Source organism: Pseudomonas sp. SHLD1, assembly GCF_028640935.1.
GTDB classification, from domain to species: domain Bacteria; phylum Pseudomonadota; class Gammaproteobacteria; order Pseudomonadales; family Pseudomonadaceae; genus Chryseomonas; species Chryseomonas aestiva.
Window position 1 is genome coordinate 1 of sequence record NZ_JAQZAD010000035.1, and the last position, 56,055, is coordinate 56,055.

Consider the following 56,055-nt stretch of genomic DNA (forward strand, 5'->3'; position numbering starts at 1 on the left):
CGGGAGGCGGCAAGCTTGGCTCTGGCAGCGCCACGCTGCAAATTGCCACCGCCAAGGAGCGATGCATGCCCTCACCGAACTGGACCCCCTCCACGCTTTACGCCGCGCTGGCATCTGGCGTTTCTGTCAGCAGCTTCGCCTTCGACGTCGCCCTTCTGGACCAGCAAGACGCGATTCGCGTCGTATTGCCGGCGATGGGCGACCTCGAGATCTACATCGCTGTCGTCAACGACGTAGTCGTGGTCGACTCGGCCCTCGTGCCTGCTGAGGCGGTCAGCGACGCCCGGGCCTTCAATGCTGCGGTCCTTTCATCCCGCAGCCTATTCCCGCTTTCCGCTATCGGCCTCGAGACCGACGCTGATGGCGCTGGCCATTACGTCATGTATGGCTCGCTGCATGCCGGCTCCGACCTGGCCACCGTACTGACCGAAATCTTCACGCTGGCAACCAACGTGCAAACCGCGGCCGCGACCTTCCAATCTTTCTTCAAGCAGCAGGACTCCCTATGACCAGCCCCTCCATCCTCTCCAAACTCGTCACGCTGTTCCGCGGTAAGGTCACCGAGGCCGGTACCGCGGTGATCGACGCCAACGCGACCACCATCATCGACCAGGAAATCCGCGATGCTCGGGCAGCGATCGATCAAGGCAAGCGCGAGCTGGCCATCCTCATGGGCCAGCAGACCCTCGTGCAGCGCGAAATCGAGCAGCTGGAGGCGTCTATCCAGCAAGACGAGAAAGCGGCCCGCGCCGCCCTTGAGAAAGGCGCGCAGGACCTGGCAGAAGAGGTAGCACGCCGGATCGCACGCACCGAGACCGCCCTCGAGGCGAAGCGCAGCATGGCTGCGGACTATGCCCGCACCATCGCCTCCATCAAAGGCAGCCTTGATACCTCGGCCGGCACCATCCAGCAGCTGGAGCAGCGTATCCAGGTTGCGAAGGCGCACCAAGTCACCCACAGCGCCCGGGCGAACGCCTCCCTGGCCAGCGGACAGGCAAATGGCCGGATGAAGACCGCGGTTGACTCTCTCGCACGGATGGAGCAGCGCCTGCAGCAGCAAACGGCGACTCAGGACGCTGCCGAGCAGCTGGCCAAGGAGGCGTCGGGTGCTGATCTCGACGAGCGCCTGAAGAATGCCGGCATCACACCCGGCAAGCAGAGTGCAGCCGCCGTGCTGGAACGACTGAAGCAGCCGTCCGCCTGACTTCAGCTGTCCCGACGCGGGATCAGGTATCCGGGGCGGGTACTTCTGCCTCAGGTACCTGACACACCAAATCCCTTAATGTTTGACTGGTGTCGGCGTTCGACCCAAAGCGGACTAGGTTTCCCCAGCCCGCAAACTAGGATTAGCTTTGGCAGAACCGGATTCGATTGCCGAATGGGTCATAGACTTCCAGTACTTGCCCCCAGCCTTGCTGAACGATATCTGGCCGTCCGTATCCATAGCGTTTGCCCAGCAATTCTTCACGCAGCAGCGCGATATTTTTCATTGGGACAAAGACGGTCGAACCCGGGCTAGCGTCGCCATGGTGTTCGGAAAGATGTAGTTGTAGGCCGTTTCGGCTGATTCCCAGGTATAGCGGCAAATCTGCTTCGAATCGATGCTCAAATTCGACGCTGAACCCTAGAAAGTCAAGGTAGAACTCGCGTGCCTTGGCTTCGTCGAAAATCCGCAATATCGGTATGGCTTTGTCGAAGGTTATGTCGAGTTGGACCGGTTCATGGGGTAGCATCGCAAATGCGGTGTTCCAGTCCTTGAAACCCAATTGATGTGCTATCAGTTCAAGCGCCGTTGATTGAGACGTCTCTTGATTGCGGGCCTCAAGCGAGGCACGCAGCCTCTTGGCCATTTGCTTGGCTTGTTCGATTGAAAACATCGTTACTCCTGTAGCCGAGGAATTCTGGTGCTCGCGTTGCCAAACCTCGACTCTCAAGAGTTGCGACAAGATTTTGGGGAGAAGAAATGCTTTCACCTTTCCTTTTCAGGAGCGAGCGGCGGGCAGCATCAGCCCGCTCTGATCATACACAGCGGCTCCCGCCAGCGAAAGTTCTCCCGGTTGCGTGTCTTCGATACGGATCATGAGTCTGCTTTTGGCCTTTTCCGGCTCAGCGGCCGGCTGACGGGTCGGATAGCTCCGTCCCATGGTCAGGCCCATGCTTGTACTCCCTCACTGAGGAGAACAAGCCATGAAAGCGATAGCAGTCGTTAGCCACGAGCCTTGGAACAAGGGAAAGCTCGTTGGTCAGAAAGCCCCGCTCCGGATTAGGGATATCTGGGCTATCCGCGTCAGACTCCAGCTTGCGGAGAAAACCAGGGACTTGGCTCTTTTTGACCTGGCAATCGATAGCAAGCTGCGCGCCTGCGACCTCACCAGGCTGCGGGTGCGGGATATAGCCCACGGGGAGCACGTCTCGCCGAGAGCTATCGTGATGCAGCTAAAAACTCATCGTCCGGTGCAGTTTGAGATCACAGAGCAGACACGCTCAGCGGTGGAGGCTTGGATACGCCATGCCAAGCTTCGAAGCGACAACTTCCTGTTCCCAAGTAGGCTTGCCCACTCCGAGCATATTTCCACCCGACAGTACGCACGGATCGTCAAAGCCTGGGTGACAGCGATTGGTTTGGACCCCGCCTTGTACGGAACCCATACCCTGCGGCGAACCAAGGCGTCGCTGATCTACCGTAGGACAAAGAACCTCAGGGCCGTACAGCTCCTAATGGGCCGTACGGAGCTGGAAAGCACTGTCAGGTACCTTGGCATCGAGGTAGACGACGCTCTGGAGATGGCCGAGCAGACAGAGGTTTAGCCGGATGGCTTGGCGACGGCTGCGGTGCCGTCGCTATCCGACCCAAAGCTGCCGTTGGCGGTAGGCTAGACCGGCCAGTAGCCGCCCCTGTCGGTTGGCTTACCGCTAGACAGCGACCAAAAGGTCCCGACTCCTACCCCCTTCAATTCAGGCAAATTCCTGATCACTATGGGCGTCTATCTGAAACACGTAGAAAAGCCTCAAGTAATCACATGGAGTGGCGATAGCTTTGAAACCCCAATCGCCTAGGCAGCCCTCAATGTTCAACAAGAAGCTTAAGCAGCGCGTCGTCGAACTCGAAAATCAGCTATCAATGATGTCCGCCTTGCGGACGAGCCTAGACGGCCACATGATTGGTATCGAACTGTCTCCTGATGGAAAAATCACCTCTGTTAACACCAACTTCGAGACTGAAGTCCGGTTTAACCGAACTCAAGTAATTGGAAAAAAAATAATCGACCTGATCCCTGTCCACGTAAAAAATCAAGAGATGAGTCGCCTCTTTATTCAGGCCATTTCAAAAGGCGAACACTATAGTGGTGCTCTAAGATTATCAAATAATTTGGGCGGCGAAGTTTGGCTTAGAGGTATACTACAGCCACTCTGCCACCGAAGCGGAAAAGTCGACCACTTCGCGCTTTACTGCAACAACCTAACACGCACCATAGAAACTTCCCGTGAGCATGATAGCTTGCTTAAGGCGCTTCGCCGTTCAACTGCAATGATTGAGTTCGACTTGAACGGGTTGGTGCTTGACGCTAACGATCAGTTTTTGCATGCCATGGGCTATAACCTTGACCAGATTAAGGGCAAGCATCACGAAATCTTCTGCGATCACACGGGCGCCACCAAAAAACAATACGAAGAATTTTGGGAGCGTCTTCGCCGCGGAGAATTTATCGCAGCAAGATTTAGGCGGATAGACTCCTACGGCAGAACGGTATGGTTGGAAGCCTCCTACAACCCTGTCATCGATGCACACGGTAAGATGTACAAGGTCGTGAAATTCGCAACGGTTATCACCGAGCAAGTCAACCGCGAGCAAGAAATAGCGACCGCCGCAAGTGTTGCCTATGATACGTCAAAACAAACTGATATCAGTGCGAAGCAGGGAACCAAGGTCGCAGAGGAAACGGTCCAAGTGATGAATCGTTTGGTCGATCAAATGCAATCAGCCGTAAAAGGCATTGAAGCGCTAGATCATCAATCGCAAGTCATTGGCAGCATAATCAAAACCATTAGCGGCATTGCAGAACAAACAAATTTGCTAGCGTTAAACGCGGCTATTGAAGCTGCTCGAGCAGGCGAGCAAGGACGCGGCTTTGCGGTCGTTGCCGATGAAGTGAGGCAGCTCGCTTCGCATACAAGTCGTGCGACTCAGGAAATAGTTGGCGTAGTGAAGACCAACCAAGAGCTCGCTAGCGATGCGGTAACGCTCATTGAGCAGGGTCGCCATCAGGCTGAGCATGGTTTAGCACTCGCCGACCAGGCAGGAAAAGTCATTGTTGAGATTCGAGATGGGGCACAGAAGGTTGTAGGTGCAGTCGAGCAGTTTGCCACCCAACTGTCAGCATAGCGCGATCACCGCATAAGCAGGTGAACGACTAGCTATCCCTGTCAAAGCCTCGGCAGAACTGTCACCTCCAAAAGTTGCTCCGGCCGGAGCGACGGTCACCTACTGTTAGACAAACACCTCAGCAAGCAGGGCGTTGCCTCCGATCAGTTCGATAAATATTAAAAGTGGACGAGTTTAATGCCCGCTGACCTAGCGAGCGCTTCAAATGTGAGATCCGGGTCAGAGGGCTTATGCCCGATCAGCAATCGCTCTGCGAAGCAGATCTCTGCATTAGGCATCGCTCCGTGATAGCCGGTCAGCCATCATGATCAAACACTCGAGCTCGCACTTCGTGTAAGCGATCTCGAACACTCGCGATCCATTCATAGCCTGTCGGTCAGTGATGCACCTAATATAATGATGCCATGGTGATACTACTTGGCTCGAACAAAAAGAGTGGACGGGACGGCTTTAGAACCTCTCGTCGGTATTCATAAGTCACACAATAGTCTATGGATTTAATCGAATTCTAGAAAAATGCGGTTCTTCGCCCTGCGATAGACCAGTGATGCCTTCGTACGTCTCAATGTGAGTGCCTTATATGGCTGGATCAAGTCCCACTGCTTTCAACCAGCCGTTGACGATGCGACCGTATTGAAGAGTGGATAGATGGTCTCAAGTAGGCAGCCGGCTAGGAAAAGGCAGTCCTCGGTGCGTAGCTGGGTCCGATGTATCCAAGCTGCGAGAGCAGGCCGTATTTGCTCAGTGGTCTCAAACTGGACAGGCCGCTACGTTTTCTGCTAAGCCACCATGGCTTATGACAATACGTGCTCACCATGAGCAATATCGCGCACGCGGAGCTTGGTTGAGCCGCAGGTTCGAAGCTTATAGTCGATGTCGAGATTGAAGAGACCCAGGTCTCGGGTTCTTTCCGCAATTTGTAGCCTTACTCGAATGGCCCAGATGTCACTCAATCGGAGCGTGGATTCTGCCCGACCAATTTCTTTGGTTCCACGGCTGACGGCTGCTGGTAGCAGTGATGGGCATGATAATTACTCCACGTATGGAAGGACGAGGATGGCTAATCGGAGCAGCGGTTACTGAGCGGCCAATTGCAGCCATTCAGGTCAATCTCGCCCTTGGACGAATCAACCGATACCGTGAGGCTTCTTAGGTCCGGCTTCGAAGTGCGGGACGCGATGCGGCTCGAAACGATTGAAGAGCCCGGCCACCGGCGCAGAGGGATGGCCCACCACCCATTCGCGCAGCTCTTCGAGGTCGTCCGGACCGGGTTGGCGCGCGTGGTAGTCGGTTGAAATCCGCACGAATTGCTTAACTACAGCCTCGTCATCAAACGACACCAAGGCGTGCGGGTTGATTGGCGTGAGCTGATCGTCGAAATCTACCCGACATGTGGCCAGATGTCCTGTTTGGAATCCTCCGGCGCGCCGCTCAGGCCGGCGTTTCCCAGGCGGTGACATTGATCCAGGGCACAGGATGGACGTGAAAGCCCACGCAGCGGTGCGCATTATCGGCGCCGGCCGGGTGCGAGTAGTACCAGTCATCCCAGGCCTTATTGTTGGCAGCGACTGCCTCTGGGGTGCCAGGCGACCACTGAGCCTGTTTCGGTCGGTTGGCATGATAGTCCCTAGCCGCCGCGCAGATGCGCTCGGCGTCGTGTTTGTGCTCGAACAGCCCCAGCAGCTCGTCGCTGTGGTCCAGGTCCGCCACCAAGACATAGCTGTAGCGGACGCGGGAGCCGCTTGCCGAATCTTGTGTCATCGTTTTTATCCCTCCGTACGTCTTCGCCGACCCCCCTTCCGGTGCGCTTCTAACCCAGACGGAATCGCGACAGATGTGTGCGCGCATGCCGGGGTTCCTCAGCGGACATAATTTTGCTCGGATCGTATCTGAACGTTGGTCGCAGTTGCCCGTTGTCATCACTTCCGGGTGTACCGGCGAACGTACGTCCACGCTGCCTCAAAACTCGCAGTATCTCGCGAAGCCGTGAGGCGTTGATCAATTTTTCCAGGTTGTCGGCCTCTACCTCAACGCTCGACCCACTTACTAGACTGGCTGAATTCACGACGGTTGGTCCCCTTTTATTAGCTGATCCTCAAGCGCTGGCTCACTTCTGATCGAGCATTCAAGCCTGCGCTTTCCGCGAAAGGAAATGCCATGAACCGGGTCTAGCAACGTCTCAACTTGGCATTGCTAGCAGTGCATCAATCCCACGCTCGGTCAGAGACCGTAGCCAAATCCTAGACCGTGCACCCAGCTCCCGTGTATCCAGCTGCGCATTCATTTATCGGTGACCGGTGCAGGGTTGTCACTACCTGCAGCTGACCCGCCGCTTCGTCCCCTCTCAGTAATAGTAAACGACAGCGGTGAGACTAACCCCAGCATGCAATGGCTCACGCAAAGCACACCTACCCCGGCAGGCGCAGCAAAGGTCCAAAAATAGCTTGCAACGCTACGCTCGCCGGGGTAGTGCTAGCTTCATGGCATCAATAGGACGGGCTCGACTTCAGGCCAGCCCCCCGATTTAATTTGGCTATCACGATTGAATCCCGCCGTATTGGTACACCACGCTTACAGCACGACAAGATTGGTCCTGTCCGGCATCTTGATCTCGGTCTCCAGCACTCTCGAACGCCATAAGAGTAAGGGCTTCCACTCAAAATTGCCCGCGCCATCCGGAATCTCATCATTACAACCACGTACCCAACGTGGAACTCGGAGTAAACGGCACGAAACCTGCTTCTAACAATCTACCGCCAAATTGATGACTTCCTTATGAAGCCTCTACACCTCATGTCAAAGAGGCTTGCCCCCTCAATGCTCACAAACGCTTTGATCGGCTTTATCGTCCTAGTCGCTTTATCGCTGATCCTGGCTACTGGTTGGCAGATGAATCAGTCCAAGCGCGAGCGCTTTGCAACCACCAAAATTGCCGTTTCCAACATCGTTCGAGCTACCGACCAACTAGCCCAGGATACCGTACGGCAAGCTGACAATACGCTTCGCGACCTGGTTGAGCGAGTGGAGCATGATGGTCTAGCGCCGGATCAACACACTCGCCTTTCGAGCTTGATGGCTCAAAAGGTGAAAAACATAGAAGGAATTCAGGGGCTTTTTCTCTTCGATGCCCAAGGCAACTGGATTGCGAATTCGTTTTCTAAAGGTGTTATTACAAAAAACAATGCTGATCGCGACTATTTCAGTTATCACCGTGACAATCCTGATGAAGCAATTCATGTGAGTTCAATTGTGGAAAGTCGCACTACAGGAGAGCTTGTCATACCAATAAGCCGGCGCATAAACGCCCCTGATGGCTCGTTTGCTGGAGTGGCTTTAGCCACGGTGCCTGTTGCCTATTTCCAGACGTTTTTTGAGCGCATGGACGTGGACGAAAAAGGTGTGATTTTTCTTGCCATGAACAATGGCAATTTATTGGCCCGAAGACCGACGCTGACTACGCTTAGAACTACCAATGTAGCCAGGGGCGATATATTTATGCGCTACCTACCACGGAGCGATAATGGTACTGCCGTAGTCACATCTGTAGTGGATAATGTTGAAAGAATATATGCATATCAGCGGGTATCCGGCTTACCTTTAGTTGCTGCTGCTGGTGTGTCCTGCGAGCATGTATTTGCTCCTTGGTGGGCCTATGCATATAGGTCCTTAGGCCTTGTGGGTATCATGATTTTGGCCTTGGCTACACTGGGGGCTTTATTGTATTGGCAGGTCCAAAAATTGATCCTTGCCGAAAGCGCTCTTAATACTACCAGAAATGAGCTTGAGATCATTGCTCTGACTGACAGTCTGACCCACCTAGCAAATCGACGTTGCTTTGATGCCGCTCTTAAGAAGGAGTGGAGCCGGGCCAATAGAAATAGCTCCAGCATCGCAATAATCTTGCTTGATATTGACTGGTTTAAGCAGTACAACGACAGATATGGACACATTCAAGGTGACATCTGTCTTAAACAGGTGTCAGAGATCATTCGCAGCTCCATAAATCGTCCTGGAGACCTTGCGGCGCGCTATGGCGGTGAAGAATTTGTGATTCTACTACCTGAGACGTCTTTGGCGGGTGCACTAGCAGTTGCAGAGAAAGTGCGCTGCTGTGTCGAAAATGCACTTATTGCGCATGTTGGCAGCCCAATAGGCCATATTACTGTGAGTGCCGGAGTGGCGGTAACTGATTCACCTAACAGGGACGGCTATTTAGCTGCATTGCAAGAGTCCGACAAACTTCTGTATTCCGCCAAAACTAAAGGCCGTAACAACGTTGAGGGTCGATCAGCGAAAAACAAAATAGGAGTAGATCAAACACCATCATTTGAACACTCTTCACAAGGCAGCAGAAGCGGCCACTTCACTTCACTTGACTGACTATCCTGCCTACCGCGACGGAATGTTCTATTAAGCCAGAGCCAGTTTGTGCCTAGCCAACTCAATTTGTACCTAACAAGCGCAAGCCCGAGCGAAAACCGTTTGGGTTATCAGGCTCATCTGAAGCAGGCTGATGACTTGTCGACCTTCCGCTGCCAGTATGCTAGCGATCAGCTCCATCGCCGGCAGGATCTGCGTCTGCCGGTGCTGATCTAGACCGAAGGGGGCTTACTGACCTGCTGCAGATTCATAGTAGCGTGGTGCTTGAACATTGAGATCGCCCCCTGTTAGGTAGATCTCACCGAAGCCCAGGTGATAGTGTCGGTTTCCGAAATTAAAGCTGCCTTTGCCGTGGGACAGGTAGCGGCCAGAAGCGTACGTCGACAAGGGATCGCTACCTACCCAAATCTAAAGATCAGGTGCAGCAGGAACAGCAGCAGAAAATCTAGATTCGCCAGGATAGGGATGCCCAATGGGCGAATCCCACAGCCAAAAAGGCCCGTAACAGACGGGCCTTTTTGTTGCGGTCTACGTGAGCTTTGTAGCCACGTAATAGCCGGCGAAGCTCATCGTCAATGAGCCCAGCACGTGTGTCGTTATGGTGACCGCAGCCCATCCTAAGCGTTCTTGCTGGAGCATGATCATCACTTCGGCAGAAAATGCTGAAAAGGTCGTCAGCCCACCGCAGAAACCCGTAGTGATCAGCAACTTCCAGGCTGGGTCGAGATTCGGAAAGCGGACAAAGAACGCTATCGCCATTCCGATTATGAATCCGCCGATCAAGTTGACCAGCAGAGTGCCTAGCGGCAGGTTCGGAAGCAGGTGGTTGAGCTTCATCGACAAGACCCACCGACCAACACAGCCGAGAGATCCGCCGATAATGACGGCAAGCAAAGAAATGTACATGGAGGCTTTCCAGAAGAGAGGGTTAATACTGGAAAGCGCGCAATAGCCTACGGCCCTTTCCAGGGTACGTAGGCATCATCAGCCGGAGGCGGTTAAGGAGGAATGCCATCTCCTGAGCCAAATCTTAGTCGAAAACACATGCTAGATACAGCATCGTCTATGTCCGCTTCTGGCCGATAGCGGTCATTGATAAATCAACGTTGAGTCTCAGCGGTTCGATTTACGCTCACATTGAAGGTCCGCCATGGATGACCTAAACCATTCGATGATTGGCATGACGACCGAGTTGTTACGGTGTCGTGTTCGCAAGAGGTATCCGTGGTCCTCGCGCATTACGGTCGGTCCCAACGGTACAAGAAGACCGTCGAGTATCGCTTGCTTAGCTAAAACTCCCCATGCCAGAGCTAGGCCCTGGCCTTGAATTGCGGCATTCAACAGCAATGGGTAATTGTTGTAAGTGAAGCTACTTTGACCATTCATTGATCCAAACCCCGCAAGAAGGGACCACCTTGTCCAGTCCAGCCATCGTGGATTGCGTTCGTCCATGTGCAGCAAAGCGACAGATCGTAAATCGCGCTCCGTGACATCAGATCCCAAATTGTGTTTTTGTGCGAAACCGGGGCTACACACAGGAAAGACACTTTCTGGGGCCAGCATTATCTCGCCCACGAGGGCTGAATTTCGCCGATCGAAACTGACGGAAAGGTCTACTTCGTAAAGATTGGAATTGTCTAACGCGTCGACAGGAAGAACCTGAAAGCGTAGGCCAGGGAATTCGTTATGCAATACATGCAATCGCGGAAGTAACCAAAGGTGCGAGAAGCCGAAGTTAGCGGCGATAGTAATCAAAGGAACATTGTGGGTGAGACTGGCGCGAACACGATCTACTGCCGAATGCAGATTTGATAGCAATGGGGAGATGTCGTCATGAAATCGCTTACCGCTCTGCGTGGGCTGCACCCGATTGCCTGATCGATCAAGTAACGCGCCGCCCACCACTTCCTCCAGACTTCTGATTTGTTGGGAAATGGCAGGCTGGGTCGTGCCTGTCTCTTTTGCCGCAGCAGTCATGGAGCCAAGTCTCACTGCGGCTTCAAATGCTATGAGAGCCTTCAGTGCCGGAAGGCTACGATGGTTATCTTCCATAAGATTTTTGCATGGATCCTATAAGGGTTAGTAGGTCCCCCCCGCTGCCATCTGCTGGTTAGAGTGGGGCCGGAACCGACGGCTATAACAAAAACTGCTCGGTCATCCTCACACACAATTTCGCTTGCTGCCAATCTCAGATAACACCGCCGATTAATCGGGTATGCGGAGATTTTTCATGCGCAAAGCGTTGCTGTACGTGGTTTTTACCGGGCTGGCTTTTTCTTCGATTAATGCTTTCGCCGCTGATCCGGCTCAGTGCAAAGCGATCCGCCTGGCGGATCTCGGCTGGGCGGATAACGCTGCCAACAATGGCATCACCATGGCGGTTGCTGAATCTTTGGGCTACTCCGTGAGCAAAACGATGGTCGCGGTACCAATTGCACTTAGTTCAATTCAGGGCGGCAAACTCGATGCGTTTCTAGATTACTGGTCTCCTTCGTTGGATCCCACCGTCATGCCATTGGTCATCGAAGGCAGGCTGCTCAAGCATGAGCCGCCGAACATGACGGGTGCGAAATACACGCTGGCAGTACCAACCTATCTTGCGGAGCAGGGGCTGCATTCGTTCAAGGATCTTGCAAAGTTTAAGGAGCAACTCGGCGGCAAAATCTACGGTATTGAACCGGGGAGCGGGGGCAACTCAGCGCTCAAGAAAATGATCGAGAACAACCTATACGGCCTAGGCGATTTCACGCTGGTCGAGTCCAGTGAAGCGGCAATGCGCATGGAAGTCTCGCGAGCTATAACGCGCAAGAAACCCATCGTTTTCCTAGGCTGGGCTCCACATCCTATGAACCTTGATTTCAAAATGACCTACCTGTCCGGCGGCGATGAGGTATTTGGTCCAGATTACGGTGCTGCGAAGGTCTACACCGTAACGTCACCGGACTACGCGACACGCTGCCCGAATGCAGCAAAGCTGATTGGCAACATGCGCTTCGACACCGATATGGAGAGCGAAATTATGGTGGGTGTACTGGCTAAAAAAGACCCACTTGTTCTGGCCAAGGCATGGATCAAGAACAATCCACAATGGCTCACCAAGTGGCTGGAGGGCGTGACGACTTATGAGGGTAAAGACGCCGCAAGCGCTTCTCGTGCGTACTTCGGACTTTGACCGAAGTCATTAGAAAACTGCATGGCGGGTATGCGCGGGTTACAGTATTTATCCGCCTCGTTTTTTTACAAGAATGAACCGCACCCTCAATCTCTAGGATTTGCAACATGCACGCCTCCGAATTGAACATTCAACGGACACCGCCGGCCGTCAAGCTGCTCACTGGGCAAGGCGAATACAATGTGCCTGCGCTTTGGCTGCGGGAAAAAACTCAGGACCCAGACTCCACTGATCCCATCACTCAGCAACGCCTGTTTGATTCTCACCTCATCGATGCTGACATTCGTCTGATCGATGTACAGATGAAGTCTTCGTCGCAAGTGCATCTGTCCTTCAGCGACGGCCACCGCGCGACTTACTCCACAGACACGCTCTTGGCGGAGCTTGTCGACGCCGATCATGCTCCTTCTGCTGTTGCTTGGGGAAACAATCTCGATCAGGAGCTGGTGCGGCATGACTGGCGCGCGCTGAGCCATGACACTGCATTCGAGGCTGCACTTACGGCGTACCTCAAGTACGGCTATATCGTGCTCACCCATGTTCCGAATACGCCGGAGCAGGTGCTGGCGGTGGGCAGCAAATTCGGCTACGTAAAGGAGACCAACTTTGGCCAGTACTTCGAGGTTTACTCGAAACCTCAGGCCAACGATCTAGCCTATCGCAGCGTCCGGCTGGGTCCGCATACGGATAATCCCTACCGCGATCCTGTGCCTGGTATTCAACTGCTCCACTGCCTGGTCAACGAAACCACTGGAGGTCTGTCTACCTTGGTGGATAGCGTCAGGGTGGTCGACACGTTGATGCAGGAAGATCTGCCAGGTTACCTCCTGCTTAAGAACACGCCGGTCCGTTTCCGGTTCGTTGACAAAGGCGTGGAGCTGACTACCCGACGACCCATGATAAAAACGGACGAGTCGGGTCATACTCTCGGCGTGCATTACAGCCCACGGCTGGATAGCTTACCGTTGCTCAATGCCAGTGACATGAGGGCTTTTCACCTGGCACGAAAGCGTTTGGCTGAGCTTTTCAACCATCCCGATTACGAAGTGAAATTCCGCCTGCAAGCGGGAGAGTTGATGCTGTTCGATAACAGCCGGGTGCTCCATGGGCGCACCAGTTACGACCCGACCGAGGGGCATCGCCATCTGCAAGGCTGCTATATCGATCTTGATGGACCGCGTGAGCGCTTGAGCGAGATCAATAAGCGGAATCGTAGGCCCGAGGAGGCCGCCTGATATGGACCAGGTCGAATTCATACGTATGAAAGATGGAACGCTTGAGGAGTATCATTTCCTTGAGCATCTTGAGAGTGAATTTAACAAAGGATTACCGGAGCGTATTCTGAATGCGCTGCGAGGGCTTGCCTCGACTTTGACGGGATACAAGGTCAACCGTCTCGAACATTCGCTGCAAACTGCCGCGCGGGCCGAAGCTGATGGTGCCGATGAGGAAATGATTGTCGGTGCACTGATTCATGATATCGGTGATGACCTGGCTCCTTACAACCACTCTCAATTTGCGGCCTCAATCATTCGGCCCTACGTGCGCGGGGAGGTTGCCTGGGTACTTCATCATCATGGGCTGTTCCAGAATTTCTATTACGCTCACCACTTTGGTAGAGATCGCAACGAACGAGACCGTTACAAGGACCACCCTTGTTACTCGCTCTGTGTGGATTTCTGTGAGCGATGGGATCAGGCTTCCTTCGATCCCGAATATCCAACCCCGGGTTTAGAGCACTTCGCGCCTATGGTGCGACGTATTTTCAGTCGCAAAGCATTTGATCCGGCAGTGATTGGTATGGAGTACTCTCTGGCCTGATTCAAGTTAATGCCTCAGCACATGCCTGCCTGTGATGTGTCTGACGCAACACAGGCCAAAGGCTGGTACCAGAATGACTGCTGGCTTGTCATGAGCATCATCGCTATCCGCAGCCCTCAGCCCTGGAACAAAGGAAAATGGTTCGGACAGAAACCCCTGCTGCAACTGAGAGATATCCGTGCTATCCCAGTAAGGCACTATGCATAGCGGCGGTCGAAATCAGACCGTCGCTAACCGACCCATTGCGGACATTGCGCATAGAGGGTACGCCGAGGTGCACGCGAAGCTTCAGCGTGTACCTGTTAGCTGCCCTTCGCCAACGGCAGCTCTGGGCGATCCTGCAGCCATTGCCTCCACGGTGCAATTCACCGCGTTCAATGCCAGCGTCGTGCAGCTGGGCATGAGCGCCGCTCGTGTGGAATTGCCGCTGGGTGCGCTGCTGAAGGAGATCGAACTCGTTGGTTCCTTTCGCTTCGTCGACAAATTCACCACGGCGGTTATTTGGCTGGAAAGTGGCAGACTCAGCTCGATGCGAAGCAGTCTGAGGGCTAAGAGCACGATCACTCTTCCGGCAACGACCTTTAGCTCCGCCGAATGTGGCATGGTTCACTGACGAACTATGAAAATGCAGGCACTGTCCAGTCTCTGTTCGTTTGTCCAAGTCGTTTGCTCTTGGGAGCAAGTTCAGCGAGCACTCAACCTGACCTTCATCAAGGACGAGCGCCATGACTGCCAAGCAACCCCTGCTAGACGATGACCAATCCCTTCCCTTCGCCAAAGCAGCGCAGACCGCCGAACCCGCCACACCAGCCGGTACCTTCGACGGCGTCAGCTACTACGCGTTCCAGAACCAGCCCAGGCTTACCCTCGACATCAATGCCGCCGCGACCAAGGTCGGTTTCGCCAAGACCTTCGACGCCAGCGGCCCACACTACGCGGCTGGCTCCGCGCTGAACGAGCTGACGCTCGTCGGTCACTACCAGCAGCAACGCACTTTCCTAGATGGCCATACCCGGGGTACCACTCCGGGGGACGGCTCTCTGGATTCGAGCATTACCAAGCTGACCGTCAGCCTCACCGATGTGCCAAGCAACGATTTCCATCTGTGGTCCAAGATCGACCTGACCCACTTCGACGGGCTGCAGACGTTCGACGGCTCCCAGTCCACCGTCGGCCTGTTCATCGACCTGACCAATGCCTACAGAAGTGATGGCCCTGACGTTCATAGCGAGAGTGCCTTTCTCAAGACGGTAACGACCGGTAGCGCGGGCGATTTTCTCTATGTCGGCACTATCGCCGCACCGGAGTTGGATAGCGTCGCCGCGCTCGCCAATTCTCGGGTAAAGCCGTTGACGGTAGACACAGGTGCAGGTCGTGACAATATCTCGGCGTACATCCAGCAGGCCGATATGGTCATCAACGCCGGCGCGGATGGAGACACCATCGACCTGTTCGTCGAAAAAGGCGTCGCGGCGCACAATGCCACCGTACGAGGCAACTACGGTCACGGCGCTACCATCACCCTAGGTGAAGGCCAGGATTATCTGATCGTCTACACGCTCGGTGGTGGCACGCTGGCCAACTTTGATGGCAGTAGCAGCGCTGCCGCCAATCGATCCCTGGCGGCCAACCACATCACGGTCACCGACTACAAGGCCAGTGAAGACCAGCTCATCTTCGGTTCTTCGATCCAGAAACCCGAGGCGGTCACCACGGTGGCCGATGCTGCCCTCAAGGGCGCCACTAGTCTGTACGGCGCGCTGCAACAGGTTGCGCAATCCATGGCCTACAACGAGCATGCCGCCGTCTTTCACTATGGATCGGACACCTATGTCCTGCACAACGTGGGCGATACTCACCAGATCGACACTGCCGATTCGCTCATTCAACTGGTGGGTACCCAGGATCTGCAGGACGTGGCCGGGACGGTATCCGCCGGGCAGCGCGGAATAGGCAGCTAGGGCCAAGTGCCCGTTCGCCGGAGCCCTAGCTGTCCGCAAGGTAGGGTTGCTACAGCGTTTGCTCGCCCGATATGGCTGCTCTCGACAAGCGCTAGTTTGCGATTTGGGAGCTGGCCAGTTCACGTCTTGGTTCGAAGTTTTCGGCCTCGCAGCGTCGGACGCTCGATGTTGCCGTCACCCGTGGTGCTGAAGTGGAACCCAATGACGCCCTAGCTGACTTGGTGAACGCCAAAAAGAAAAAAGCGCCAACAAGCGAGCGTACGCACTCCGCTTAAGCATCCCTATCAGAAAAACCGCCTTCGGTCGGTTTTCTTGTGCCTGTCTCCCATGCAAACCGCCGAATCCTGGGCGCCAGCGCCCCGGGCCGGTGATGAACAACTCCCACTGTTGATTCCGGAAATTGTTACCAAGTTTTGGAAATACAAAACCCGGATTCAGCCAATGACAGCAAACGGCCAGCTGGTGACTTACGATGAGCACTTCGAGCCCTGCTACCCGCAGATAGCTGCAGAGCAGCAGGATGTAGCCGACGACGAGTTGATAGGTCACCACAGCATCTTCAACGAGACCCATGCCTTGGCCGTCGAGCCCGAAACGGTGACCGACGACCAGCACACTCTCTATCCAGGAAATGGGCAGGTCCGCGCAGTTGTCTATGCCGTCCGTGCGAATGAGAACGGCAAGGAGCTTCACCTGGGCGACACTGAAACTCTTGCTCGGGCCCAAGGCCTGCTCAAGCGGATCCAGTTCGAAACCGGCTTCTACAGTCGAGCCTTCGAGATCACCTCTTCCCATCTGCCCGATGACGAGTGGGATGAGCTGCAGGACCTGGTGCAGCACGCCGATACCCAACGGCTGATGTTCGAGTGCTTCACCCTGAGGGCGCCTATTCGGCTGCTGAGAGGGTGACGGTACTGGTGCGGCCGATCAACGACGCCCCGACCGCCACGACACCGCTGCAGATCAAGACGGTGGAGTCCAGGCCTGCGACGGTCCGCGCCCGGGTGACGACGCCTTGATAATGAGGGAGCGAAAGGTTCTTTCCCTGGCCCGCATCTTCTGAGGGCCTACCAGCCTGAGGCAGCCAGTAGCCACGTCGCGGGCCAGCTGGCGAAGGCTCGCGAACTCGCGTTTTCAGAGGTGCCTGGAGGATGGGCTCAGTGAGGCGGCTGGCGCCTCGACGCACTGAGGCCCCTCCCCATGACCGCATTCCCCCGCAAGCAACCACCTGTCGACTTCAAGACTCAGTACAACCTGAGCTTCACCGCTCAGGAAGATGAGATCGTTGTCGACTTCTTCTGTGGCGGCGGCGGCGCCGTTACTGGGCTTGAGATGGGTCTGGGCCGTCCGGTCGCTGTGGCGAAGAACCACTCTGCGAAAGCCATCAGCATGCACACCGCCATCACTCGCGCCAAGGTAAATGGAAGGCTGCCAAAGAATACGATCAGCTCGATAAAGAGTAGGTAGTCGCCGACCTGGCTGCTATGGCTCACCGGCGCTGCCACCGGCCCCGGTGCTTTGAAAGAAGTGGTGTCCCAGGTCTCAACCAAGCCCAGCGCGTTACGAACGGCCGCCGGCGCCAGAGACACTTTTGGATCGACATCCAACCGCAGCATCTGGATGCCGCGCATCTCGTCCCAACTCAATCCGTACCCTTCTGCAGCAAGCTGCTTTAGGGCGCTGATCAGCGCGGTATAGGTCGCCTTGCCATGCCACAACCCATCGCGGTGGTCGATCCAGATGCTCCTGGCACCTTGCGCCTGGGCGCATGCCAAACGAGCCTTGATGACCTTGAGATAAATGGCCGGATCGACTGGCAGGGTGCGACCGCCCCTGTGCTCAAGCGCGTATTTCATGGCTAGAATCCCGACTGGAAGAAGGGATCAGTATCAGCGCGCGACCACTCTCTGGGCTGGTGATTCACGCCTTTCCTGGGCGGGAACCGGGCCGGTACACGCCCTTTAGAGGGGCAAACTCGTGACTTTTTCGGCGTTGCTCTCGCGACACTGGCGGTCTGATACCCGCCACGAGGTTCCAATGTCCGAACACGACAACACGCTGCTTCCCGAACTCATCCGCGATCTCATCAAAGAGCGGCGCGCTTCCCGCCGACTGAAGCTGCTCAAGTATTCCTTTTGGGGTACCGGCCTGCTGCTGGTTGCAGGTGCGGTACTGGTAGAGCACCTGCAACTCGACGAGGCAGATGAAGCCAAGCAGATCACGGCCGTCATCCAAGTGCGGGGCGAGATCGCCGACGGCGCCGAGGCAAACGCCGCCGCGCTGAAGAAGGCCATCGGGCGCGCGTTCGATGACGAGCGCGCCAAGGCCGTGGTCCTCAAGATCAACTCGCCCGGCGGCAGCCCGGTACAGGCCGGCCAGGTGTTCGACGAGATCAAGCGCCAGCGCGGCCTGCATCCGAAGGTGCCGGTCTACGCTGTCATTGAGGACCTGGGCGCATCAGGTGCCTACTACATCGCCGCGGCCGCCGACGAGATCGTGGCCGATAAAGCCTCGCTGGTCGGCTCAATCGGCGTGACGGCGGCTTCGTTCGGCTTCGTCGACCTGATGAACCGTGTCGGGGTGGAACGCCGGGCCTACACCTCCGGCGCGCACAAGGCGTTCCTGGATCCGTTCCAGCCGAAGAATCCCGAGGAGACCGTCTTCTGGAACGACGTGCTCAAGCAGACACACCAGCAGTTCATCCAGTCGGTGAAGACCGCCCGCGGCGATCGCCTGAAGGATGCCGATCATCCGGAGCTGTTCTCCGGCCTGATTTGGACCGGCGAGCAGGCCAAGCAGCTGGGTCTGATCGATAAGCTGGGGGATGTCGACTATGTCGCCCGAGACTTGGTGGGCGCCACCAGCCAGGTCGACTTCATGGTCAAGGACAATGTCTTCGATCGCTTCGCGAAACGCCTGAGCGCCTCCGCCGCGCAGCAGCTATCAATGGCGCTGGGCTTCAGTGGCGTGTCGCTCCGATGAGTCACATGGTGAAGATGACCCCACGACTGCTTCAGGCCTCTATCGCACCAGCGCTAGCCCCGGCAAATGAAGTACGTCTGGTTCAGATATTCGATCCGATGGGCACTCAATACCCCAGCACCTCTTGGCAGCGTGCTGAAGAGCTGGTGCTCAGCAATCGAGCCGAATGGATGCCAGGTCGGGGCAAAGGCGAGCTCTCCGCACTCCAACTGACCTACGTACCGTTCATGATCGTTGCGCAGGTCGATCCTAACCAGGACCAGCTGGGAGAGACGAAGTCGGCGAGGGCCCGTCGACATAACGTAGCAACACTGCGTAAACGCGATGGGGATCTGTGCTTCTACTGCCTGAATGAGATTACGCGCGAGGAAATGACGCGCGAGCATTTGCTCGCTTCACATACGGGCGGATCTGACCGCAATGAAAATCTTGTGCTCGCCCATGCGCGGTGCAACGAGGCGGTCGGGCATCTCAGCATTGCGGAGAAAGTCCGCGCACGAGAACGTAACCTCACTCGCATCCTGCTCACTGCCGGCCCCGACATTACCCAGCGACTTCTGCAGCAGTTGAAGATCATGCCGGTGGACAGCTGACGGGTAAGCGCACGGGCCTGTGCTATCGCATCGGTTATGAAATGCTGGTCTGGCGCAGGCATGCTGCGCCAGACGCAGACTTTGGCGCAGCAGGCCCCTGTAGATCTACTTCGCCTTCCTGGAGGCATGCAGCTCTGGATTAAAGGACTCCAACCCGCGCGAGCCCAAGCGTCGCATCAGCTTCGCGTGCTCCTCCTCACCGCCCTCCCGACCCAGTACCACATCGCGCCTGAAGTCATTGATGACGTCAGCGAGCTTGGCGGGATCTTCCAGGTCCGAAAGCTTCACAGCACGAGTCACCTCCGCCGCCTCATAACTCACCGTCACCACCAGCGCCCTGTCTGCCGGACGAGGTGCAGCTGTAGTGGTGTAGGGTGCTAAAGCCGTTCTGAGCCGATCGATTCCTTGTTCCATGACCTCTCCTTGCTATGGGTAACGGTTTCCAAGGTCATAGAGATTGTCGTTTTCGGATAAAGGTCCTGCTACACCGCGATAGCTGAGGTATCGAAGCTTCGAAGGCTGGCCAGGCCTTGGCAGCGTGTCTGCTGATCTGGGCCGTCCACAGACTGAGCGGCACGGAAGCCAGGGCCACGGAATGAGGCAGCCCTTCGCCAGGTCTGCTCTATGAGTGGAGCACTTCCAAGAGCTCCAGGCGATAGTGCCTGGGCGAACGTCGCTGTACGACAGGCAGAAAAAAACCACCACGAGGGCGGTTTTTTAGGCTATCCGTCTTCAGGCGCGAGCAGCGGTGCGCTCGTTCACTCTGGGGCCGATCAGCGGACCCGAAGGTTCGAAATCTGGACCGCGCCGGGTGGCCTTGATCAGCATCTGCTCATGAGAATGTCTGAGCTTGCTCATCCGCACCTTTGCCTCAGCCTTGAGCTTGGCTTTGGCCGCGTCTTTCTTGGCCTGCATGGTATTGGACTGTGCTCTGGACATAGGTCCTCCGCAAGTAGATGACACCCGTCAGGGGTGTCACCACAATAATATTATTCGACTTGCTTGACAAGCTGGCCTTTGGAGTTGTAGTCGAAGCCAAGATCGCGATAGGTGGGTATCGCCCCTGCCAGCGCTTCCGGGATGAGGATCATCGGAACCCCGATACCGGCCGCATAGGACTCAAGAACGATCAGCATCAGGGTGGCGACGTATCCCCTGAGGGGATGGTTTGTATCTGGGTGACCCTCCAGCAGCGTCCACTTGATGCGCAGCTTGCTGTGTTTGGCTGTCGCAAAACAGAGGCCGTAAAGGCGATCGTCGTACCACAGGGATAGGTCAATTGCCCTGGCATGGTTGTGCTTCTTTTCCCAGTTGAAGTCGTATCGTCGCGGCTCCCACTCTTGGAGCGCGGCTAACGCCTTCTGGTTGACCCTACCGAAACGCAACAGCGCTGGATCAAGCTTGTAATCGACGATCCAAGGCTTAGCAGCAACCGTATCGACGGCGTCCTCACGAGCGGCCTCCGCCAATGTTCGATACTTCTCCCACACGCCTAAACGCGCCACGCTTTTTTCTCGCTGCTCAAAACCATAGTGTGCCTAGCACGGCCGTTGTGGCCTAGCTTATGGGTGCTCGACATCCTGCAGGGCCCAGACCATATACCCGGCCTGCGCGCGACTTCTCGGCATTCATGCGTGCCTCGAATTTGTTGATAATGTCGTCCTCATGTTCGAAGCGCTAGCAGATACCGCCTCTAGGCTTGCGCACGGAGAGCACGAACTTGAAGCGCCGGCGCCGCTGGCCGCCGGCGTGCACGACGAGTTTCGCTGCGGGGAAAGGAATCGGAAGGTCCATGGTCTCGCACATCATGGCTTCAGTGAGCATCACTCGTATGGGAGCGTCCTGCTTGAGGCAGGACTATGCCCATTCTCCCCTAGCTCCCAAACTGAGCCGTCAGCTCGTAGGAGACAAGCCAATCGCTACCCGCCTCGCCGGCGTCGCCCACAACGCCGCTATCCAGCTGCTCCCGCAGGCGGGCTGCAAGCTCTTCGACCGAATCGCGCCCCATGTCCTCGAGCTCGTCCGTCGTTACCTCAATGCGTTCCTTCATCGGTGGTCTCCCTATAGGCCAGATGATCATCATCCTCGCATAGCTCAGTACTGGCGCGGGCCAGGTTCATGCCGATCAGGGGCGTGAACCGGCAGCTAGCTCGTTTCCGGCGCAACCTGCACGCTCGCAGGGTGCAGCCATGCCGGATTGAGACGCGACGAGCGACGCGCGCGCCTGGCGGCACGCCTCAAGGTACCCGGGAAAGGAAGACGGAACATCGGCCAGCGCATCGGCAAGCGCCAGGCAAAAATTTGCGAGCGCAAAGGGCTCGTCTATCCCCTCTCCCCCGCCGACCAGGTAGTTTGGCGAGACCTCGACGACCAAGCCCGGGATTTGAATCTGCCTCGCGCTGCAGGGTGAAGCGGCCGCCCGAAAGCTCGCGAATCAGCCGCCCCAGCGGTATCCGCGCAAAGCTGCGAGCGTCATCGAAGATACCGGCGAGCTCACGGATCCGGGCGAGGTGCGCGCGCCAGCGTCCCTCCTCCTCTGCTCGCGCTCGCGCAGCCCTCTCCAGGTACCACCGTTCGTACTCCACCACCGGTAACCCTCGGTACAACACATCCTCGAGCTTCTTTTGCTCAGGCCTATCGATCCAGCGGTCTCGGGTCTGCGACACGTAGGCAATCAGCAGGTGCGCGCAGCCATGCTGCCGCAGGCGCTCAACCTGGTGTTCAAGTGAGGCGGCCGGATCCCACATCCACGCCGGCGCAAAGCACTCGATCTGTGCCGCGAGCGCAGCGGTCGCAGCGTGCACGTCAGCCAGTACCTGGAACCAGAGCTCTGCCGTGATGGCGCCGTTCTGGTGATCGAGCGGGAGCCGAGACAGGCGGTGAGGCAGGGCCAGGGCCTGATCCACGAACCCGGGCAGCCGCCGAACGCCGAAGGTGTGGCGTTCCGCGGGGCGGTGGTGCCGCGCCCGTGCATCGGCCTGTAGCGCGCGCTGCAGGATGTCCGGCAGCCACGGCAGCGCCGCGGCCATCCGCCAACGCTCGGCAAACTGGCGGGCGCTGAACGTCCCGTTCTTGCCGTTGGGCACCACGAACCAACCATACTGGACAGCGTCAGTGATGAGCTCGACGGGCTGCAGCATGTGAAGGGGCACCGCGGCCAGCACGTCACGAACAGCGTCCGCCTGAAGAGGTGCAAGGTATCGGCGCGCCCATGGATAGGCCTCCTCGCACAAGACCGCCTGGCGGTAGTGCTCGAGGGGGAAAGACGCCCGATCCGGGGCGAGGGATTCTATGGATTTCATCTTGGCTGCCTGAAGTTGATGCAGCCAGCGTACAGAGAATCGATAAAACGCAAGTTGTCAGCTTTCGACCCAAAGCTGCCGTTGCCGTAGAGCAGGTAACGGCCAGAAGCAGTCTCCTATGCCTATCCATTTTATCTGCTCTCGCCGTACGCTTTTAACTGTACTTATGCGCAGACGGTTTGTTACGGCCAAATAGTAATGTCGCGATCCAGACGAATAGAAATGTCCCGATCACGTATCGCAGCTAGCCTACCGGCTTTGCAGCCAATGCGGAGCGATGGGGATGTTAGTCTACGAGCAGATCGCGATGAGCCTACGCGAAGTAGATTGCCTCCAGATCCATCCAGGCGGTGACCGAGTGTCTGCTTAGGCCACCAGCCCAGCGCGTGCAGCTGATTACCCGGCAGGTTTACTGCCTGGTGCAGTGTTACCAGAACGCCAGCGTTTCAGGCCTGACTTCATTTAAGCGCGGCCAGCCGAGCAATGATCGCTTGCGACCTGGCATCGAGTAGCGCGCCCCGCGCTCCGTTCTACGTTCAGCCTGAGGGCGTTGCCGGATATTTAGGCGCTGGCGGTGCGGAACAGGCTCATGCGTCGTTCCAGGTCTTCGGCCAGCTCCGCCAGCTGACGACTGGCCCCGGCGATCTGCTGCGAACCACTGGCGGTTTCCAGGGTGGCCGAGTGGATGCGATTGATGTTTTCGTTGACCTCTTCGGCCACCGCGGTCTGTTGCGCCGCGGCGGTGGCGATCTGCGCATTCATGGCATTCACCGAGTCGACGTCCGCCTGGATGGCCACCAGGGCCGCGACGGCGCGCTGGGTCAGCTCGGCGGTCTCGTGGGCCTGGTCGCGGCTCTCTTCCATCTGCGCCGCGGCGCGTCCAGCGCCCTCCTGCAAGGTGGCAATCATGCCGCGGATCTCGCGGGTCGAGGCCTGGGTGCGGGTGGCCAGGTTGCGGACCTCATCGGCTACCACGGCGAAGCCGCGGCCCTGCTCTCCGGCCCGGGCGGCCTCGATGGCGGCATTCAGCGCCAGCAAATTGGTCTGTTCGGCAATGCCGTTGATGACGGCGACGATGTTCTCGATGCTGGCGCTGTCGCTGGACACCTGCTGCACCGTGGCGCTGGCCTGCTCCAGGGCCTGCACCAGCTGGCCGATGGCCTGGCCTGAGCTGGCAACCAGCCGGTTGCCGGTGTCCACCTGGACGCTGGCATTACCGGTGGCCTGGGCGGCCTGGGCCGCGTAGCCGGCGACCTCGCCGATGGTGGCGGCCAGCTCGGTGACCGCGGCGGCCATGTGCTGGGCCTGGTTGGACTGCACGTCGGTGTGGCGCTGGTTGGTCTGGGCGGTGCTCTGCAACTGGGCGGCAGCGGCGGCGACCGAGCTGGCGGTATGGCGTACCTGGACGATGGTCTCACCCAGGTGCGCGGTGGCGCTGCCCAGGGTGCCCATCACGCTGTCCGGATGACGGGTGGCGGGGCGCTCGTCCAGCCGGCCCTCGGCCAGCCGGCGGATGGCGGCGGCTACGACATGGGGTTCGCCGCCCAGGGTCGCGCCCATCTGGCGAATGATCAGGATGGAGACGGTCACGCTCAGCAGCAGGGCGAGGGCGCAGGTCACCAGCATCAGCCAGCGGAAGCCGCCGGCGATGCCGCGGACCTCGGCCAGATGGCCACTGGCGATGGCTTCCTCGTGATCGATGAGCGCATTAATGCGCTTGAGCCACTCGACATAGGCCGGCGAGACGCGTTCCAGCAGGAATACCCGGGCGCCTTCCAGATCACCGGCCTGACGCAGTTGCAGCAGGTGCTCGGTCAGCGGCAGGGCGGTGTCTTCGATGTCCTTGATGGCCGCCAGCAGGCGCTGTTCCTCGGCGGTGGCACCCTGACTCGCGAACAACTGATCCATGGGCTCGGCGGACTGGCGATAGAAGGCCTTGAGGCGGTCGATGTCGGCCAGGCGACCGGCCAGGGGCGCGGCGTCGTGGATCAGCACCGTATCGCGAATGGCGATGGCGCGGTCGTGCACGCTGCCGCGGAAGTTGATGGCGTAGCGCTGCTTGACGCTGGCGCCCTGGCTGACGGCGGTCAGGGTGTCGTCGATGACGCCGACGCGCTGGACGCCGACGAGGGTGATCAGCAGCATCAGCACCAGGATCAGGCCGAAGCCCAGGCCCAGGCGGGCGGCCATGGAAAGAGGGGTGCGCATGGAAACCTCAGGAATCTATCGTAATGTGATATGGATCACATTTTGTGGCAAAGGTTTGCGCGATAACCCTTTTCCGGAGCGAGCGGTCATGGCCTCGGGATGAATGGCCGGGCCGGAGCGACTGGCCAGGATTCAACCGTCGCCGCGCGGCTCCGTCAGCCGGTCGCGCCTGGCCAGGCCCGGGAACAGCTTCATCCAGACCCCGGTGATCACCAGGGTGCCGACGCCGCCCAGCACCACCGCCGGCACGGTGCCGAAGAAGTGCGCGGTGACCCCCGATTCGAATTCGCCGAGCTGGTTGGAGGCGCCGATGAACAGGCCGTTGACCGCACTGACCCGGCCGCGCATGGCATCCGGGGTTTCCAGCTGAACGAAGGAGCTGCGGATCACCACGCTGACCATGTCGGCGGCGCCCAGCACCACCAGGGTGCCCAGCGAGAACCACAGCGAGGTGGATAGCCCGAAGGCGATGGTGGCCACGCCGAACAGCGCTACCGAGCCGAACATGATGCGGCCCACGTGGCGATTGAGGCTGACGTAGGCGAGCAGAAAGGACATGCCAAGGGCGCCCACCGCGGGTGCCGAGCGCAGCAGGCCGAGGCCCCAGGGTCCGGTGAGCAGGATGTCGGCGGCGAACACCGGAAGCAGGGCGGTGGCGCCGCCCAGCAGCACGGCGAACAGATCCAGGGAGATGGCGCCGAGTACGTCCGGGCGACTCCTGATGAAGCGGATGCCGGCCAGCAGGTTGTCCAGGGTCGGCTTTTCCTTCTGGCTGGGCGTCTGCCGCGCCGGCAGGCTGGAGACCAGCAGGATGGCGATGCCATAGAGCACCAGCGCCGGGCCATAGACCCAGGCGGCGCCCAGGGCATAGAGCAGCCCGCCCAGCGCCGGGGCGATGATGGTGGCGCCCTGCATGGCCGAGGCCGCCGCGGCGATGGCGCGGGGAAAGATCGAAGGCGGCACGATGTTGGGCAGCAGCGCCTGGGTAGTGGGCTGCTCGAAGGCGCGCGCGGTGCCCAGGCAGAAGGCCAGGATGAAGATCAGTTCGCGGGTCACCGCGTGATTGAGGCTGCCCACCAGCAGCACCAGGGCGATCAGCCCCTGGCCGGTCTGGCAGAGGGCAGCGACCCGGCGGCGGTCGTAGCGATCGGCGACATGCCCGGTGTGCAGCATGAACAGCACCCGTGGCAGGAATTCCACCAGCCCCACCAGGCCGAGGTCGAGCACATTGCCGGTGAGGGAATAGAGGTGCCAGCCGATGGCGACGGTGAGCATCTGGAAACTGCCGGCGGTGCAGATGCGGGCGAACCAGAAGGCGACGAAGGGACGGTGGTGACGCAGCTGCAGGGTATCGCCGGACATGGCAGGGGCTCGCGAGGGCAGAGGTGGCATCTTAAGCCACCCCGAGGCTGATCGTCATACAACTGCGGGGGTGCGACAGCCTGCCCGATGCGACATCGAACCACGTAAGCAAATGTATCGAGGAGGACTATCCTGAAGCCTGACGTTGATCCACGTCAGCTTCCGACCTGGTCCTTTGGGCTAGCGGCGGCGCCTTTTTAGCGTCCCGTTCGAACCCCAGGCGACGCCGGAGGTTCGAACCTCGGTCAGCGTCAACTCGACCGGCTGCTCTCGACGGCCGGCGTGCCTGAGAGGAATAGCTATGTTCGGCCTCGAAGCCCTGGATCTCGCCCGGATCCAGTTCGCCTTCACCGTGTCCTTCCACATCGTCTTCCCGGCGCTGTCCATCGGTACCGCGAGCTTTCTTGCCGTGCTCGAAGGGCTGTGGCTGAAGACCGACAACCACGTCTACAAGGATCTGTATCATTTCTGGCTGAAGATCTTCGCGATCTTCTTCGGCATGGGCGTGGTGTCCGGTCTGGTAATGGCCTACGAGTTCGGCACCAACTGGAGCGGCTTCGCCGACTATGCCGGCGCCGTGACCGGCCCGCTGCTGACCTACGAGGTGCTCACCGCCTTCTTCATCGAGGCCGGCTTCCTCGGCGTCATGCTGTTCGGCTGGAATCGCGTGGGCCGCGGCCTGCACTTCTTCTCGACGGTGATGGTGGCGATCGGCACCCTGATGTCGACCTTCTGGATCCTGGCCTCCAACAGCTGGATGCACACCCCGAGCGGCTACGAGATCGTCGACGGGCGCATCGTCCCAGTGGACTGGCTGGCGGTGATCTTCAACCCGTCGTTCCCCTTCCGCTGGGCGCACATGACCATCGCCGCCTACCTGTCGGTGGCCTTCCTGGTCGGCGCCTCGGCGGCCTGGCACCTGCTGCGCGGCAACGACAACCCGGCGGTGCGCAAGATGTTCTCTATGGCCATGTGGATGGCCCTGCTGGTGGCGCCCATCCAGGCGTTCGTCGGCGACGCCCACGGCCTCAACACCCTGGAGCACCAGCCGGCCAAGATCGCCGCGATGGAAGGCCACTGGGAGAACCCCCCGGGCGAGGCGACCCCGCTGATCCTGTTCGGCTGGCCCGACATGGAGCGCGAGGAAACCCGCTTCAAGCTGGAGATCCCGGTACTCGGCAGCCTGATCCTCAAGCACAGCCTCACCGAGCCGATCCCGGCGCTCAAGGACTTCCCCAAGGAAGACCGGCCGCCGGCCTATGTGGTGTTCTGGTCGTTCCGCATCATGGTCGCCCTCGGCATGCTGATGATCGCTGCCGGCCTGTGGAGCGCCTGGCTGCGCTGGCGCGGCACGCTGTTCGAGACCCGCGGCTTCCTGCGCCTGGTCACCTGCATGGGGCCGGTCGGCCTCATCGCCCTGCTGGCCGGCTGGTTCACCACCGAGGTGGGCCGCCAGCCGTGGATCGTCTACGGCCTCCTGCGCACCAGGGACGGGGTGTCCAATCACAGCGTCACCCAGCTGAGCATCACCCTGGTGGCCTTCGTGGTGGTCTACTTCGCCGTGTTCGGCATCGGCACCCTCTATGCGCTGCGCATGATCGGCAAGGGTCCGCACACCGGTGAAGGCGACCTGCCCACCTCCGGCGGCCCGGGCACCGATCGCCATCCCAAGCGTCCGCTGTCCGGCGCCGATGGCGGCCTGGAAGAAGACAATCCCAATGACCAGCTGACCGGAGACCGCGCATGAACGGCATCCCTGGCATCGACCTCCCGCTGATCTGGGCGATCATCATCATCTTCGGCCTCATGATGTACGTGGTCATGGACGGCTTCGACCTGGGCATCGGCATCCTCTTCCCCTTCGTCAAGGGCAAGGAAGATCGCGACGTCATGATGAACACCGTGGCGCCCATCTGGGACGGCAACGAGACCTGGCTGGTGCTCGGCGGGGCGGGGCTCTATGGCGCCTTCCCGCTGGCCTACGCGGTGATCCTGCCGGCGCTCTACCTGCCGCTGATCTTCATGCTGATCGGCCTGATCTTCCGCGGCGTGGCCTTCGAATTCCGCTTCAAGGTCCAGGAAGGCAAGGAAGCGCTGTGGGACAAGTCCTTCATCTTCGGCTCGCTGCTGGCCAGCTTCTGCCAGGGTGTGGCCCTGGGCGCCTTCATCGAAGGCTTCCCGGTGGAGAATCGGCAGTATGTCGGCGGTCCGCTGGACTGGCTGACGCCTTTCTCGATGTTCTGCGGCCTGGGCGTCATCGCCGCCTATGCGCTGCTGGGCAGCACCTGGCTAATCATGAAGACCGAGGGCCCGCTGCAGGCCACCATGCGTCGCCTGACCAAGCCGCTGCTGTTCCTGCTGCTGGCCTTTACCGCGGTGGTGAGCATCTGGACCCCGCTGAGCCAGGCGGCCATCTCCGCCCGCTGGTTCAGCATGCCCAATCTGGTCTGGTTCCTGCCGGTGCCGATCCTGGTGGGCGTGGTGACCCTGGCCCTGCTGCGCGCCATCCTGCGTGAGGATTCGCACCATGCGCCCTTCCTGCTGACCCTGGCGCTGATCTTTCTCGGCTACAGCGGCCTGGGCATCAGCCTCTGGCCGAACATCATCCCGCCGGGCGTTTCCATCTGGGAGGCCTCGTCGCCGCCGCAGAGCCAGCTGTTCCTGCTCATCGGTACCCTGTTCATCATCCCCATCACCCTGATGTACACCTTCTGGGGCTACTACGTGTTCCGCGGCAAGGTACGCGCGGGGGAGGGCTACCACTGATGGTCGGCCGCTCGCGCGAACCCAACCCGGCCGATAACAAGCCGCTCTGGCAGCGACTCGCCTGGATGGCCGGCATCTGGGCCTGCAGCCTGGTGGCCCTGGGCGTGGTGGCCTGGGTGCTGAGATTGGTGCTGACGGCGGCGGGGCTCAAGTCGCACTGACCCTTCCGTGTGTTGGTAGATGAGGCTGCGCCGTCATCCACCCTACGCGAGGCGCGATCCTGTGCTGGAAAGCTACCCTTTACGCCAGACAGCCCCCTCTCCCGCTTGCGTGGGAGGGTTGGGGTGGGGGTAGCTCAACCTGCCAAGCTAATTTGCGGTGTGCTCGGTAGGCTTTTGTTCCGCCCTCGCCGGGCGGGTTACTTTTTTCAGTCGCAAAAAAAGTAACCAAAAACGCTCGCCCCGACTGGCCGGTCCTGCGCTTTGCGCAGGATACCCTCATGTCAGCGCCGCTCCAGCGGGCCGGGGCCGAAGGGCCGTCCTGGCCCTCGGCCCCTTTCGCGGCATCCATGCCGCTCACCCGCTTGCGCGACACTGCCGTTCGGCCGGCCAGAGGGGGCACTGGGGTGCCGGCTGATACTTCGAGTTATTCGGTCTGTGTTGGCCCGTCGTAGTACGGCTTCTTGGCACTATTGCTTAATGCCATACCGAAAAACGCGAAGAGCTGACCAGTTTTCAAAGGGACCTTCAGCCGGCACCCAGCGCCCTGTTCAGTAGGCCGAGTGCAGCCGTTCTGTAGGTGGGTGAGCGGCAAGGATGCCGCGAAAGGCGTCGAGGGCCAGGACGGCCCTTCGATGACGGCCCGCCGGAAGGACGGCGGAGCGAGGGAACCCGGCGCGTAGCGCCGGGCCGGATGACCAGGGCAAGCGTTTTTGGTTACTTTTGCCGCGTCTGGCAAAAGTGACCCGCCCGGCTGGGGCGGAATAAGAAGCTTCCGAATACACCTCAAATCAGCTTGGCGACTAGATAAGCCCCCCCCCCCCAACTCTCCCCCGCAAGCGGGAGAGGGGCTGTCTAGCGTGGAGGAGGCATCCGGCGCACAGGGGGCATCCAGCGCAGAGAATCCACTAGTTACGCGAATCAGCCACCCTCCAAACCTACAACTTTTCCCAGTTATCCCTCTTCCACCCGCCCGCTAGCCTGACCTCGTTCCCATCGAGACGAGGAAGGCATCCATGCAGGTTCAAGAAGGCTACGCCGATTTCCACGGCCACCAGACCTGGTACCGGGTCACCGGTGAGCTGGCCAGCGGGCGGTTGCCGCTGGTGGTGGCCCATGGCGGGCCCGGCTGCACCCATGACTATGTCGACAGCTTCAAGGACCTGGCCGAGCACGGCTGGCCGGTGGTGCATTACGACCAGTTGGGCAATGGCCGTTCCACCCACCTGCGCGGCATCGATCCGGGATTCTGGACGGTGGCGTTGTTTCTCGACGAGCTGAACAACCTGCTGCGCCATCTGGGTATCCGCCAGTACGCGCTGCTCGGCCAATCCTGGGGCGGGATGCTGGCCGCCGAGCATGGGGTGCGTCAGCCTGAAGGACTGCGGGGGCTGATCATCGCCAATTCGCCTGCGTCCATGGCGCTCTGGCGCCAGGCTGCAACAGGGTTGCGGGCCGAATTGCCGCCCGAGGTGCAGGCCGCCCTGGAGCGCCACGAGGCCGCCGGCACCACCGACTCGCCCGAATATCGCGCCGCCAGCGAGGTCTTCTATGCGCGCCATGTCTGCCGGGTGCAGCCGCTGCCGACCGATGTGGCGCGGACCTTCGCCGCCATCGATGCCGATCCCACCGTCTATCACGCCATGAACGGCCCCACCGAGTTCCATGTGATCGGCAGCCTCAGGGATTGGAGCGTGATCGAGCGCCTGCCGCGGATCCAGGTGCCGACGCTGCTGATCTCCGGCCGCCATGACGAGGCCACGCCGGCCTGCGTGGAGCCCTTCGACCGGCTCATCGCGGACGTGCGCTGGCGGATCTTCGAGGATTCCAGCCACATGCCCCACGTGGAGGAGCGCGCGGCCTGCATGGCCACGGTGGCGGACTTTCTCGCCGAGGTGGAGCGCGGCTAGGCGTCGGCGTCGAGGGCCGCAGCGATCTCGTCGATGCGGCTCTGGCGGTCGTCGGCCTGCAGGCGCGGACGCGGATTGAGCGCCGACCATTCCGGATGGGCCCGGGCCACCTGCACGGCGGGGGGCAGCTTGCCCTCGCGCCAGCGCTGCTCGTCGGGGGCGGCCACCTCGATGGCGCCCTGGGCGGCATGCCCGCGGATTTCCAGGGCTGCCAGCAACTGGCGTTGCCGCAGCGCCAGCAGGCGCAGCACGGCGTCGTCGATGGACAGTTCCCGTCCACCGCGCAGCTTGCCGAACAGCCGCCGGCCATAGTGGCCGCCGGTCTGGGCCAGGCCACCGGCCAGGGCGCCCAGCACCGTGGCGGCGCCCAGGGTCAGGCCGCCAGCGAGCAGGTCGAGGCCGACCCCGGCAGCCGCCCCGGCCGCCACCCCGCCGCCGAGGCGGATGCCCAGCAGGCGCAGGGTTTCCGGATTGAACAGGTCATCGCCCCAGCGGCCGTCCAGCAGCGGCAGGTCGCTGGCATGGGCATCGCCCGGGCGAAAGCCAAACAAGCGCAAGAGTTCTTCCACACAGCGCTGTTCGCGGGTGCGCAGGGCGTCGCGCAACTCGGCGGTCGCGGTGCTGACCTCGGCCTCGCCCGGCGCCACGCTGCGCCGGGCGGCGGCGGCGTCCACCAGCAATTCCGCGATCAGCCGCACGCCTTGCTGATGGCGGCGGCGGGCCTGCTCGGCATGGTCGGCGATCAGCCGTTGCAGCGCCGGGCGGCCGCTTTCCAGCAGGGTCGCCAGGCTTTCGTAGAGACGCGCCTCGCCATCCGCCGGCGGGGCGACGCTGTCGAAGCGCACCAGGGCGTGCAGGCCGAGACGGGCCAGGATGGCGCGCCAGTCGTCGGCGCGGTGACCGTCGGCGGCGACGAAATTGAGCACCGGCACCAGCGGCCGCCCGCAACCAGCCAGCACCGCCAGTTCGTCGCGGTACTTGGCCAACACCGGCTCGCGGGCGTCGATCACATAGAGCCCGGCATCGGAGGCGCGCAGCTGGCGAATCACCTTGGCCTCCTGCTCGAATCGCTGGCGGGCTTCCACGCTGTCGAGAAAGCGATCGAGCAGGGTGGCGGCGTCAAGGCGTTCGCCGGGTCGTTCCAGTTGTTCCAGGTAGTCGCGCAGGGCGATGGCGTCTTCCAGACCGGGGGTGTCATAGAGCTCCAGCAGGGCCTCGCCGTCCACCGACAATCGGGCACCCTCGACGTGACGGGTGGTGCTGGGACGATGGGAGACCTCGCCGAAGTCGACGTCGCGGGTCAGGGTGCGCAGCAGTGAGGTCTTGCCGACATTGGTGTGACCGACCAGCGCCAGGCGCAGGGGGCCGCTCATGGATTCGTCTCCAGCCAGGCCAGTTCTTCGAGATCGCCGGCGCAGTGTGCCAGACGCAGGGTGTCCAGCGCCTGCCGCCAGTTGTCCAGGCGGACCGGATCGAGCTTACTGCCCAGGGGCGCGGGCAACAGCCAGACGCGGGTCGCCGTGGCGCAGCGCGACAACTCTGCCAGCAAGGTCAGGGTACCGCGATCCGGCGACCGGCGCGGATCGCAGGCGATCAGCAGGCGGCGCGCCGGATAGCGGGTCAGCTGTTCGAGCAGATGGCGCCGGCCCTGGCCATCGTCAAGGATGCCGGCATCGCGCACGCCCTCGGGCAGCGGCGGCGGCCAGGTATGGTCGGTGAGTTCGATGCCCACCAGCAGCGCCTCGTCGCCGGTGCGGGCGAGGCCGCCGGCGTTCTGCTGGGGCAGCTGTGCGGGGGCGGCGTCGTTCACGCCCAGGCGTTCGCTGGTGGGCAGCAGGCGTTCGCGCAGTTGCAGATAGCCCGGGCGCTCGACGTCCAGCCGCAGCCGTTGGCGCCCGCGTCGCCAGCGCCACAGGCAGAGCAGGGTCAGCAGCAGTCGTGGCAGCAGGCCATAGACCAGCACCACGCCCAGCAGCCAGCCGGCCCAGGCCTGACGTGCCGTGGCCAGGGGGGTGGCGGCATCGCCACTGGCGGCGATGCTGGCCGGATCGGGCAGGGGAAAACCTAGCAGCTGGGGCAGGGCGCCGAGCACCTGGGTAAGCAGCACGAAGGTGTCGCTGCCAAGCAGGGTGGTCTCCCAGACGAACAGATAGCTGCGCCCGGAGAGCAGCGCCAGCAGGGTCGCCAGAGCGCTGCCGAGGATCAGCCCCCAGAGACCGTGCACCAGCCCGCCCAGCGCCCAGGGCAGCAGACGGGCGCGGCCGAGCAGCCCGACCAGCGCCGGACCCAGGTGCAGGGCGCGGGCATCGCGCGCCAGGCGGCCGGAGAGCCATAGCCAGAGGCGCGCCAGCGGCGAGGCCAGCTGCCGCCCTCCACCTAGCAGCCCAAGGGTCCAGACCAGCAGGCTGAGCAGGTTGAGACCGAGCAGACTGCCCAGCGCCCAGAACACATTGACCGGGCGGCTGCCGTCACCCAGGGCCCCGGCGGCGAGGCCCGCGCCGCAGAACAGCGCGACGATGCCCAGCAGCCAGGCGGCCAGCAGCGCGCCCTGGCGCCAGCGGCGCCGCGCCGCCAGCAGGCCGTCGCGCTGGCCGAGCAGGCGGGCGCGGGTCACCAGCCGCGACTCGAAGGGGCCACCGGCCGCACGCGCCTGGCGATTGGCCTCGGCGTCTTCCAGCGGGCCGCTGTCTTTCTCGGTCAGGCGCAGGGCTTCGGTGAGCCAGAGATCCTCGAAGGCGGGAGAGGGGAGTGCGGTCACGCGTCGGCGCCCTTGCGGCAAAGACGCCGAGCATAGTCCCTGGCGCCCTGGCTGTTAACGCCTCTGTTATGCTCTGTCACCATGAAAACCTCTCTTCCCCTGAACCTGATCGTCGCCGTGGCCGACAACGGCGTCATCGGCATCGACAATCGTCTCCCCTGGCACCTGCCGGCGGAGCTCAAATATTTCAAGGCCGTGACCCTCGGCAAACCGCTGGTCATGGGTCGCAAGACCTGGGATTCCCTGGGCCGCCCGTTGCCGGGCCGACTGAATCTGGTGGTCTCCCGTCAGACTGATCTGGTGGCCGAAGGTGCCGAGGTGCGGACGTCGCTGGCCGCTGCCGTGGAGCGCGCCGAGGCCTGGGCGCGGGACCGCGAGGCCAGCGAGATCATGCTGATCGGCGGCGCCCAGCTGTTCGCCGAAGCCCTGCCGGTGGCCCAGCGCCTCTACCTGACCCGGGTCGCCCTGGCGCCGGCCGGGGATGTGTTCTTTCCCGCCTGGAACGAGGCCGAGTGGGCACTCGTCTCGCGGCAGGAGCACGCGGCCGAAGCAGACCGTCCGGCCTATGCCTGCGAGGTCTGGGAGCGCCGGGCCTAGGGTCGGTCGCGACGCCTGGGTTCTCCTGCCGATTTCCTCCGGCGCTAAGCAAAGCCTAAGGCTGCCCTGGCATAAAGGAAGCTGAGGCGAGCCGCCTGGGCGGCCGGAGGGTGCAGACATGATGGCGATCGACAGCCAGATGCAGACGACAACGGCAGGGACTCGAGCTGCTCGGTCAGATGCGGCAGGCAACCAGACCACCCCCTCGGCCGAAAGCGGCCAGACTACCGATGCGTCCGGTGGCAGCGCCGTCGCCGTGGACCTGTCGCCCGCCGCCCAATTGATCGCCGGCCTGCTGCCGGGGCAGTCCGGCGGCAATGCCGATCTCGACGGCTTCATGCAGATTCTTCAGCAGCAGATCCGCAGCCAGGGCACCGATGCCGCCGTGCTTGGCGAACTGCCTCAGGACGCCGGTGCCGATCGCGTGCAATTGGCCAAGCAGGCGGCCAATCACCTGCTGGTGAGCTATTACCATGACGACAGTCGCTATGCCGACGCCTCCACCCAGGATCCCTTCGCCAATCTGGACAGCGACAGCCTGACGCGTATCGCCAGCGACGATTCCGGCACCTTTACTTCGGCTGAACGTCAGCTGGCCTATTTCGAAGGGGCGCAGCGCGGCACCGATGGCGCCAACGTGGCCTTTTCCGCTCTCTCCACATCAGGCCAGGGCGCCGCCGCCTGGAACTGGGCCCCTGCCGCCACCGAGGATGCCGGCATCCTCGGGACCCTGAATCCGGGCGCGCCGGGCTGGCAGTCGGGTCAGTTGAACACCCAGCTCATCGATGGCGTGAGCGCTGGCGGGGTGGCGACTGCGGCGGCTCAGGAAACGGCCGTGTTGTCGACGCCGACCTTTGGCGTCACCACCGGGGCGGATGGCGCGCCCCAGTGGACGACGCAACCGGCGGACGGGCAGGACGCCGGGGCGAGCACCGCGCTGGATGGCAGCATTCTCACCCAGATGACCGGCGCGACGGCGGCGCCTTCGCTGTCGCTCTATCGTCAGATCGCCGCCTACGGCGGTTGAGGTCAGGCAGTACCGTGGTCTTACCCTGACTGTTGGGCTTCGACGATGGAGCCGTCTCAACCCAACCTACGCGGGTCGGTAGGTTGGGTTGAGCGCAGCGAAGCCCAACATTGTCAGGCCGTGCGCATGAGTGTCGGGCTTCGACGATGAAGCCGTCTCAACCAACCTACGAGGTCGGTAGGTTGGGTTGAGCGCAGCGAAGCCCAACGCTCCCGGCAACCAGCGCTCAGATCGCCCGCAGCTTTTTCGCCGGCAGGTAGTCGCGGTGGACGCGCTCTTCCACCAGGTACAGCCAGCAGGGGCCTTCCACCTGGGGAAAGAGGCGCACTTCCTGGATGCTGCTGGGCTTGATCGCACCATTGCCCAGCTGCACGGCCACCTCCTGCCCCAGGCGGAAACGCGGGATGACGCCACTGTCCACCACGCTCTGCTCGGCCTTGGTCGCCGGACGGCCCAGGTATTCGCCCAGATCCACCGGACCGGAAGGGCCTTCGGCGACGGTGTCCACATGGAAGTTGTAGGCGGTGGCCAGGCCTTCGTCACCACCGTGGATCTCGCCCTGCTTGATGCGCGACACGGCCTGGTCGAGGGCGGCGTCGAGCGTCAGTTCGTTGTTCGATTGCAGGGTGATGACGATGCGGCGTTCGAAGGGGTACTGGCTCATGGTTTCGACTTTTTCGGCAGATAAGGAAAAGAAGGGACATCTTGTGCCCCCTTTGGCCGGCCGCTGTCCAGCCGGGGGCGCCCGATCGGTGATCGCGTTTGCAACGCTAGGTGTCCAGCGGCCCGGCGGTCATTCGCGGATGACCGTACTCGCTGCGCTCAGGCTAGTCATTGCGCCGCTTGAGCTGGTCTTTCAGCTGGGTCGGCACCTCGCGAATGATCAGCAGATCCTGGCCTTCGTCGTATTCGATGCGCGAGCCCAGCAGGTGCGCCTCGAAGCTGATCGACAGCCCCTCGGCGCGGCCGGTGAAGCGGCGGAATTGATTGAGGGTCCGCTTGTCCGCCGGGATCTCCGGGGCCAGACCATAATCCTTGTTGCGGATGTAGTCGTAGAAGGCGCGCGGTGCCTGGTCATCCATCAACTCGGAGAGGGCGTCCAGGGCCATGGGCTCGCCGCGCTTGGCCTGGCTGCTGGCGTAGTCCACCAGGGTGTCGGTCTTTTCCTTGGCGGCCTCTTCCGGCAGGTCCTCGCTCTCCACGTAGTCGCTGAAGGCCTTGAGCAGGGTGCGGGTCTCGCCCTTGGCGTCGACGCCTTCCTGGCAGCCGATGAAGTCGCGGAAGTAATCCGAGACCTTCTTGCCGCCCTTGCCGCGGATGAAGGAGATGTACTGGCGCGACTGCTTGTTGTTGCGCCACTCCGAGAGGTTGATCCGCGCGGCCAGGTGCAACTGGCCCAGGTCCAGGTGCTTGGCGGGAGCGACTTCCAGACTTTCGGTGACGGTCACCCCCTCGCTGTGGTGCAGCAGGGCGATGCTCAGGTAGTCGGTCATGCCCTGCTGGTATTGGGCGAACAGCACATGGCCGCCGGTGGAAAGGTTGCTGCTCTCCATCAGCCCCTTGAGGTGCTCCACCGCCTGACGACTGAAGGCGACGAAGTCCTGTTCGCCTTCCAGGTAGGCATGGAGCCAGCCGCTGAAGGGATAGGCGCCGGATTCCTCGTGGAACAGGCCCCATGCTTTATTTGGCTTGGCGTTGTAGCTGTCGTTGAGATCGGCCAGCAGATTCTCGATGGCCTGGGAGTCGGCCAGTTCGGCGTCCCGCGCGTGCAGGGTCGCGGGCTGGCCGTCGGGCTTCTTGTCGATCAGATGGACGATGGCGTGACGGATCGGCATGACGGCCTCGGGTAACGGAGAAAAGTCCACCAGTCTAACGCTCCCGCGCCCTGGCGGGCAGGCTCAGCGTGCGGCCGTTGCCTGCTTTTCCTGCAGCGCGTTGCCGAGGTGGCGGGTCATGAAGACCGCGGCGTCTTCACGGCGATTCTCCAGCAGCAGATCGATCAGCTCCAGGTGCTCCTGGCAGCGGCGCTGGGCCTGCTCGCGATCCACCGACTTCTTGTATTCGATCAAGCGGCGCAGGCGATTGAGCCGGCGCAGCGCATCGAGGATGAAGGCATTGCCCGAGCAGCGGGCGATGGTCTCGTGCAGGCGGGTGTTGGCGTCGAAGATTTCCGCGGGCGAGGCCTCGAACACCCGGCCCGCGGCCAGCAGCGCCTGCTCGTCGCGGCAGCGCCGCAATTCACCTGCATCCAGGGTGAAGCTGGCGTCGCGGATGCCGGCCGGTTCGATCAGCAGGCGGAAGGCATAGCTCTGGGCATAGGCGTCGGGCGAGGTGAGACCTTCGACGAAGCTCCAGCCGTAGCCCGGCAGGCGCTCGGCCCAGCCCTCCTGGACGATGCGCCTGAGGATGTCGGCCAGTTGCCCACGGGTGACCCGGTAGCGGCGGATCAGCTCGTTTTCCGTGACCTTCAGCGGCAACTCGCCTTCGATGCGATCGCGGGCGATGGTCAGGTACAGGCGTTCGCTGGCGGACACCTCTTCGCGCGCCTGGGGCGTGGCGTCCAGGGCTGCGGCGGCCACGGCGAAACCGCCCTCGGGATGCCGTGCCAGCAGGCTCTGGTCGGCCATCTGCTGCAGGGCGCTGCGCACCGGCGAGCGCGACACCCGCAGCCGCTCGGCCAGGGCGCGCTCGGGCAGCCGCGTGCCGACCGCCAGCTGGTGCGAGGCGATGTAGGTGAGGATGTCGGGAATCAGTTGGGAGGCGAGGGTGGTGCCCATGGCAGCGCTGGCGAGTCGATCGGAAAGATCCGGGATGCTAGCACGGGACCCGCCGGGCGCCGCCGGCGGGTCCTGCTGGCGAGCGCTCAGTCCCCGCTCGGGCTGACGTCCATGTCCTTGAGCTTAACCAGCCGGCTGCCGTGTTTGAAGCGATAGCCCAGCCAGACGGCGAGGAACAGCGGCAGGCTGATGTAGGTGGCGGCCAGGCCCAGCCAGTCGACGCCCTGGGGGCCGAACAGGGCGGCATAGTTCTGCCCCAGGGTGATCACCAGGCAGAGGGCGAAGGCCAGCAGCGGGCCGAAGGGAAACAGCTTGGCGCGGTAGGGCAGGTCTTCCAGGCGACGACCCTGGGCCAGGTAGCCCTGGCGGAAGCGATAGTGGGACACGGCGATGCCCAGCCAGGCGATGAAACCGCACATGCCCGAGGTGTTGAGCAGCCAGCCATAGAGCGCCTTGTCACCCACCAGGGAGGTGAAGAAGCACAGGGCGCCCACCGCGGTGGTGGCGAACAGGGCGTTGCGCGGCACGCCATTGCGCGAGACGCGGGCGAACAGCCGCGGCGCCTTGCCCTGTTCGGCCAGGCTGTGCAGCATCCGGGTCGAGGCGTACATGCCCGAGGTGCCGGCGGAGAGCACCGCCGAGAGGATCACCGCGTTCATCAGGCTGGCGGCGAAGGCCAGGCCGGCGCGCTCGAACAGCAGGGTGAACGGCGAGACGGAGACGTCGGTGGCATCGTTCTGCAGGAGGCGCGGATCGGTGTAGGGGATCAGCATGCCGATGACGAAGATCGCCAGCACATAGAACATCAGGATGCGCCAGAACACCTGGCGGATGGCGATGGGCACGTTCTTGCGCGGATTTTCCGATTCGCCGGCGGCGATGCCGATCAGCTCGGTGCCCTGGAAGGAGAAGCCGGCGATCATGGCTACCCCGACCATGGCTTGCAGACCGCCGACGAAGGGCGCCTCGCCCTGGGTGAACACGGAAAGACCTGGCGGTTCGATGCCGCTGAAGATGCCGAGAATGGCGGCCAGGCCCAGGCCGATGAAGACCACCACGGTGGCCACCTTGATCAGCGCGAACCAGAATTCGCTCTCGCCGAAGCCGCGCACCGACACCGCGTTGAGCAGGAACATCAGCGCGAGGAACAGCGCGCTCCAGATCAGCCCGGGCACCTCGGGAAACCAGAAGCCCATCACCAGCTGCGCCGCCACCAGTTCGGCGGCGATGGTCACCGCCCAGTTGTACCAGTAGTTCCAGCCGAGGGCGAAGCCGAAGCCGTCTTCGACGAAACGGCTGCCATAGATGGAGAAGGAGCCGGATACCGGCTGGTAGGCAGCCATCTCGCCAAGGCTGGTCATGAGGAAATAGACCATCAGGCCGATCAGCGCATAGGCCGCCAGGGCGCCGCCCGGACCGGCGGTGGCCACGGTGGCGCCGGAGGCGACGAACAGCCCGGTGCCGATGGAGCCGCCGATGGCGATCATGTTGAGGTGACGGGGCTTGAGCCGGCGCTGCAGACTCGGAGAGGCGGTGGACATGGGGTTTCCAGCTGGCAGTTGAAGGGGCCGGACGTTGGCTCTGGCGGCCATTCACGGTCGTCGGGCGCAGGGCGGTGCACCCACCACCTGCGGCCACCGGCACGGGCAGGTGGCAAAAAAGCGGCGAAGCTTAGCAGGCTAAGGGCGCCAGGTGGGATGGCGGTCGTCGGTGCGCGACTGTCGCAGTCCGATCATCGCCGGGCCGAGCTTCGGCTAGCATGATCCAGGGTCCCAGCAGGCAGCGCAGCGTGATCGATTCGAGAACCTTTGGCAGCGGTATCCAGGGCAAGAACTACCTGCAGTTGCAGTCGACACGGCCGCGGCCGGAGTTTTCCCGGGTGGTCGGCTTCATCCTGCTCGACCACTTTTCCCTGCCGTCCTTCACCCAGGCGCTGGATACCCTGGTCACCGCCAACCTGCTGGCCGCCGGGACCTTCGCCACCCGGACCTACAGCCCGACCGGCGCCGAGGTGCTCAGTGACCTCGGCATCGTCATCCGTCCGGACGGCGACTACCGCGCCGCGGAGAGCGCCCGCTTCGATCTGCTGGTGGTCTGTGGCGGACTGCGGACACCGCTGGAGCTGGATCCGCGGCTCAAGGCGCTGCTGCTGCGCGCGGCCAAGCAGCAGGTGACCCTCTGCGGCCTGTGGAATGGCGCCTGGCAGCTGGGCCAGGCCGGAATGCTGGACGGCTATCGCTGCGCCATCCATCCCGAGCAGCGCAGCGCCTTCAGCGAACGGGTGCGCGGTTGCAAGACCTCGGCGGAAAGCCATGTGCTGGATCGCGATCGCCTCACCGCGGCCAGTCCCAGCGGCGCCTTCCACCTCTTCCTCGAATGGATCGGCGCCCAGTGCGGCAGCGCCCTGGCCGATGGCCTGGTCAATATCCTGGCCTTCGAGGAATCGCGCTTTCGCCAGGTCAATCCGACGCTCAAGGTGCAGATGACCCCGCCGCTGCGCGAGGTGGTGACCCTGATGGAGGCCAACATCGAGGAACCCCTGACCATCGAGCAGCTGTGCGACTACGCCGGCCGCTCGCGGCGCCAGGTCGAGCGGCTGTTTCGCGAGCAGCTCGACACCGCGCCCATGCGCTATTACCTGGAGTTGCGCATCACCGAAGGCCGCCGCCTGCTGCAGCATTCCACCCTGTCGGTGCTGGAGGTGGCGGTCGCCTGCGGCTTCACCTCGGTCACCCACTTCAGCAAGAGATACTCGGCCTACTTCGGCTATCCGCCGTCCAAGGAGCGGCGGTTGAAGTATTGAGGCGCCTGTTGCTGCGCTCGGGGCAAAGGAGCAGAGGGTGCGCCCCAGAGCGTTTCGTCGGCGCACAGGAACGGCTACGCATCGCCCCGCTCGAAGCCTTATCCCGGCGCGACACGGCTTGCGTGACGCGTCAACGGATACCCCGATGACCTACCGAGCGAGGATGTCCCATGACTGACCCACGTAATGTCGCCCACGACAAGAAAGTGCAGCAGGAAAAGAAGCATCAGGGCGAGGACATCGCACCCAATGCCGAACACGCGCCGCAGCCGGGCAAGAAACCCGCGCTCAAGGACCACGACGAGCAGGCCGACGACCAGGCCTGACCGTCTGCCAGCCTCGCGGCACGCGAGGCCTTCGCCGATGCTGACGGCCGTCAGCATCGCACCTTCCCGCCCGAGTCAGCTGCCCGGCGCCAGCGCCGGCTCCGGTTGCCGGATCCGCTCCGCCGCATTCAGGCACAGCAAGCCCGCCAGGGCGAACAGCAGACCGAACAGCATGCCCGGTGCCAGGGGTTCGTCGAAACAGGCCCAGGCCAAGAGTAGCGCCACCGGCGGACTCAGGTAGAGCGCGCCACTCACCGCCTGGGGGCTGCCCTGACGCAGGCACAGCCAGTAGAGGCCGAAGCCGAGCAGGGTCGGGATCAGCAGCCAGAGCACCGCCAGGGCGAAGCCGAGGGTCAGCGGTGGGGTCAGCGGACCTTCTACCCCGGCCACCCCCAGCATCACCAGACTGCTGGCCGCGAGCTGGATGAACAGCTGGGTCCGCAGCGCCAGTCGGCTCGGCGGCAGGCGACTCTGCACCAGGGTCGCCAGCGCCAGGGCCAGGGCGCTGCCCAGCGGCAGGGCGTAGGCCCAGCCGGGGGCCACACCCAATCCCAATCCCGCGCCGGTAGCCAGCAGGACGCCCGTCAGGCCCAGGCCCAAGCCGAGCCACTGGCGTCCGTTGGTGCGCTGGCCCGGCAGCAGGCAGCAGCCCAGCGCCACCAGCAGCGGCGACAGATCCGACAGCAGCGCCGCCAGCCCGGGTGAGACGCCCAGTTCGATGGCCTTGGCCGCCGGGCCTGCCGCTCCGGCGAAGGCCAGCACGCCGATGCCCGCCTGCTGGCCGATGATCTTCAGTGGCAATCGCCGCACTTCGGCCCAGGCGAAGGGCAGCAGCAGCAGGGCGGCCAGCAGCAGGCGCCAGAAGGTCACCAGCAGGGTCGGGGCCTGGTCCGCGGCGTAGCGATAACCGACGAAACCGGCGCTCCAGCACAGCACCAGGGCGAGCTGGCGCAGCAGCGGGGAAGACAGGATGGCAGGCATGACAGGGCTCCAGATGACGGGATGCCTTGAGCCTGGCTCAGGGTGGTAATACACTCAAACGACATTATTGGTATCTATGGTTCGATAAAAACGCATCATGCCCACGCCTCTCGATATCGACGTCCTGCGTACCTTCCACACCATCGTGCGGCTGGGGCAGTTTCGTGCCGCCTCGCTGCAGCTCAATCGCAGTCCCTCGGCGGTGAGCAGCCAGATCCGCCGACTGGAGGAGCAGACCGGCGGCCGGCTGTTCGAGCGCGACAACCAGGCGGTGACCCTGACCCCGCTCGGGCGCCGCGTGCTGCTGGAGACCGCCGACCTGCTGCAGGCCCACGACCGCATCCTCGCCGGGCTCACCGGCCAGCCGGTGGTGGGCGAGGTGCGCCTGGGGGTGGCCGAGGACTATGCCGCCCGCCTGCTCAAGGCCGTGCTGCCGCGCTTGCAGGGCGAGCATCCCGGGATCGTCCTGCAGGTGCTGACCGGCAACAGCAGCCAGCTCCGGCGCTGGCTCGGCCAGGGACTGCTGGACCTGGCGCTGCTGGTGGGGCCGCCCCGCAGCGATCGGGCGGACGGCCAGATGTTCGGCCATACCCAGCCGGTGTGGGTCGCCGGTCCCGGGCTGCAACTGAGCCCGGACGCGAGCGTGCCCCTGGCGCTGCACGGCGAAGGCTGCAGCTATCGTGAACTGGGCATCGACCTGCTGATCCGCCAGGGCCGGCGCTGGCATGCGGTGGTGACCAGCGCCGCCTCTTCGGCATTGGAAGCGGCGGTCGAACTGGGCCAGGCCGTGGCCATCACCGACCGGACGCGCATGACCCCGCCGATGCGCGAATTGACGCCGGAAGAGGGCTTTGCGCAACTGCCGGTGCACGAGCTGCGGCTGGCCTCGCCACCGGGCGAGCGCAGCCCGGCCTGCGCCTCGCTGGCCGGGCTGATCGCCGAGGATTTTCGCCTCTAGCCGGGCGCCGCGAAGTTTGACCGGGCGACCGCGCAGCCACTAAGGTGCCGGCCCCGACGCGCGAGCCCTGCCGCCTGTCGATCCCTCGTTCCGCCTGGAACGCTCGCCTCCCGAGACCACTCGGACTCCCTGTGGCCGCCAGACGTGTCGCCTCCCGGGATACCCGGGATCAGCCCCTACATCCGGCCCGCTCCCGCCGCTCCCGCCCGCTTTTCTGGAATATTCCGCTGTCATGAATGCCCCACCCGCCATCCCCCGTCTCATCTATCTGCTGGCCCTCACCATCTTCGCGCTGACCACCGCCGAGTTCATGGTGGCCGGCATGATGCCGGCGCTGGCCGCCGATCTCGGCGTCTCCATCGGCCAGATCGGCTATCTGATCTCCTGGTACGCCCTGGGCATGGCCCTGGGCGGCCCGCCCCTGACCCTGTTGCTGCTGGCCCTGCGTCTCGCGGAAAAGTCGGCGCTGCTGTGGCTGCTGTCGCTCAATCTGGTGGGCGCCGTGGTCGCCGCGCTGGCGGCCAGCTATCCGGTGATGGCGGCGGGGAGGGTGCTCATGGGCATCGCCAGCTCCGCCAGCATCGGCCTGTGCCTGACCCTGGGCGCCAACCTGGTCGCGCCGGATCGCCGCGGCCGGGCAGCCTCGCTGATCCTGTCCGGACTCATGCTGGCGCCGGTGTTCGGGGTGCCGGGTACGGTACTGATCGAGCAGCTGGCCGGCTGGCGCGCCAGCTTCTGGGCGGTCGCCCTGCTGGCGGCCTGCTGCACCCTGCTGGTCGGCCTGTGCGTGCCGCGGACGCCGGCGCGCGCGGCCGGGCAGCTGAGGGACGAGCTGCGGACCCTGGTCAGCGCCCGGCTCTGGGCGGCCTACCTCACCAGCGGCCTGATCATCGGCGCGACCTTCGCCGGCTTCAGCTACTTCTCGCCCATCCTCATCCAGGTGACGGGTTTCGCGTCCACCACCATTCCCTGGCTGCTGATGGGTTACGGTCTCGCCAACGTGCTGGGCAATCTGCTGGTGGGTCGCCTGGCCGATCGCTACACCCTCAAGGTGCAGGGCGTCGGCCTGGTGGTGCTGGCGCTGGGCTTCGCCCTGTTCGTCAGCTGCGCCGACAGTGCCGCGGCCAGCCTCCTGGCGCTGGCGCTGATCGGCCTGACCGGGGTGGCGCTCAACCCGGCCATGGTCGCCCGGGTCATGGCCGCCGCCACCCCAGGGCCCCTGGTCAACACCCTGCATACCTCGGTGATTACCGCGGGCCTGGCAGTGGGTGCCTGGGCCGGCGGCGCGGCCATCGATGCCGGCCAGGGCCTGCGCGCGCCGCTGTGGGTCGGTCTGGGTATGGCGCTGCTGGGCGTGCTGAGCCTGGTGCCCAGCCTGGTGCAGCGGCTGACCCTGGCGGCGTCGCCCGCGCGGCGCTGCTAGCAGCTGGCAGCGGTGGCGATCTGGCCGCGCCGGACTGCCGCCGCGCTCGCCAGGAATTTCATCGCCGAACGGCTCTACGACGAGCCTTTCAGCGGTCTCGCGTGTGCTGCCTTCGCTGTAGCCTGACTGTCATCTTTGCCTGGCATGTTGCCTTTCGAACAGGAAAGCGCGATTTCGCGCCTTCGCTCCTCAGGCTATCGATAAGGGCGGCACAGACATGCAGGCTTCGCTTCGCGGTATGACGTTGGGATTGGTACTCGGGCTGGTGAGCGGCGGCCCGGTGTGGGCGGCGACGCCCATTCCCTTCTGGCATTCAATGGATGCGGAGCTTGGCAAGGAGGTCGACTCCCTGGCCCAGCGCTTCAACCAGGCGCACCCGGAATTTCAGGTACAGCCGGTGTACAAGGGCAACTACGAGCAGAATCTTGCGGCTGGCATCGCGGCCTTCCGGACCGGCAAGCCGCCGGCCATTCTCCAGGTCTACGAAGTGGGCACCGCGACCATGATGGCCTCCAAGGCCATCGAGCCGGTCTACCAGGTGTTCAAGGACGCGGGTCTGAAGCTGGATGAAGCGGGCTTCGTACCCACCGTCGCCAGCTACTACAGCGACGCCAAAACCGGTCAACTGCTGTCCATGCCGTTCAACAGCTCCACCCCGGTGCTCTACTACAACAAGGCCGCCTTCAAGCAGGCCGGCCTCGATCCGGAAGCGCCGCCCAAGACCTGGAAGGACCTGGCCGAGGACAGCGCCAAGCTGCGCGCCGCCGGCCTCAAGTGCGGCTACACCAGCGGCTGGCAGAGCTGGGTGCAGCTGGAAAACTTCAGCGCCTGGAACGGCCTGCCCTTCGCCAGCCGGGACAACGGCTACCTGGGCAGCGATGCCGTGCTGGACTTCAACCAGGCGCCGCAGGTCAAGCACATCGCCCTGTTGCAGGAGATGGGCAAGCGCGGTGACTTCACCTACGTCGGCCGCAAGGACGAACCCACGGAGAAGTTCTACAACGGCGACTGCGCCATGCTGACCACTTCGTCCGGCTCGCTGGCCAACATCCGCCACTACGCCACGTTCGACTTCGGCGTGGCCATGATGCCCTACGACGGCGACCTCAAGGGCGCTCCCCAGAACGCCATCATCGGCGGCGCCAGCCTCTGGGTGTTCAAGGGCCAGGATGCGGCGGTGAAGCGCGGCGTGGCCGAATTCCTCGCCTTCCTGGCGCAGCCGGAGATCGCCGCCGAATGGCACCAGCAGACCGGCTACCTGCCGATCACCAAGGCGGCCTACGACCTGACCCGCGAGCAGGGCTTCTACAGCAAGAATCCGGGGGCCGACATCGCCACCCGGCAGATGCTGAACAAGCCGCCACTGGCCTTCACCAAGGGCCTGCGCCTGGGCAACATGCCGCAGATCCGCGCGGTGATCGATGAAGAGCTGGAAAGCGTCTGGACCGGCAAGCAGGCCCCGCAACAGGCGCTGGATACCGCCGTGCAGCGCGGCAACGTGCTGTTGCGCCGCTTCGAGAAATCAACCCAGTAAGCCTGGGGTCGGCCCTGGCGGCGCCTGCCGGCGCCGCTCCTCTTTTCGCGACGATGCGTGCGCCCATGTCCACATCCCGTCAGGTCTTTCCTTCCGGCTGGCTGCCCTATGCGCTGCTCGCGCCGCAGCTGGCGATTACCGCCGTGTTCTTTCTCTGGCCCGCCGGCAAGACGCTCTGGTATTCGCTGCAGAGCGTCGATCCCTTCGGCCTGTCCAGCCAGTTCGTCGGCCTCGACAACTTCCGTCAGCTGTTCCAGGACCCGCTGTATCTGGCCTCCTTCTGGACTACCCTGACCTTCAGCGCCCTGGTGACCGGCTGCGGCCTGCTGGTGTCCCTGATCCTCGCGGCCCTGGTCGATCTGGTGGTGCGTGGCAGCCGGATCTACCAGACCCTGCTGCTGCTGCCCTATGCGGTGGCCCCGGCCATCGCCGCGGTGTTGTGGATCTTTCTGTTCAACCCCGGTCTCGGTCTGCTCACCCTGCTGCTGGAGCGCTACGGCTATCACTGGAACCACGCCCAGAACGCCGGTCAGGCGATGTTCCTGGTGGTGCTCGCTTCGGTGTGGAAGCAGATCAGCTACAACTTCCTGTTCTTCTTCGCCGCGCTGCAATCCATCCCGCGCTCGCTGCTGGAGGCTGCCGCCATCGACGGCGCCGGGCCGCTGCGCCGCTTCCTGCAGCTGTCGCTGCCGCTGATCGCGCCGGTCAGCTTCTTCCTGCTGGTGGTCAACCTGGTCTACGCCTTCTTCGACACCTTTCCGGTGATCGACGCGGCCACCGGCGGCGGACCGGTGCAGGCCACCACCACCCTGATCTACAAGATCTATCGCGAGGGTTTCACCGGACTCGATCTCGCCGCCTCCGCCGCCCAGTCGGTGGTGCTGATGCTGCTGGTCATCGTGCTCACGGTGGTGCAATTCCGCTACGTCGAACGCCGGGTGCGCTATCAATGATCGAAAATCGCCGCGGGCTGACGCTGCTGTGCCACCTGATGCTGGTGCTGGGCATCGGCGTCATCCTCTTTCCGCTCTATGTGGCCTTCGTCGCCGCCACCCTCGACGACCGGGCGGTGTTCGCCACGCCCATGAGCCTGATCCCGGGGCGCCATCTCTGGGACAACCTCAGCCTGATCTGGACCCAGGGCGTGAGCAACAGCACCGCACCCTTCTGGTTGCTGCTGCTCAACAGCTTCCTCATGGCGCTGGGCATCACCCTGGGCAAGCTGTCGGTCTCCATCCTCTCGGCCTTCGCCATCGTCTGGTTCCGCTTTCCGCTGCGCACCCTGGCCTTCTGGCTGATCTTCATCACCCTGATGCTGCCGGTGGAGGTGCGCATCTTTCCCACCGTGGACACCATCGGCCACCTGGGAATGCTGGACAGCTACGCCGGCCTGACCCTGCCGCTGATGGCCTCGGCCACCGCCACCTTCCTGTTCCGCCAGTTCTTTCTGACGCTGCCCGAGGAATTGCTCGAAGCGGCGCGCATCGATGGCGCCTCGCCGCTGCGCTTCTTCCGCGACATCGTCCTGCCGCTGTCGCGGACCAACCTGGCGGCGCTGTTCGTCATCACCTTCATCTACGGCTGGAACCAGTACCTCTGGCCGCTGCTGATCGTCAGCAACCCCGATCTCGGCACGGCCGTGGCGGGCATCCGCGGCATGCTCTCGCTCGGCGAGCGGGTGCCGCAATGGAACCAGGTGATGGCAGCCATGCTGCTTACCCTGATCCCGCCGGTGGCGGTGGTAATGGTCATGCAACGCGCCTTCGTGCGCGGTCTGGTGGATAGCGAAAAGTAACCATGGCAAACCTCGAACTCAGGGCCGTCTCCAAGAGCTGGAACGGCGGCAAGCCCCAGGTCATTCAGCCCCTTGATCTGCAGGTGGCGGATGGCGAATTCATTGTGCTGGTGGGGCCTTCGGGCTGCGGCAAGTCCACCCTGCTGCGGCTGGTAGCCGGGCTGGAGCGGGTCAGCGCCGGCAGCATCCACATCGGCGGCCGGGACGTCACCGCACTGGAGCCCAAGGCGCGCGGCATCGCCATGGTGTTCCAGAACTACGCCCTCTATCCGCACATGAGCGTGGCCGAGAATCTGGCCTGGGGACTCAAGATCGCCGGGCTCGGCCGTGCCGAGATCGCCATCCGGGTCAAGGAGGCGGCGCGCATCCTGGAGCTCGATGGCCTGCTTGACCGCCGTCCGCGAGAGCTGTCCGGCGGCCAGCGCCAGCGGGTGGCCATGGGCCGCGCCCTGGTGCGTGATCCGGCGGTGTTCCTGTTCGACGAGCCGCTGTCCAACCTGGACGCCAAGCTGCGGGTGCAGATGCGCCTGGAGTTGCAGCAGCTGCACCAGCGGCTCAATACCACCAGCCTCTATGTAACCCATGACCAGGTGGAGGCCATGACCCTGGCTCAGCGCGTGGTGGTGATGCAGGCAGGGGTGGTCGAGCAGCTTGGCACCCCGGTGGAGGTCTACGAACGTCCGGCGACGCGCTTCGTCGCCAGCTTCATCGGCAGTCCGGCGATGAATCTGCTGGGCGGCCAGGTCGACGCCGCTGGCAGCCACTGCGAAGTGCCGGGCGGTCTGCGCCTGCCGCTGGGGCCGGGCTATCGCCATCTGGCCGGACGTGCGGTCTGCCTGGGCATCCGGCCCGAACACCTGCAGCCCTGCGGCGTTTCGGAGCAGGGCCTGCCCCTGGTGGTCCGCACCCTGGAAATCCTTGGCGCCGACAACCTGGCGCATGGGCGCTGGGGCGAGCAGGCGCTGGTGGTGCGCCTGCCCCACCAGCAGCGGCCGGCGCCGGGCCACGTCCTGCAGCTGCGCGCGCCGGAGGAGCACCTGCATCTGTTCGATGCCGCCTCCGGTCGGCGCCTCGAATCCCGGCGCTAGGCACGCCGGTCCGGTCAGGGCGCGGGGCGGTTTCCCTCGGGCGGCCGGGAGAGGATACTGCGCCCTTTGCCGCTCTGACCGCCGATACCCATGGAAAACCTCCCGCTGTTCGATCTGCCCGCCGCTGCCGCCGAGGAAAAACCCAAGTCCAGACGCGCTCGAAAGTCCGCTCCCGCGAGCGGTCTGCGCCTGTTGCACACCTCCGACTGGCACCTGGGGCAGCATTTCCTCGGGCGCACCCGCGAGGCCGAGCATCGCGCCTTTCTCGGCTGGCTGGTCGACCAGGTGGCAGAGCATGAGGTGGACGTGGTGCTGGTGGCAGGGGACATCTTCGATACCGCCACCCCGCCGAGCTATGCCCGGGAGCTGTACAACGGCTTCATCGTCGCCCTGCGCGGTACCGGCGCCAGCCTGGTGGTGCTGGGCGGCAACCATGATTCCGCCGCGGTGCTGGCCGAGTCCCGCGAATTGCTGGCCTGCCTGGACACCCGGGTGATCCCCTGCGTCAGCGAGACGCCAGCCGACCAGCTGCTGGAATTGCGCCGCCGCGACGGCGAGATCGGCGCACTGCTCTGCGGCATTCCCTTCGTGCGGCCGCGTGACGTGGTGCAGAGCCAGGCCGGGCAGAGCGCCGAGGAAAAGCGTCAGGCGCTGCAACAGGCGATCCAGGGGCACTATGCCGAGTTGTACGCCCTGGCCGAGGCGCGCCGCGTCGAACTGGGCGTTGCCCTGCCGATCATCGCCACCGGCCATTTGACCACCGTGGGCGCCAGCACCAGCGAGTCGGTACGGGAGATCTATGTCGGCAGCCTCGACGCCTTTCCCACCAGCGCCTTTCCGCCGGCGGACTACATCGCCCTCGGCCATATCCACCGCCCCCAGCGGGTCGGCGGCCTGGAGCAGGTGCGCTACAGCGGTTCGCCGCTGTGCCTCAGCTTCGATGAGGAGCGTGCCAAGGAAGTCCTGCTGGTGGAGTTCGGCGCGGCCCTGGAGCGGGTGACGCCTGTGGCGGTGCCCTGTTTCCAGCCGCTGGCCGTGGTGCAGGGCACCCTCGACACCCTGGGCGCGGCCCTGGTCGAGGCGGCGGCCGACGGCCGCCCCGAGTGCCCGGTGTGGGCCGAGGTGGTGGTGGCCGGTGACGACTACCTGGCCGATCTGCAGCCGCGCATCTCCGCGCTGGTGGCCGAGTTGCCGCTGGAAGTGCTCCGGGTAAGGCGCGCGCGCAGCGCCATCGCGCCCACCCTGCAGGGAACCCAGCGCGAAACGCTGGAAGAGCTCAGCCCGCTCGACGTCTTCAGCCAGCGCCTGGCCGAGGAGACCCTGGACGACGACCTGCGTACCCGCCTGGAAGGCCTTTACCGCGAGGTTCTCGGCGAGTTGCCCGCCTGATCGCAGCGAAACGCTTCCATCGGACGGTATTTTTCCTCCGGAACAAGGCCCGCTGCCCCGGGGTCACCCTCTCTATGTAGCCCATATCGGAGGAGACCCCATGCACGACCTATCGCAACCCCTCGCCGCCACGCGTCATGAACGTTCCGACAACCAGGTCCCCAATGTCCAGGGCACCGAACGCGTGGTTTCCCTGCTTGGCGGTGGTCTGCTGATCCTTGGCGGCCTGCGCCGCGGTGGTCTGGCCGGCTGCGTGAAGATGGCGCTGGGCGCCATGGCCCTCAGTCGCGGGGTACGCCAGCGCTGCGAGCTCAAGGCCGCGCTGCAGCCATCACCTTTCGAACAGGCCCTGGCCGAGCGCTGGGGCTGGCGCAATCCCACCGCCATCCAGCGCAGCGTCACCATCGCCAAGCCGCGTGAAGAGGTGTTCGCCTACTGCGCCGACCTGCAGCACCTGCGCGAGCTGCTGCCCTTCGTCGACCGCATCGAGCTGGGCGCCGATGGCGACAGCCACTGGCATGCCTCCGGTCCCTTGGGGCGCACCCTGAGTTGGACCCTGGAGCAGAGCGAGCGGCGCGAGAACGAATTCCTGCTGTGGAGCACCGTGCCCGGCACCTTCATGGCGCACAAGGCCAGTCTGACCTTCAGCGACGCACCCCAGGGCCGCGGCACCCTGGTCCAGGCCGTACTGGCCTGCGAAGCCCCGGCCGGCCTGCCCGGTCATGCCGTCACCGAAGGCATCAGCCGCTTCACCGGCAAGGCGGTCAATCTCGGCCTGCGCCGGCTCAAGCAGCAACTGGAAACCGGCGAGATCGCCACCCCCGAAGTCACCCGCAGCGGTCGCCCGCTGGCGCCACCTCATCCGCCGGTGACCCGCCCGGCCGACGAACCCCAGGCCGATATCAATGCCGGCCTGGGTACCCAGGGGAGGACCGAATGATGCGTGCCCTGACCTGGCAAGCCCCCAACCGTCTGCAGGTGGAAACCGTCCCGGATCCGGAGATCCTCAATCCGCGCGATGCCATCGTGCGCATCATCATGTCCTCGGTGTGCGGCTCGGACCTGCACCTGCTGGGCGGCTACGTCCCGGCGATGAAGCCTGGCGACATCATCGGTCATGAATTCCTCGGCGAGATCGTCGAACTGGGCAGCAGCCTGCGTAACCAGGGCCTGGCCGTTGGCGACCGGGTGGTGACCGTCTCCATCATCGGCTGCGGTGACTGCGAGCACTGCCAGCGCGAGGATTACAATTGCTGCGACAACAGCAATCCCAAGCCCGAGATGACCGAGCTGGCCTATGGACAGCCCTGTTCCGGCATCTTCGGCTACAGCCATGCCTTCGGCGGCTATGCCGGCAGCCACGCCACTTACGTGCGGGTGCCCTATGCCGACGTCAACCTGTTCAAGGTGCCTGACGGCGTCAGCGATGCCCAGGCGGTGTTCGTGTCCGATGCCGTGCCCACCGGCTACTACGCCGCCGACATCGCCGACATCCAGCCTGGCGATACCGTGGCGGTCTGGGGGTGTGGTGGCGTTGGCCAGATGGCCATTCGCAGCGCCTACCTGCTGGGCGCCGAGCGGGTCATCGCCATCGACCGCTTCAGCGATCGCCTGCAGCTGGCGGCCGAGAAGGCCGGCGCCATCGTCCTCGATTACGAGACCACCAACATCCATGAGGCGCTGCTGGAACTGACCGGTGGCCGTGGCCCGGATCGCTGCATCGATTGCGTCGGCATGGAAGCCCACGGCACCCAGGTCGACTATGCCTACGACAAGGCCAAGCAGCTGCTGCGCCTGCATACCGAGCGCGGTTCGGCGCTGCGCCAGGCCATCCGTGCCTGCCGCAAGGGCGGGACGGTATCGGTGATTGGCGTCTACGGCGGGGTGATCGACAAGTTTCCCATGGGCGCCATCGTCAACAAGGCCCTGACCCTGAGATCGGGCCAGCAGCCGGGGCAACGCTATGTGGAGCGGCTGTTCGAACACATCCAGAAGGGCGAGCTGGATCCGTCCTACCTGCTCACCCATCCGATGAGCCTGGAAGAGTCGCCCTACGGCTACGAACTGTTCAAGTCCAAGGACAAGAACTGCATGAGGGCGGTGTTTATGCCCTGAGGGGCCGCCCGGCGATCCCCGGATCGCCGGGCCTTTTATCCGCTAGACCAGCCAGGTCGCCAGCGGCTGCCACAGCGCTGCGACCTTGTGGCCGCCACTGCAGCTGACCAGCGCCAGGGTGCCCACACCGACCAGCAGGGGCATGCCGAGAAAATCGAAGGGAGAGAGGGGCGAGCGCACGACGGATCCTCCGGGGAAACGTGGTTGCAGAGCGATACCTTGCAGTTGAGAGCGAGGGCCGGAGCAAGTTCAGCGGTGGACACGACCATAGGTCGAGTGGTCGGTTGGCATGGGCGAGCGAGCCCAACAATGCCAGAATCGGCGGTTCGCCGAGTCGTCCTGGAAAAGCCCGATGAAGATCCTCACCCTGCGCCTGAAGAACCTCAATTCCCTCAAGGGTGAGTGGAAGATCGACTTCACCGCCGAACCCTTCGCCAGCAGTGGCCTGTTCGCCATCACCGGACCGACTGGGGCGGGCAAGACCACCCTGCTGGACGCCATCTGCCTGGCCCTCTATCACCGTACGCCGCGCATGAGCAAGGTGGGCGGGGAGAGCAACGAACTCATGACCCGCCACACCGGTGACTGCCTCGCCGAGGTGGAATTCGCCGTGCGTGGCGAGCGCTATCGGGCCTTCTGGAGCCAGCGCCGCGCCCGCGACCGCGCGGATGGCGCCCTGCAACCGCCCAAGGTGGAACTGGCCAGGCTCGACGGCAGCATCCTCGCCGAAAAGACCGGCGACAAGCTCAGACTCACCGAAGAACTCACTGGCCTCGACTTCGAGCGCTTCACCCGTTCCATGCTGCTGGCCCAGGGGGGCTTCGCCGCCTTCCTGGAAGCCAGTGCCAGCCAGCGTGCCGAACTGCTGGAAGAGCTGACCGGCACCGCGGTGTACGGGCAGATCTCCCAGCGGGTGTTCGAGCGCGCGCGGGAGGCCAAGGGCGTCCTGGACGGCCTGCGCCAGCGCGTCGCCGGGGTCGAGGTGCTGGACGCCGAACGCCGCCAGGCGCTGGCCGCCGAGGGCAGCGGCCTGGCCGCACGCGAAGAGCGACTGGGGGCAGACCTCAAGACCTGGCAGACCCAACGCCAGTGGCTGTCCGCCGTGGAGCAGGCGGCGGCGGACGAGCAGCAGGCCCAGGCGCGCCTGGCCACCGCGCAGCAGGCCTGGGAGGCCGCCGAGCCGCAACGTCAGCGGCTGGCGGCGGCCGAGCCTGCGGCCCGGTTGCTGCCCATCGAGCAGGCCTGGCGCGAGGCCGCGGCGCGCGAACAGCGCAGCCGGGAAGAACTGGCACAGCTCGATCAGCGTATCCAGACCCTGGCCAGTCGCCGCGACGCCGCCCTGGCCCAGGCCCTGGGTGCCAGTGGCGAACAACTGCGCCAGGCCGAGGCGGAGCAGGCGCAGGCGCTAGACGAACACCAGCATCTGGAGCTAAGCCTGGCCGAGCGCAGGGGTCATGCCGAACTTGGCGAACGCCTGGGCGACTGGCGCAGCCAGCTGGCCCTGCGTGATGAACGAGCCGAGGCCCTGGCGCGCCTGACGCGCCGCCAGCAGGAGCAGACCCGGCAGCTGCAGCTGCTGGCCGAGGAACGCGAAGCCCAGCAGGAAGCGGTGACACGGGCACGCGAGCAGGCCGCCCAGGCCCAGGCGGCGGAGCAGGCCCAGCGCGAGCGCTGGCAGGCGGCGCTGGACGGCCGCGACGAAAAGGCCTGGCGTGCCCTCTGGCAGGCCACGCTGGGCCGGGTCAACGAGGTGGATCAGCTGGACCAACTGGTCGAGCGTCGACGCCAGCTGCAGACCCAGCTGGAGCGCCTGGCCCGCAGCCAGGGCGAGCGCCAGCGCCAGCATGGCGATCATCAGGTGCGCCTGGATGCCCTGCGCGGACGCTATCGCGAGGTGGCCCAGCAGGTGCGCGAGCGCGAGAAGCTGCTCGAACAGGAAAGGGTCATTCGCAGCCTGGAGGCCCAACGCGCCGAATTGCAGCCCGACGAACCCTGTCCGCTGTGCGGCTCCCGAGAGCACCCCGCGGTGGCCGACTATGCCGCCCTGGACGTTTCTGCCACCCAGACCGTCCTGCAGGACGCCAAGGCCGAACTGGAGCGCCTGACCCAGGAGGGCAAGGAACTCAGCGAGGCCCTGGCCGCGCTCAAGGCGCAACTCGATCAGGCCAACGAACAGCAGGCCGAAGCCAGCCAGCAACTGGAACAGCTGGGCGAACTCTGGCGCCAGCGTTGCGTTGCCCTGGGCGCCGATCCCGAAATACCCGGCGCGGTGGCCGAATTGCGCCGCCGTCAGGATCAGGAGCTGGCGCGCATCCAGCAGGTGCTCGCCACCCTGGATGGCCTGCGTCAGCAAGGCGAGGAAGGCCGCAACGAAGCCCAGCGCCTGGCGAGTCAACAGGCCGATGCCGAACAGCGCCAGGCGCTGGCCGAGGCGGCGTGGGAGCGAGCGCGCCAAGATCTGGCGGAGGGGGCCAGGGAACAGCGTGAGGCCGAGGCGCAACAGGCCACCGCAGAGCGCCAGTTGGGCGCGGAGCTGGCGCGCTGGGGACATGAGGTGCCCAGTCGTGCCGGCGAATGGCTGACGCTGCGCGAGCAGGAGTGGCGCCGCTGGCAGGCCGATCGCCAGCGAGCGCAGGAACTGCAGCAGCACCTGAAGGACATTGCCCAGCGCCTGGCCACCCTCGCGCCGCTGGTCGAGACCTGGCGCCAGCGCGCCGGCGAGGTCGCAGCCGTCCCGGTAGCGCCGGAGGCCGCTGCGGCCGTGCTCGCGGAGGCGACCGCGACCTGGGAAGACTGCCGCGAGCAGGGTGCGGCGCTGCAGGGCAGCCACCAGGCGCTGCATGAGCGACTGGCGGGCGAGGTGCAGCTGGCCAGCGAAGCCGCCGCCCGTTGGCAGACCGCTCTGGCCGCCAGCGCCTTCGCCGACGCCGACGCCTGGCGCGCCGCACAACTCGACGACCACGAGCACAGCGCCCTGACCAGGGAGCGCACCCGCCTCGAGACCGGCCTGACCGAGGCGCGCGCCCTGGCTGGTGCGGCGCAGGAACGCCTGAACACCCTGAACGCCGAGCCGCAGACCGAGCGCAGCGCCGCTGAACTGGATGCCGAACTGGCCGCTGCCAGCGCCGAATTGCGCGCCTTGGGCCAACGCCAGGGCGAGGTCAATGCCGCCCTGCGCGAAGACGAGCGCCGCCGCGAGGGTCTGCAGGCCCTGCTCGGCGAGATCGCCGCCCAGGAGCGTGATCACGATCTCTGGCAGCACCTCAACGGCCTGATCGGCTCGGCCGACGGCGCCAAATTCCGCAAGTTCGCCCAAGGCCTGACCCTGGATCACCTGGTACACCTGGCCAACGGTCAGCTCATGCGCCTGCACGGCCGCTACCGGCTGATCCGTCGCCAGGCGGCGGAGCTGGAATTGCAGATCCTCGACACCTGGCAGGCCGATGCCCTGCGCGACATCCGTACCCTCTCCGGCGGCGAGAGCT

The 56,055-nt window shown here is 63.2% G+C and carries 51 protein-coding genes, 4 pseudogenes and 1 riboswitch (1 of these 56 only partly in view); of the genes and pseudogenes, 33 read left to right on the plus strand and 22 right to left on the minus strand.

From position 1 onward, the window contains the following. On the plus strand, positions 1–509 hold a 509-nt coding region (locus PVZ77_RS23635; protein WP_273806375.1), incomplete at its 5' end, for a DUF2170 family protein. Continuing rightward, complete coding sequence (locus PVZ77_RS23640; protein ID WP_273808292.1) at positions 506–1,204, plus strand: PspA/IM30 family protein; 699 nt, start codon at positions 506–508, stop codon at positions 1,202–1,204. The genes PVZ77_RS23635 and PVZ77_RS23640, both read left to right, overlap by 4 nt. A 142-nt stretch (positions 1,205–1,346) precedes the next feature. Here the strand turns inward: PVZ77_RS23640 and PVZ77_RS23645 are convergent, their stop codons facing one another. Continuing rightward, the gene (locus PVZ77_RS23645) at positions 1,347–1,877 is read right to left on the minus strand and encodes a glyoxalase superfamily protein (protein ID WP_273808293.1); all 531 of its coding nucleotides are present in this window, start codon (positions 1,875–1,877) and stop codon (positions 1,347–1,349) included. 105 nt (positions 1,878–1,982) lie between these two features. After that, positions 1,983–2,156, minus strand: a complete 174-nt coding sequence (locus tag PVZ77_RS23650; RefSeq protein ID WP_273808294.1) for a hypothetical protein — start codon at positions 2,154–2,156, stop codon at positions 1,983–1,985. A 31-nt stretch (positions 2,157–2,187) separates the two neighbouring features. Between PVZ77_RS23650 and PVZ77_RS23655 the strand changes: the two genes are divergently transcribed. From PVZ77_RS23655 to PVZ77_RS26255, 3 genes and pseudogenes are all read left to right on the plus strand, one after another. Continuing rightward, positions 2,188–2,808, plus strand: coding sequence for a tyrosine-type recombinase/integrase (locus tag PVZ77_RS23655; RefSeq protein WP_273808295.1), 621 nt, complete (start codon positions 2,188–2,190; stop codon positions 2,806–2,808). 349 nt (positions 2,809–3,157) lie between these two features. Then, positions 3,158–3,844: pseudogene (locus PVZ77_RS26250) on the plus strand (PAS domain-containing protein); the annotation flags it as partial. Between the two features lie 102 nt (positions 3,845–3,946). Next, a pseudogene (locus tag PVZ77_RS26255) lies at positions 3,947–4,384 on the plus strand (methyl-accepting chemotaxis protein); the annotation flags it as partial. A gap of 1,127 nt (positions 4,385–5,511) precedes the next feature. On the opposite strand, the gene PVZ77_RS23670 reads toward PVZ77_RS26255, so the two are convergent. Beyond that, complete coding sequence (locus tag PVZ77_RS23670; RefSeq protein WP_273808297.1) at positions 5,512–5,688, minus strand: hypothetical protein; 177 nt, start codon at positions 5,686–5,688, stop codon at positions 5,512–5,514. A gap of 127 nt (positions 5,689–5,815) precedes the next feature. Further along, complete coding sequence (locus PVZ77_RS23675; RefSeq protein WP_273808298.1) at positions 5,816–6,145, minus strand: hypothetical protein; 330 nt, start codon at positions 6,143–6,145, stop codon at positions 5,816–5,818. Positions 6,146–7,159: 1,014 nt separating this feature from the next. On the opposite strand from PVZ77_RS23675, the gene PVZ77_RS23680 reads away from it, so the two are divergent. Next, positions 7,160–8,764 carry a sensor domain-containing diguanylate cyclase gene (locus tag PVZ77_RS23680; protein WP_273808300.1) on the plus strand — a complete coding sequence of 535 codons (1,605 nt, stop codon included), beginning with the start codon at positions 7,160–7,162 and terminating at the stop codon, positions 8,762–8,764. Positions 8,765–9,292: 528 nt separating this feature from the next. Here the strand turns inward: PVZ77_RS23680 and crcB are convergent. Further along, a complete protein-coding gene (gene crcB / locus PVZ77_RS23685; protein ID WP_273808301.1) occupies positions 9,293–9,670 on the minus strand; it encodes a fluoride efflux transporter CrcB in 378 nt (125 codons plus the stop codon). Positions 9,671–9,732: 62 nt separating this feature from the next. After that, positions 9,733–9,792: riboswitch (Fluoride riboswitch) on the minus strand. Between the two features lie 85 nt (positions 9,793–9,877). Further along, positions 9,878–10,816, minus strand: a complete 939-nt coding sequence (locus PVZ77_RS23690; RefSeq protein WP_273808303.1) for a LysR family transcriptional regulator — start codon at positions 10,814–10,816, stop codon at positions 9,878–9,880. 178 nt (positions 10,817–10,994) lie between these two features. Between PVZ77_RS23690 and choX the strand changes: the two genes are divergently transcribed. From choX to PVZ77_RS23735, 9 genes and pseudogenes are all read left to right on the plus strand, one after another. Next, complete coding sequence (gene choX / locus PVZ77_RS23695; RefSeq protein WP_273808304.1) at positions 10,995–11,936, plus strand: choline ABC transporter substrate-binding protein; 942 nt, start codon at positions 10,995–10,997, stop codon at positions 11,934–11,936. 107 nt (positions 11,937–12,043) lie between these two features. Further along, positions 12,044–13,171 (plus strand): TauD/TfdA family dioxygenase, encoded by a 1,128-nt coding sequence (locus tag PVZ77_RS23700; protein WP_273808305.1) that lies wholly within the window; start codon positions 12,044–12,046, stop codon positions 13,169–13,171. 1 nt (position 13,172) lies between these two features. Beyond that, positions 13,173–13,757, plus strand: a complete 585-nt coding sequence (locus PVZ77_RS23705; protein ID WP_273808306.1) for an HD domain-containing protein — start codon at positions 13,173–13,175, stop codon at positions 13,755–13,757. Positions 13,758–14,031: 274 nt separating this feature from the next. Further along, a complete protein-coding gene (locus PVZ77_RS23710; protein WP_273808307.1) occupies positions 14,032–14,370 on the plus strand; it encodes a hypothetical protein in 339 nt (112 codons plus the stop codon). A 112-nt stretch (positions 14,371–14,482) separates the two neighbouring features. Beyond that, on the plus strand, positions 14,483–15,718 hold the full coding sequence (locus PVZ77_RS23715) for a hypothetical protein (RefSeq protein WP_273808308.1): 1,236 nt from the start codon (positions 14,483–14,485) through the stop codon (positions 15,716–15,718). A gap of 327 nt (positions 15,719–16,045) precedes the next feature. Continuing rightward, complete coding sequence (locus PVZ77_RS23720) at positions 16,046–16,627, plus strand: hypothetical protein (RefSeq protein WP_273808309.1); 582 nt, start codon at positions 16,046–16,048, stop codon at positions 16,625–16,627. Between the two features lie 291 nt (positions 16,628–16,918). After that, positions 16,919–17,119, plus strand: a pseudogene (locus PVZ77_RS23725) (DNA cytosine methyltransferase); the annotation flags it as partial. Between the two features lie 636 nt (positions 17,120–17,755). Further along, the gene (gene sppA, locus PVZ77_RS23730) at positions 17,756–18,700 is read left to right on the plus strand and encodes a signal peptide peptidase SppA (RefSeq protein WP_273808310.1); all 945 of its coding nucleotides are present in this window, start codon (positions 17,756–17,758) and stop codon (positions 18,698–18,700) included. Positions 18,701–18,705: 5 nt separating this feature from the next. Beyond that, positions 18,706–19,293, plus strand: coding sequence for an HNH endonuclease (locus tag PVZ77_RS23735; RefSeq protein WP_273808311.1), 588 nt, complete (start codon positions 18,706–18,708; stop codon positions 19,291–19,293). Between the two features lie 105 nt (positions 19,294–19,398). Here PVZ77_RS23735 and PVZ77_RS23740 read toward each other — a convergent pair whose 3' ends face one another. From PVZ77_RS23740 to PVZ77_RS23770, 8 genes and pseudogenes are all read right to left on the minus strand, one after another. After that, positions 19,399–19,707 (minus strand): hypothetical protein, encoded by a 309-nt coding sequence (locus PVZ77_RS23740; RefSeq protein ID WP_273808312.1) that lies wholly within the window; start codon positions 19,705–19,707, stop codon positions 19,399–19,401. Positions 19,708–20,025: 318 nt separating this feature from the next. Next, on the minus strand, positions 20,026–20,232 hold the full coding sequence (locus PVZ77_RS23745) for a hypothetical protein (protein ID WP_273808314.1): 207 nt from the start codon (positions 20,230–20,232) through the stop codon (positions 20,026–20,028). A gap of 50 nt (positions 20,233–20,282) precedes the next feature. Continuing rightward, positions 20,283–20,798: a hypothetical protein gene (locus tag PVZ77_RS23750; protein WP_273808315.1), complete on the minus strand. Its 516-nt coding sequence runs from the start codon at positions 20,796–20,798 to the stop codon at positions 20,283–20,285. Positions 20,799–21,166: 368 nt separating this feature from the next. Beyond that, positions 21,167–21,343 (minus strand): hypothetical protein, encoded by a 177-nt coding sequence (locus PVZ77_RS23755; protein ID WP_273808316.1) that lies wholly within the window; start codon positions 21,341–21,343, stop codon positions 21,167–21,169. Positions 21,344–21,530: 187 nt separating this feature from the next. After that, positions 21,531–22,595 carry a hypothetical protein gene (locus PVZ77_RS23760; protein WP_273848068.1) on the minus strand — a complete coding sequence of 355 codons (1,065 nt, stop codon included), beginning with the start codon at positions 22,593–22,595 and terminating at the stop codon, positions 21,531–21,533. Positions 22,596–23,156: 561 nt separating this feature from the next. Next, positions 23,157–24,221 carry a methyl-accepting chemotaxis protein gene (locus tag PVZ77_RS26260; RefSeq protein ID WP_443218131.1) on the minus strand — a complete coding sequence of 355 codons (1,065 nt, stop codon included), beginning with the start codon at positions 24,219–24,221 and terminating at the stop codon, positions 23,157–23,159. Between the two features lie 60 nt (positions 24,222–24,281). Beyond that, positions 24,282–24,803, minus strand: a pseudogene (locus tag PVZ77_RS26265) (MCP four helix bundle domain-containing protein); the annotation flags it as partial. 132 nt (positions 24,804–24,935) lie between these two features. Further along, positions 24,936–26,165, minus strand: coding sequence for an MFS transporter (locus PVZ77_RS23770; RefSeq protein ID WP_273808492.1), 1,230 nt, complete (start codon positions 26,163–26,165; stop codon positions 24,936–24,938). 301 nt (positions 26,166–26,466) lie between these two features. On the opposite strand from PVZ77_RS23770, the gene PVZ77_RS23775 reads away from it, so the two are divergent. The 4 genes from PVZ77_RS23775 to PVZ77_RS23790 all read left to right on the plus strand — a co-directional run bounded on the left by PVZ77_RS23775 (position 26,467) and on the right by PVZ77_RS23790 (position 30,999). Then, positions 26,467–27,912 carry a cytochrome ubiquinol oxidase subunit I gene (locus tag PVZ77_RS23775; RefSeq protein ID WP_273808493.1) on the plus strand — a complete coding sequence of 482 codons (1,446 nt, stop codon included), beginning with the start codon at positions 26,467–26,469 and terminating at the stop codon, positions 27,910–27,912. Then, positions 27,909–28,931 carry a cytochrome d ubiquinol oxidase subunit II gene (gene cydB / locus PVZ77_RS23780; protein WP_133862893.1) on the plus strand — a complete coding sequence of 341 codons (1,023 nt, stop codon included), beginning with the start codon at positions 27,909–27,911 and terminating at the stop codon, positions 28,929–28,931. The genes PVZ77_RS23775 and cydB overlap by 4 nt, the downstream gene beginning before the upstream one ends. After that, the gene (locus PVZ77_RS23785) at positions 28,931–29,092 is read left to right on the plus strand and encodes a DUF2474 domain-containing protein (RefSeq protein WP_017640936.1); all 162 of its coding nucleotides are present in this window, start codon (positions 28,931–28,933) and stop codon (positions 29,090–29,092) included. The genes cydB and PVZ77_RS23785 overlap by 1 nt, the downstream gene beginning before the upstream one ends. A 1,013-nt stretch (positions 29,093–30,105) precedes the next feature. Further along, positions 30,106–30,999, plus strand: a complete 894-nt coding sequence (locus tag PVZ77_RS23790; protein WP_273808494.1) for a proline iminopeptidase-family hydrolase — start codon at positions 30,106–30,108, stop codon at positions 30,997–30,999. Here PVZ77_RS23790 and PVZ77_RS23795 read toward each other — a convergent pair. Both PVZ77_RS23795 and PVZ77_RS23800 read right to left on the minus strand, forming a co-directional pair. After that, positions 30,996–32,372, minus strand: coding sequence for a GTPase/DUF3482 domain-containing protein (locus PVZ77_RS23795; protein WP_273808495.1), 1,377 nt, complete (start codon positions 32,370–32,372; stop codon positions 30,996–30,998). The genes PVZ77_RS23790 and PVZ77_RS23795 overlap by 4 nt on opposite strands. Next, positions 32,369–33,757: a DUF2868 domain-containing protein gene (locus PVZ77_RS23800; RefSeq protein ID WP_273808496.1), complete on the minus strand. Its 1,389-nt coding sequence runs from the start codon at positions 33,755–33,757 to the stop codon at positions 32,369–32,371. Before PVZ77_RS23800 ends, PVZ77_RS23795 begins: the two co-directional genes overlap by 4 nt. A gap of 81 nt (positions 33,758–33,838) precedes the next feature. Here PVZ77_RS23800 and PVZ77_RS23805 point away from each other — a divergent pair, with 81 nt between their 5' ends. Both PVZ77_RS23805 and PVZ77_RS23810 read left to right on the plus strand, forming a co-directional pair. Next, positions 33,839–34,354: a dihydrofolate reductase gene (locus PVZ77_RS23805; RefSeq protein ID WP_273808497.1), complete on the plus strand. Its 516-nt coding sequence runs from the start codon at positions 33,839–33,841 to the stop codon at positions 34,352–34,354. A 118-nt stretch (positions 34,355–34,472) separates the two neighbouring features. Next, positions 34,473–35,381 (plus strand): hypothetical protein, encoded by a 909-nt coding sequence (locus PVZ77_RS23810; RefSeq protein WP_273808498.1) that lies wholly within the window; start codon positions 34,473–34,475, stop codon positions 35,379–35,381. Between the two features lie 226 nt (positions 35,382–35,607). Here the strand turns inward: PVZ77_RS23810 and PVZ77_RS23815 are convergent, their stop codons facing one another. The 4 genes from PVZ77_RS23815 to PVZ77_RS23830 all read right to left on the minus strand — a co-directional run bounded on the left by PVZ77_RS23815 (position 35,608) and on the right by PVZ77_RS23830 (position 39,699). Beyond that, positions 35,608–36,045, minus strand: coding sequence for a hypothetical protein (locus tag PVZ77_RS23815; protein WP_273808499.1), 438 nt, complete (start codon positions 36,043–36,045; stop codon positions 35,608–35,610). A 163-nt stretch (positions 36,046–36,208) separates the two neighbouring features. After that, on the minus strand, positions 36,209–37,216 hold the full coding sequence (yejK, locus tag PVZ77_RS23820) for a nucleoid-associated protein YejK (protein WP_273808500.1): 1,008 nt from the start codon (positions 37,214–37,216) through the stop codon (positions 36,209–36,211). Positions 37,217–37,279: 63 nt separating this feature from the next. Further along, the gene (locus tag PVZ77_RS23825) at positions 37,280–38,158 is read right to left on the minus strand and encodes a GntR family transcriptional regulator (protein WP_273808501.1); all 879 of its coding nucleotides are present in this window, start codon (positions 38,156–38,158) and stop codon (positions 37,280–37,282) included. 86 nt (positions 38,159–38,244) lie between these two features. Further along, positions 38,245–39,699, minus strand: coding sequence for an amino acid permease (locus tag PVZ77_RS23830; protein ID WP_273808502.1), 1,455 nt, complete (start codon positions 39,697–39,699; stop codon positions 38,245–38,247). Positions 39,700–39,917: 218 nt separating this feature from the next. Between PVZ77_RS23830 and PVZ77_RS23835 the strand changes: the two genes are divergently transcribed. Beyond that, positions 39,918–40,961 (plus strand): GlxA family transcriptional regulator, encoded by a 1,044-nt coding sequence (locus tag PVZ77_RS23835; protein ID WP_273808503.1) that lies wholly within the window; start codon positions 39,918–39,920, stop codon positions 40,959–40,961. Between the two features lie 170 nt (positions 40,962–41,131). After that, positions 41,132–41,287, plus strand: coding sequence for a hypothetical protein (locus PVZ77_RS23840; RefSeq protein ID WP_273808504.1), 156 nt, complete (start codon positions 41,132–41,134; stop codon positions 41,285–41,287). A gap of 75 nt (positions 41,288–41,362) precedes the next feature. On the opposite strand, the gene PVZ77_RS23845 is transcribed toward PVZ77_RS23840, so the two are convergent. Beyond that, positions 41,363–42,268: a DMT family transporter gene (locus PVZ77_RS23845; protein ID WP_273808505.1), complete on the minus strand. Its 906-nt coding sequence runs from the start codon at positions 42,266–42,268 to the stop codon at positions 41,363–41,365. 97 nt (positions 42,269–42,365) lie between these two features. On the opposite strand from PVZ77_RS23845, the gene PVZ77_RS23850 reads away from it, so the two are divergent. The 9 genes from PVZ77_RS23850 to PVZ77_RS23890 all read left to right on the plus strand — a co-directional run bounded on the left by PVZ77_RS23850 (position 42,366) and on the right by PVZ77_RS23890 (position 52,570). Continuing rightward, positions 42,366–43,226: a LysR family transcriptional regulator gene (locus tag PVZ77_RS23850; RefSeq protein ID WP_273808506.1), complete on the plus strand. Its 861-nt coding sequence runs from the start codon at positions 42,366–42,368 to the stop codon at positions 43,224–43,226. Between the two features lie 232 nt (positions 43,227–43,458). After that, a complete protein-coding gene (locus PVZ77_RS23855) occupies positions 43,459–44,649 on the plus strand; it encodes an MFS transporter (RefSeq protein ID WP_273808507.1) in 1,191 nt (396 codons plus the stop codon). Positions 44,650–44,866: 217 nt separating this feature from the next. Next, positions 44,867–46,183 (plus strand): sn-glycerol-3-phosphate ABC transporter substrate-binding protein UgpB, encoded by a 1,317-nt coding sequence (gene ugpB / locus PVZ77_RS23860; RefSeq protein ID WP_273808508.1) that lies wholly within the window; start codon positions 44,867–44,869, stop codon positions 46,181–46,183. A gap of 65 nt (positions 46,184–46,248) precedes the next feature. After that, positions 46,249–47,136 carry a sn-glycerol-3-phosphate ABC transporter permease UgpA gene (gene ugpA / locus PVZ77_RS23865; protein ID WP_273808509.1) on the plus strand — a complete coding sequence of 296 codons (888 nt, stop codon included), beginning with the start codon at positions 46,249–46,251 and terminating at the stop codon, positions 47,134–47,136. Continuing rightward, on the plus strand, positions 47,133–47,978 hold the full coding sequence (gene ugpE, locus PVZ77_RS23870; protein ID WP_133862915.1) for a sn-glycerol-3-phosphate ABC transporter permease UgpE: 846 nt from the start codon (positions 47,133–47,135) through the stop codon (positions 47,976–47,978). The genes ugpA and ugpE overlap by 4 nt, the downstream gene beginning before the upstream one ends. A gap of 2 nt (positions 47,979–47,980) precedes the next feature. Then, a complete protein-coding gene (locus tag PVZ77_RS23875; RefSeq protein WP_273808512.1) occupies positions 47,981–49,066 on the plus strand; it encodes a sn-glycerol-3-phosphate import ATP-binding protein UgpC in 1,086 nt (361 codons plus the stop codon). A 183-nt stretch (positions 49,067–49,249) separates the two neighbouring features. Next, on the plus strand, positions 49,250–50,455 hold the full coding sequence (gene sbcD / locus PVZ77_RS23880; protein ID WP_273808865.1) for an exonuclease subunit SbcD: 1,206 nt from the start codon (positions 49,250–49,252) through the stop codon (positions 50,453–50,455). A gap of 100 nt (positions 50,456–50,555) precedes the next feature. Then, positions 50,556–51,395 (plus strand): SRPBCC family protein, encoded by an 840-nt coding sequence (locus PVZ77_RS23885; protein WP_273808513.1) that lies wholly within the window; start codon positions 50,556–50,558, stop codon positions 51,393–51,395. Next, complete coding sequence (locus PVZ77_RS23890) at positions 51,395–52,570, plus strand: zinc-dependent alcohol dehydrogenase (protein WP_273863218.1); 1,176 nt, start codon at positions 51,395–51,397, stop codon at positions 52,568–52,570. The genes PVZ77_RS23885 and PVZ77_RS23890 overlap by 1 nt, the downstream gene beginning before the upstream one ends. A 42-nt stretch (positions 52,571–52,612) precedes the next feature. Here PVZ77_RS23890 and PVZ77_RS23895 read toward each other — a convergent pair whose 3' ends face one another. After that, the gene (locus PVZ77_RS23895; RefSeq protein WP_158895263.1) at positions 52,613–52,750 is read right to left on the minus strand and encodes a hypothetical protein; all 138 of its coding nucleotides are present in this window, start codon (positions 52,748–52,750) and stop codon (positions 52,613–52,615) included. Between the two features lie 172 nt (positions 52,751–52,922). Here PVZ77_RS23895 and PVZ77_RS23900 point away from each other — a divergent pair, with 172 nt between their 5' ends. Beyond that, positions 52,923–56,055, plus strand: partial view of an AAA family ATPase gene (locus tag PVZ77_RS23900; RefSeq protein WP_273808515.1) — the 5' portion only. It continues 293 nt past the right edge of the window; 3,133 of the gene's 3,426 nt are visible here — the first part of the coding sequence; the start codon lies at positions 52,923–52,925; its stop codon lies beyond the right edge, outside the window.

Coding starts and splice junctions, on each gene's coding strand:
- PVZ77_RS23675 (WP_273808298.1), bottom strand. CDS start 6,145: ATGACACAAGATTCGGCAAGCGGCTCCCGCGTCCGCTACAGCTATGTC.
- ugpE (WP_133862915.1), top strand. CDS start 47,133: ATGATCGAAAATCGCCGCGGGCTGACGCTGCTGTGCCACCTGATGCTG.
- sppA (WP_273808310.1), top strand. CDS start 17,756: ATGTCCGAACACGACAACACGCTGCTTCCCGAACTCATCCGCGATCTC.
- PVZ77_RS23745 (WP_273808314.1), bottom strand. CDS start 20,232: ATGTCCAGAGCACAGTCCAATACCATGCAGGCCAAGAAAGACGCGGCC.
- PVZ77_RS23755 (WP_273808316.1), bottom strand. CDS start 21,343: ATGAAGGAACGCATTGAGGTAACGACGGACGAGCTCGAGGACATGGGG.
- PVZ77_RS23830 (WP_273808502.1), bottom strand. CDS start 39,699: ATGTCCACCGCCTCTCCGAGTCTGCAGCGCCGGCTCAAGCCCCGTCAC.
- choX (WP_273808304.1), top strand. CDS start 10,995: ATGCGCAAAGCGTTGCTGTACGTGGTTTTTACCGGGCTGGCTTTTTCT.
- PVZ77_RS23645 (WP_273808293.1), bottom strand. CDS start 1,877: ATGTTTTCAATCGAACAAGCCAAGCAAATGGCCAAGAGGCTGCGTGCC.
- PVZ77_RS23885 (WP_273808513.1), top strand. CDS start 50,556: ATGCACGACCTATCGCAACCCCTCGCCGCCACGCGTCATGAACGTTCC.
- PVZ77_RS23715 (WP_273808308.1), top strand. CDS start 14,483: ATGACTGCCAAGCAACCCCTGCTAGACGATGACCAATCCCTTCCCTTC.
- crcB (WP_273808301.1), bottom strand. CDS start 9,670: ATGTACATTTCTTTGCTTGCCGTCATTATCGGCGGATCTCTCGGCTGT.
- PVZ77_RS23690 (WP_273808303.1), bottom strand. CDS start 10,816: ATGGAAGATAACCATCGTAGCCTTCCGGCACTGAAGGCTCTCATAGCA.
- PVZ77_RS23740 (WP_273808312.1), bottom strand. CDS start 19,707: ATGGAACAAGGAATCGATCGGCTCAGAACGGCTTTAGCACCCTACACC.
- PVZ77_RS23840 (WP_273808504.1), top strand. CDS start 41,132: ATGACTGACCCACGTAATGTCGCCCACGACAAGAAAGTGCAGCAGGAA.
- PVZ77_RS23735 (WP_273808311.1), top strand. CDS start 18,706: ATGGTGAAGATGACCCCACGACTGCTTCAGGCCTCTATCGCACCAGCG.
- PVZ77_RS23825 (WP_273808501.1), bottom strand. CDS start 38,158: ATGGGCACCACCCTCGCCTCCCAACTGATTCCCGACATCCTCACCTAC.
- ugpA (WP_273808509.1), top strand. CDS start 46,249: ATGTCCACATCCCGTCAGGTCTTTCCTTCCGGCTGGCTGCCCTATGCG.
- PVZ77_RS23805 (WP_273808497.1), top strand. CDS start 33,839: ATGAAAACCTCTCTTCCCCTGAACCTGATCGTCGCCGTGGCCGACAAC.
- PVZ77_RS26260 (WP_443218131.1), bottom strand. CDS start 24,221: ATGCTGGTGACCTGCGCCCTCGCCCTGCTGCTGAGCGTGACCGTCTCC.
- PVZ77_RS23785 (WP_017640936.1), top strand. CDS start 28,931: ATGGTCGGCCGCTCGCGCGAACCCAACCCGGCCGATAACAAGCCGCTC.
- PVZ77_RS23875 (WP_273808512.1), top strand. CDS start 47,981: ATGGCAAACCTCGAACTCAGGGCCGTCTCCAAGAGCTGGAACGGCGGC.
- PVZ77_RS23835 (WP_273808503.1), top strand. CDS start 39,918: ATGATCCAGGGTCCCAGCAGGCAGCGCAGCGTGATCGATTCGAGAACC.
- PVZ77_RS23850 (WP_273808506.1), top strand. CDS start 42,366: ATGCCCACGCCTCTCGATATCGACGTCCTGCGTACCTTCCACACCATC.
- PVZ77_RS23790 (WP_273808494.1), top strand. CDS start 30,106: ATGCAGGTTCAAGAAGGCTACGCCGATTTCCACGGCCACCAGACCTGG.
- PVZ77_RS23775 (WP_273808493.1), top strand. CDS start 26,467: ATGTTCGGCCTCGAAGCCCTGGATCTCGCCCGGATCCAGTTCGCCTTC.
- PVZ77_RS23680 (WP_273808300.1), top strand. CDS start 7,160: ATGAAGCCTCTACACCTCATGTCAAAGAGGCTTGCCCCCTCAATGCTC.
- cydB (WP_133862893.1), top strand. CDS start 27,909: ATGAACGGCATCCCTGGCATCGACCTCCCGCTGATCTGGGCGATCATC.
- PVZ77_RS23760 (WP_273848068.1), bottom strand. CDS start 22,595: ATGAAATCCATAGAATCCCTCGCCCCGGATCGGGCGTCTTTCCCCCTC.
- PVZ77_RS23655 (WP_273808295.1), top strand. CDS start 2,188: ATGAAAGCGATAGCAGTCGTTAGCCACGAGCCTTGGAACAAGGGAAAG.
- PVZ77_RS23705 (WP_273808306.1), top strand. CDS start 13,173: ATGGACCAGGTCGAATTCATACGTATGAAAGATGGAACGCTTGAGGAG.
- PVZ77_RS23640 (WP_273808292.1), top strand. CDS start 506: ATGACCAGCCCCTCCATCCTCTCCAAACTCGTCACGCTGTTCCGCGGT.
- PVZ77_RS23845 (WP_273808505.1), bottom strand. CDS start 42,268: ATGCCTGCCATCCTGTCTTCCCCGCTGCTGCGCCAGCTCGCCCTGGTG.
- PVZ77_RS23720 (WP_273808309.1), top strand. CDS start 16,046: ATGCAAACCGCCGAATCCTGGGCGCCAGCGCCCCGGGCCGGTGATGAA.
- PVZ77_RS23795 (WP_273808495.1), bottom strand. CDS start 32,372: ATGAGCGGCCCCCTGCGCCTGGCGCTGGTCGGTCACACCAATGTCGGC.
- PVZ77_RS23815 (WP_273808499.1), bottom strand. CDS start 36,045: ATGAGCCAGTACCCCTTCGAACGCCGCATCGTCATCACCCTGCAATCG.
- PVZ77_RS23650 (WP_273808294.1), bottom strand. CDS start 2,156: ATGGGCCTGACCATGGGACGGAGCTATCCGACCCGTCAGCCGGCCGCT.
- PVZ77_RS23770 (WP_273808492.1), bottom strand. CDS start 26,165: ATGTCCGGCGATACCCTGCAGCTGCGTCACCACCGTCCCTTCGTCGCC.
- PVZ77_RS23700 (WP_273808305.1), top strand. CDS start 12,044: ATGCACGCCTCCGAATTGAACATTCAACGGACACCGCCGGCCGTCAAG.
- PVZ77_RS23890 (WP_273863218.1), top strand. CDS start 51,395: ATGCGTGCCCTGACCTGGCAAGCCCCCAACCGTCTGCAGGTGGAAACC.
- PVZ77_RS23855 (WP_273808507.1), top strand. CDS start 43,459: ATGAATGCCCCACCCGCCATCCCCCGTCTCATCTATCTGCTGGCCCTC.
- yejK (WP_273808500.1), bottom strand. CDS start 37,216: ATGCCGATCCGTCACGCCATCGTCCATCTGATCGACAAGAAGCCCGAC.
- PVZ77_RS23810 (WP_273808498.1), top strand. CDS start 34,473: ATGATGGCGATCGACAGCCAGATGCAGACGACAACGGCAGGGACTCGA.
- ugpB (WP_273808508.1), top strand. CDS start 44,867: ATGCAGGCTTCGCTTCGCGGTATGACGTTGGGATTGGTACTCGGGCTG.